Genomic DNA, 57,171 nt, shown 5'->3' on the forward strand with positions numbered 1-57,171 from the left:
CACCGGCGAGCCCGACGGTGACCGCCCCGACCGGGTAGACCTCGGTCCAGCCGGAGGCCCGGCCGAGCCGGTGCACCTGTTCGACGACGCCGGCGGAGTCCGCCACCGGGGAGGAGTTCGCCATCGCGTGGACCGCGGTGAAGCCGCCCTTGGCGGCGGCCCGGCTGCCGGTCTCCACGGTCTCGGCGTCCTCGCGGCCGGGTTCGCGCAGGTGGGTGTGGAGGTCCACCATGCCCGGGAGCATGATCAGGCCCTCCGCTTCGAGGGTGCGGAGGCCCTCGGGCTGCTCGGCGTGGAGCTGCTCGGCCTGGGCTCGGGCAGCGTCTCCGACGGCGGCGATCCGGCCCTCGGTGATGAGCACGTCGAGCGGTGCCTCGCCGTAGGGCCGAGCGCCCAGGACCAGGGTGGCGGTGCGGGTGTGAGTCATGCGGTGTTCCTCTCTGAGCTGCTCAGCAGCAGGTGCAGCACGGCCATGCGGACCGAGACTCCGTGGGAGACCTGGTCGAGGACCTGGTTCATCGGGGAGTCGGCCGCGGCGGCGGAGATCTCGACTCCGCGGTTCATCGGGCCGGGGTGCAGGATCATCGGGGTCTGTCCGGCGGCGCCGCGGTGTGCTTCGAGCCGGGCCAGCCGTTCATCGGTCAGTCCCCAGCGGCGGGTGTATTCCGCGGCGGTGGGGAAATAGGCGCCGCCCATCCGTTCGGCCTGCACGCGCAGCATCATGATCGCGTCGGGCCCGGCCTCCGGGCCGGAGCCCAGCGCCTCGTCGAGGCTGTAGTACACGCTGACCGGCCATTTCTCCACGCCCACCGGCAGCAGCGTGGCCGGGGCGACCAGGCCGACGTCGGCGCCCAGGGTGCGCAGCAGCCAGATGTTGGACCGCGCCACCCTCGAGTGCAGGATGTCACCGACGATGAGCACCCGCATCCCGGTCAGGTCGGTGCCGCGCGGGTCCTGGCCCTGGGCGGCGGACCAGCCGCGGCGCAGGGTCAGTGCGTCGAGCAGCGCCTGGGTGGGGTGTTCGTGGGTGCCGTCCCCGGCGTTGATCACCGCGCAGTCGGTCCAGTCCGAGGCGGCCAGCTGTGCGGCCGCTCCGGAGGCCCAGTGCCGCATCACGATCGCGTCGGCGCCGATGGCCTCCAGGGTCTGCACGGTGTCCTTCAGCGACTCGCCCTTCGAGACCGAGGAGCCCTTGGCGGAGAAGTTCATGACATCGGCGGAGAGCCGCTTGGCGGCGGCCTCGAAGGAGATCCGGGTGCGGGTGGAGTCCTCGAAGAAGAGGTTCACCACGGTGCGGCCGCGCAGCGTCGGGAGCTTCTTGACCTCGCGGGTGGAGACGGCGGCCATCTCCTCGGCGGTGTCGAGGATGCTCAGCGCCTGGGTGTGGCTGAGATCTGCGGTGGAGAGCAGGTGCCGCATCAGCGCTCACCCGCCTGGGAGTCTGCGCCGCGGGCGCGCCGGATGACCACGGCCTCCTCGCCGCGGGGCACGCCGTCGATCTCGTCGAGCAGCACCGAGACGCGCTCCTCGCGGGAGGTGGGCAGGTTCTTGCCCACATGGTCTGAGCGGATCGGCAGCTCGCGGTGGCCGCGGTCGACCAGGACTGCGAGCCGGACGACGGCGGGGCGGCCCAGCGCCTGCAGGGCGTCCAGGGCGGCGCGCACGGTGCGTCCGGAGTAGAGCACGTCGTCGACCAGGACCACGGTGGCGCCGTCGACTCCGGCGCCGGGAATCGTGGTGGGCTCGGGGGTGCGGGCGCCATGGGCGCGCAGATCATCGCGGTAGAGCGTGATGTCGAGGGAGCCGATGGACTGGGCGGGATCGAAGGCGGGATCGATCCGGGCCAGCCGCTCACCCAGGCGGCGGGCCAGGATGGTTCCGCGGCGTGGGACGCCGAGCAGCAGAAGACCTTCGACCCCGCGGTGGGACTCGACGATCTCGTGGGCTATGCGTGTGAGGGCCCGGTCCATGTCGGACGCGGACATCACATGAGAGGTCTCGGGTGAGCGTGTCACCGTATGACTCCTTCCTCGCCTCACTGGACGATGTTTAAAGGAAATCTGGATATTCAGGTTTCGGCTCCGCAGCCGTCCCGTCAGGGACCAGGTTCGCAGCCGTCGGCGCCGGGGAACGGCGCCGGGTTCACTCTACGTCATCGACCTCGACCAGCGTGGGCTTGAGCACCTGGATCCGTCCGAGCAGCCCGTTGACGAAGCTGGGCGAATCATCGGTGGAGAGCTCCTTGACCAGCGCCACGGCCTCGGAGACCGCCACGTTGTCGGGGATATCGGTGTTGCACAGCAGCTCCCAGGCGCCGATGCGCAGCGCCATCAGGTCCACCCGGGGCATCCGCTCCAGGGTCCAGCCGCGGGCGTAGGTGGCCAGGATCTCATCGATGTGCTCCTGCTCGGACTTCACACCGTCGATGAGCTCGAGGACGTATTCATTCACGATCAGATCCGCGCGCTCGCGCCGGACCCGCAGGACCTCGAAGGGGTCCATGTCTCGCTGTTCGGCCTCGAAGAGGATCTCCAGCGCCCGACGGCGGGCTTTGCTTCGCTTTGCCACTGGGGGGATCAGTCCGTGACTCGGCCGAGGTACGCGGAGGTGCGAGTGTCGACCTTCACGCGGGTGCCCTGGTCCACGAACAGCGGGACCTGGATCTCGTGTCCGGTCTCGAGGGTGGCGGACTTGGTGCCGGCGTTGGAGCGGTCGCCCTGCAGGCCCGGCTCGGTGTAGGTGATCTCCAGGACGACCGAGGGGGGCAGGTCGAGGTAGAGCGGAGTGCCGTCGTGCAGTGCGATGGTCACCTCGTGGGACTCGAGCAGGAAGTGCGCGGCGTCGCCGACCACGGTGGCGGGCACGGTGATCTGGTCGTAGTCGCGCAGGTCCATGAAGACGAAGTCCTCACCGTCCTGGTAGAGGTACTGGTAGTTGGATCGGTCGACTGTGGCGAACTCCACCTTGGCTCCGGCGTTGAACGTCTTGTCCACGGCCTTGCCGGTGCGGATGTTCTTCAGCTTGGTGCGCACGAACGCGCCGCCCTTGCCCGGCTTGACGTGCTGGAACTCGAGCGTGTTCCACAGCTGTCCCTCCATCTTGAGGACGGAGCCGTTCTTGATGTCGTTCGAGCTGGCCACAATCTGCCTTTCCTTGGGTCATACGGGCGCAGGTGTTCCACGCAGCGCCAATCGATTCTACAGGGTCCAGCCCAGGACTCAGAGTGAGATCATGCTTCCGGTCTCCGGCTGGGCGATCTCCTGGTAGGTCGCGAAGAGGATCGAGGCGTCCGGGATCTCGACGGTCGCCGGCTGTCCCTGGCCGCCCAGCAGCACGAACCGCAGCTGGTCGCCGCGGTTCTTCTTGTCCCGGCGGATGCCCTCGAGCAGCTGGCTCCACCGGTCATCACGGTAGGTGGTCGGCAGACCGAGCAGGTTCAGCACGGCGTGGTGGCGATCGGCGGTGGCGTCGTCGAGGCGGCCGAGGCTGCGTGCGAGCTCGGCGGCGAAGATCATGCCCACCGAGATGGCCGCGCCGTGGCGCCACTGGTAGCGCTCGGCGAGCTCGATGGCGTGGCCCAGGGTGTGGCCGTAGTTCAGCGACTCGCGGACCCCTGACTCCAGCGCGTCCTCACCGACCACCTTGGCCTTGACCGAGATGGCACGTTCGATGAGCTCCCGGATCTGCCAGGAGTGCGGGTTCTGCGCCTGCTCCGGGGCGGCCTCGATGATGTCGAGGATCCGCTCATCGGCGATGAATCCGCACTTGACCACCTCGGCCAGTCCGGCGACCAGCTCGTTGCGCGGCAATGTGAGCAGCGTGTCCAGGTCGGCGAGCACCCCGGCGGGCTGGTGGAAGGAGCCGACCAGGTTCTTGCCCTCTGAGGTGTTGATCCCGGTCTTGCCGCCCACTGCGGCGTCGACCATGCCCAGCAGCGTGGTGGGCATGTGGACCACGCGGATGCCGCGCAGCCAGGTGGCGGCCACGAAGCCGGCGGCGTCGGTCACCGCGCCTCCGCCGACGGCGACGATCGCGTCCGAGCGGGTGAAGTCGTTCTGACCCAGGACCTGCCAGCAGAAGGCGGCGACCTGGATGTGCTTGCCCTCCTCGGCGTCCGGGATCTCTGCGACCAGCGCCTGGTATCCGGCCTTCTCGAGGTCCTCACGGACCACATCGCCGGTGGCGCGCAGCGCCCGGGGGTGGATCACCAGCACCCGTTCGGCCTGCGGTCCGACGAGTCCGGGCAGCCGGGAGAGCAGCCCGTTGCCGATGATGACGTCGTAGCCCAGTTCTTGGCCGCCGGAGCCCGCGCCCTCTCCGACGGTGATGATCGTGGGTTCAGGGGCTGGGGCGGACGCCTCGGTCTCGGCCTGGTGGCTCATACGCTTGGGTCTCTCCTGGAGGTGGTGTTGAGGGCTCGCACGATGTGATCGACTCGCACGTCGATGTGCGCATCATCCGGGGTCATGACGATATCAGCGCAGTCTCGATAGATCTGCTCGCGTTCGGCGTAGATGCGCTTCCATGCCTCGACCGGGTGGGCGCCGAGGATCGGCCGGGTGGAGCCGTCGCCCAGGCGCAGCGCGGCCTGATGCTCGGTGAGGTCCAACAGGATCACGAGCTGGTCGCGCAGCAGCTCGCGGGTCCTCGGGCTGAGCACCGATCCGCCGCCGAGGCTGATCACCGAGGGGCGTGGCGAGTCGAGCAGCTCGGCGACGATGTTCTCCTCCTCGGCGCGGAAGACCTGCTCCCCGTGCAGCGAGAAGTAGGCCGGGATCGGGCCGTGCCGGGCGACGAAGAAGTGGTCGCTGTCCACGTGGGGCCGGTGCAGCCGGCGGGCCAGGGCGGCACCCACGGTGGACTTTCCCGAGCCCATCGGTCCGATCAGCACGATGTTGCGGCCGTCGCCTCGCTGCTCGGCGGCTGCGGGCTGACGCATCAGTCCTGCATCGCGGCGGGGGCCTGCAGCGGATCTCCATCCGCACCGGCGCCCGAGGGATCGCCGCCCAGCTCGGGAAGGTGATCGAGGTAGCCGCGCAGGTTGCGCTGCACCTCTGCGACTGAGTCTCCGCCGAACTTCTCCAGCACGGCCTCGGCGATGACCAGGGCCACCATGGCCTCTGCCACGACCCCGGCCGCCGGGACCGCGCAGACGTCGGAGCGCTGGTGGTGGGCGGTGGTGGCCTCACCGGTCGCAGTGTCCACGGTGCGCAGGGCGCGCGGCACGGTGGCGATGGGCTTCATCCCGGCCCGGACCCGCAGCGGGCCGCCGATGCTCATGCCGCCCTCGATGCCGCCGGCGCGGTTGGAGGTGCGAACGATCTGGCCGTCGTCGTCCAGGACGATCTCGTCGTGGGCGGCCGAGCCGCGGCGTCGGGTGGTCTCGAAGCCGTCGCCGACCTCCACTCCCTTGATCGCCTGGATGCCCATCAGGGCTCCCGCCAGGCGGGAGTCCAGCCGGCGGTCCCAGTGCACGTAGCTGCCCAGACCCGGGGGAAGTCCCCCGACGATCACCTCGACCACGCCGCCGAGGGTCTCCCCTGCGCGGTGGGCGTCGTCGACCTCGGCGACCATCCGTTCGGAGGTCTCCGCGTCGAAGCAGCGCAGCGGATCCGCGTCCAGCGCCGCGGCGTCGGCGAACCGAGGCAGCGGGGCATCGGCCGGGATCTGCACCGGGCCGATCGCGGTGGTGTGGGAGACCGTGGTGATCCCGAGCTCAGCCAGGAAGGACTGGGCGGCGGCGCCGAGGGCGACGCGGGTGGCGGTCTCTCGCGCCGAGGCGCGCTCCAGGACCGGCCGGGCCTCCCCGAAGCCGTATTTCTGCATGCCGGTGTAGTCGGCGTGACCCGGGCGGGGCCGGGTCAGCGGGGCGTTGCGGGCGAGGTGGGCCAGCTCATCGGGATCCACCGGATCGGCCGACATCACCTTCTCCCATTTGGGCCACTCGGTGTTGCCGACCTCGATGGCCAGCGGGCCACCGATGGTGACGCCGTGGCGCACACCTGCCAGCAGGGCGACCTGGTCCTGTTCGAACTTCATCCGGGCTCCGCGGCCATAGCCGAGGCGGCGGCGGGCCAGCTTCTCCTGCACCGCAGAGGTGCTCAGCGAGACGCCGGCGGGAAGCCCTTCCAGGATTCCGACGAGGGATTTGCCGTGTGATTCTCCGGAAGTGAGCCAGCGCAACATGGGGTCCATCATAAACCGATGGAGCGCCTCATCTTTGCCACCATCTGGGCGTGGGACGCTTCGGAGAGCTCTGCCGCCGGGGTCGAGGTGCTCGCGCTGAACAGCTCCACCTGCTTCACAGCCTGGTGCAGCAGCATCACCAGGCCGCTGACCACGGGGCCTCCGGAGGCCTCCCAGGAGCGGGCCAGGGCCGAGGGCCAGGGGTCGTAGGCGACGTCGAGCAGCGGGACCGGGCGGTCCAGGCAGGGCAGCCGGGCGGCGATCTCGTCGGCGGCGCGCGGCGGCAGGGTGGAGACCACAGCGTCGAGGTGTACCGGGGTGAGCTGAACCGGCGTCGCATCGGCCGGGTCGAGCTGGGCCGGGGTCCCGTCGGCCGGCTCCAGCTGGGCCGGGTCGGAGGGCGCAGGGCCGGAACCCTGCGTGCCGGTCCGCAGCTCGCGGGGCAGGTTCGAGAGTTCCGTCACGCTGAGTGTGAGGCCCAGCGCGGCGGCCACCGGTTCAAGCTCGCGCCCGCGCGGGATCGACCGGGCGTAGCTGCGCACCTGGGTGTAGCCGAGCTCCGCGGCGGCGGCCATCGCGGCGGTGGCGGTGGCGCCGGCCCCGATGATCCCGAAGCTTCCCCGGTCCGTCGACGACGCCGGGTGCAGCCCGGCCTCGCCGAGGGCCGCGACGATGCCGTCCACGTCGGTGTTCTCCGCCGCGAGCGTCCGCTGGGGACCAGCGGAGGTGTCGGCATTCCGGTGGATGACGGTGTTGAGCACTCCCAGCGCGGTGACCCGTGCTGAGGGGTGGTCCACGGCGCTGAGCATCGCGGCCTTCAGCGGCATGGTCACCGACCAGCCCATCCAGTCGCCCGCCGCCCCCTCGCCGCGCAGGAAGTCCTGCAGTGACTCCTCGGGGACGCCGATGCGCCGGTACTCGGCGTCGAGTCCCAGGTGCTCGTACGCCGCGGTGTGCAGCAGCGGGGAGAGCGAGTGGGCGATCGGGTGGCCCAGCACAGCGGCCTGGCGCGTCACGGTCCGGCGTTCTCCTGGGTCGGCTCACCCTCGCAGACCTCGGGGTTGTCCGCGCAGTAGGCGTTGAACTCCTCCACGTAACCCAGGTGCTCCTCGTAGGTCGAGGCGAACTCGGTGACGCCGGTCTCGAGGTTAACGGTGACCCAGTAGTAGTAGTCGTTCTCATCGGGATTCGCGGCGGCTTCCAGGGTCGCCATATTAGGCGCGGCCACGGGCCCAGGGGGCAGGCCCGGGTTCTGGTAGGTGTTGTATTCGTTCGACGCGTCGGCCCGTTCTTCCTCGGTGAAGTGCACGCTCTGCGTGCCGAGGCCGTAGATCACGGTGGCGTCGATCTGCAGCAGCCCATCAGTCTCGGAGTTGCCTGGGTCCAGCCGGTTCTCGATGATGCCGGCGATCTCTTCGTAGTCTCCGGGCAGGCCCTCTGCGGTGAGCAGCGAGGCGACGATCACCGTGCGCCACTGCTCGTCCTCATCGGTGATGCCGAGCTCCTCGAGTCGCTCGAAGGTGGTGTCCACCATCTCTTGCAGGATCTCTTCGGGCGTCGCCTCGAAAGTCGGCTGGTATTCGCCGGCCGCGAGGTAGCCCTCGAGCGTCTCGGCCTCCTCAGGCAGTCCGAAGGCGCTGGGATCCTCCGCGGCCAGGCGAAGGTCACTCTCGGGGATCCCGGCCTGCTCAGCGATGGAGCTCAGTGCGGCGTCGATGCGGGTGTTGTCCTGCAGCGAGATGTAACGGAGGGCCTCCCCCTGCTCGAAGATCACCGCCAGCGCGTCTGCGGCGGGCATCTGCTCGCGCAGCTGGAAATCTCCCGGCTGCAAGGAAGGCTCACCCTCGAGCTCGGCGAACGCGTCGTCGAACGCGTCGTCGCTGGCGATGATCCCGGCCTCTACCAGGCGGGAGCGCAGCAGCGCCGGCCCGTCTCCCTCTTCCACGGTGAACTCCACGCTCTCACCGGCCTGGGTCTCGAAGTCTTCGGGACCTCCGCTGCCGAACAGCGACTGCAGCACCACCACGAAGCCCACCAGCAGCACCGCGAAGAGCCCGAAGGCCACGCTGAGCGTGAGGTTGCGCCGTCGTCGTTTGCTGCGTCGCTTCTCCAGCACGGCCTGGGTCGCGCCACCTTCGACGGCGGAGACCGTCTGATAGCCGCGGCCATGGGTGGAGGATGAGATCAGCAGCGGTGTGCCGTCGTCGTCGTGATCGATGCGGGTGCCTTCGTAATAGTCGTCCTCGAGGTCATCCTCGAGGGGGAAGCCGGACTCGTCTTCGAGGGCGTACTCCGAATCGTCGTCGACCTCATCGGCGGAGAGGACCCGATCGGTCCCGGTCACCACCTGGTCGAAGGGGGTCGCGGCGGAGGGCGCCGTGGCCTCGGAGTCGGCAGCCTCACCGGGGTAGGGATCAGCCTGCCGCAGGTCCGCATGATTCGGATCAGCATCATGCGGATCAGAGTCGTGCGGATCAGAGTCGTGCGGATCAGCGGCGTAGGCGTCGACGTCGTGCCGTTCTGCGTGGTGGGGATCCCTCTGGTGTGCCTCAGCGAGGTGCTCTTCGCGTTCCAGCTTGCCCTCGGGGAAGTCCTCCTGGTTGAAGATCACCGAGCCCTGATCCGGGGCGACGGCGGGGAGCGGGGCGATGCGGTGACCGGGAGCGGGGTCTGAGGACTCGGTGGCGGGACGCGGGGACGGTGCGGGCGAGTCTGCCGAGGACGTCACCTCGGACGCATCAGCGGCGGTCTCCTCGTCGCCCGCGGCGGGGGCTGCCGAAGCGGCGGAGCGGGCGCGTACAGCGCGCAGCGTCTCATCCAGGGCTCGCCGCTGGGCGGCACTCTGGCGTTCACGCTGCTCATCGAGCTCACGCTCTCGCGCCTCGCGAATTTCGCGGCGGCTGCGCGGGGAGCCCGGCTCATGGGGCTGTTGATCGCTCACGCGAAGTCCTCACTGGATGTTGACGGCACAAGTCCAGTGACCCATGAGGAATGGCTAATGGGTCACCAGATCTTTGACGAGTGTAATCTATTCGTTACTTCAACATATCCCGCCAGCTTCTTCGCGCGTCCAATGCCTCTTTCGCTGATGCGATCGCCTTGGTGTCGCCGCTGGCCTGGGCGGCTTCGAGCGCCGCTTCCAGTTCAGCGATGGCGTCGTCCAGCTGGGTGAGCATTGAGTTCTGCCGCGCGATGGTCTCGGGGTCGGTTTTGCGCCAGTGCGACTGCTCCGCGTCGCGGAACGCGTCCTGGACACGCTTGAGTCGATTCTCGATGGACTTCATGTCCGCCCGGGGCACCCGGCCGGCGGCGTCCCAGCGGTTCAGGAGCGCCTGGTACTTCTCGCGGACGGCCTCGGGGTTCTCGATCGGCATGAGCGCCTCGAACTCCTCCAGGAGCGCGAGCTTCACGGTGAGGTTCTCCGCGTACTCCGCATCGGTCTCGGCGTTGGCCTTGTCCCGGGCGCCGAAGAAGACGTCCTGGGCCGCACGGAAGCGGGCCCACTGGGCGTCGTCGGTCTTGCGGGCGCCGCGACCCAGCGCCTTCCAGTCATCCATCAGCCGGTGATAGGCCTTGGTGGTGCCGCCGAAGTCGTCGGAGCCCTTGAGCTGCTCCGCCTCGGCGATCAGGGCCTCCTTGGCGGCCTTGATGTCGCCGTGCTCCTTGTCGCGGGAGGCGAAGAAGGCGCGTCGGTTTTTCTCGAAGAGGTTCCGTGCGGCGCGGAATCGCTTCCAGTACGGGTCTTCCTGAGACTTGGTCAGTCGCGGCGGCTTCTTCTGCTCGGCCTTCCATGCCTCGAAGAGCTCGTTCATCCGGGCCTGGGCGCTCTTCCAGTGCTGCGTGGTGGGGTCTGCCTCGGCCAGCAGCTCCACCTCGGCGACGATCTGCTCCCGAGTCGCCAGGTGCTCGGCGAGCACCACTTCGGCCTCCTGGGCCTCCACGGCGGCGCGCTGATCGATCTCGGCGGAGATCTCTTCCAGCAGGGCGCTCAGGGAGGCGACGTCGCCGACCCAGGTGCCGTCGGCGAGCTCCTTGCGGATGTGTCCCAGTGACTCGTGCAGCGCCTTGGCCGAATCGGCGCCGGCCGCGGCACGGGCCCGCAGCAGCAGCGCCCGGTTGTAGAGCTCGTCGAACTTGCGGGTGAAGTAGTGCAGCGCCTCGTCGGCGCTGGCACCGGAGAACTGTCCCACGTAGGTCTCGCCGGCTCGGGCTCCCGAGGCACCGGCGGGCTCTGCCGACGCAGGCTCCGACACCGGGGACGCCGTCGGCTCCGCCGGGGCGGGCTCGGCAGCCGGGGCGGCCGCGGCTGCTTCTGCCGTGACAGGCTCGGCGGCCGGGGCGGCCTCTGGGGCGTCGGCACTCTCCTGCGGCGCCGCAGCGGGGGTCTCCGGCTGCGCGGTCGCGGAGGTCAGGGCGTAGACATGGCCTTCTTCATCCACACGGGCGAATCGGTGGGCTTCCACGATGGAGGTCTCATGGTGATCGGGCTTGACTGCAGGACTCATGCCACCAGCCTACCGGAGCCGTTATGCTGAACGGGCCCGATTCCAGGCTCCCCCGACGACCCAAGGACTGCGCGCACACTCATGGCACGAACCACCTCTCTCTCCGGCTTCACCGAATGGCTCCCCGAGGAGCGGCTGGTGGAGCTGCACGTGTTGGACACGCTTCGCGAGGTGTTCGAACGCCACGGCTTCGCCTCCATCGAGTCGCGGGCGGTGGAGACCATCGACACGCTGCTGCAGAAGGGCGAGATCGACAAGGAGATCTACGCCGTCTCCCGGCTGCAGGAGGAAGAAGGGCGCGAGGCCCGGCTGGCCCTGCACTTCGACCTGACCGTGCCCTTCGCCCGCTACGTGGTGGAGAACGCCGGCCACCTGGACTTCCCGTTCCGGCGCTATCAGATCCAGAAGGTCTGGCGGGGTGAACGCCCTCAGGATGGTCGCTATCGGGAGTTCACCCAGGCCGACATCGACCTGGTGGGCGACGGCGCGCTCCCCTTCCGCAGCGACGTCGAGATCGGCGTGGTCATGGCCAAGGCGCTCGAGGCGCTGCCGATCGGAGACTTCATGCTCCGGGTCAACAATCGCAAGCTCTCCGAGGGCTTCTACCGCTCCATCGGACTCACCGACACCACTGCGGTGCTGCGCGCCATCGACAAGCTGGAGAAGATCGGCGCCGAGAAGGTCAGCGAAGAGCTGGTCTCCTCCGGTGCGGCCACGACCGAGCAGGCCCACCAGGCGCTGGAGCTGGCCCAGATCCGCGCCACCGACACCTCCTTCGTCGCGGCGGTGCGCGCCCTGCTGGGCTCGGTGGAGGCCGATGAGCTGCTCGAAGCCGGTCTGGCCGAGCTCGAAGAGGTCGTCGCGGAGCTGAACAAGCGGGTCCCCGGGCGGGTCACCGCGGACCTCTCCATCGCCCGCGGACTCGACTACTACACCGGCACGGTCTACGAGACCGTGCTGATCGGCCACGAGTCGCTGGGCTCGGTCTGCTCCGGCGGCCGCTACGAGTCTCTGGCCTCCAAGGGGAAGCGGACCTTCCCCGGCGTCGGGCTCTCCATCGGCGTGACCCGGCTGATCTCCCGGATCCTGGCCGAGGGCGGACTCTCCGCCAGCCGCAAGGTCCCCGCCGCAGTGTTCGTGGCGATGCGCTCCGATGAGGACTGGGGCGCCGCCCAGGACGTGGCCGATGCGCTGCGCGGCCGCGGCATCAATGTGGAGGTCGCACTGAAGGCCGAGAAGTTCGGCAAGCAGATCCGCCATGCCGACCGCCGCGGCATTCCGTATGTCTGGTTCACCGAGGACGACGGCGCCCACGAGGTCAAGGACATCCGCACCGGCGCCCAGGCTCCGGCCGATCCGGCGAGCTGGACCCCTCCGGCCGAGGACGCCCTCCCGCGGATAGTAGAATCGGCCACCGACTGACTCCCCGGGCCACAGGCCCGCACCGAGCAACTGATCCCTCAGGAAGGACACCGTGCTTCGCACACACACCTCCGGCTCCCTCACCGCCGAGAACATAGGCCAGACCGTCACCCTCACCGGATGGGTGGCGCGACGCCGAGATCATGGCGGAGTGGCCTTCCTCGATCTGCGCGACTCCTCCGGCGTGGCCCAGGTCGTGGTGCGCGACGAGGCTGACTTCGACCCGCTGCGCAACGAGTTCGTGCTGCAGGTGACCGGATCCGTGGAGCGCCGCCCGGCCGGCAATGAGAACCCCAACCTCCCCTCGGGAGAGGTCGAGGTCCTTGCCGATACGGTCACGGTGCTCAACACCTCGGCCCCGCTGCCCTTCCAGATCGATGAGCACGTGGAGATCGGCGAAGAGGCCCGACTGCGTCACCGGTACCTCGACATGCGCCGCGAGGGCCCGCAGCGCGCCCTTCGGCTGCGCTCCGAGGCGAACCGGGTGGCCCGGGATCTGCTCCACGAGGAGACCTTCACCGAGATCGAGACCCCCACACTGACCCGCTCCACGCCCGAAGGTGCTCGTGACTTCCTGGTCCCGGCCCGTCTGGCTCCCGGCGCCTGGTACGCGCTCCCCCAGTCACCGCAGCTCTTCAAGCAGCTGCTCCAGGTCGGCGGCTTCGAGAAGTACTACCAGCTCGCCCGCTGCTACCGCGACGAGGACTTCCGCGCCGATCGGCAGCCGGAGTTCACCCAGCTCGACATCGAGGCCAGCTTCGTGGAGCAGGACGACATCCTCTCGCTGTCCGAGGAGCTGGTGCGCCGGCTCTGGAAGCTCATCGACGTCGAGCTCCCCGCCGAGATCCCGCACATCACCTACCACGAGGCGATGGCCCGCTACGGCTCGGACAAGCCGGACCTGCGCTTCGACCTGGAGCTCACCGAGCTCACGGAGTACTTCAAGGACACCCCCTTCCGGGTCTTCAAGGCCCCCTATGTCGGTGCCGTGGTGATGCCCGGCGGCGCCTCCCAGCCACGCCGCACCCTCGACGCCTGGCAGGAATGGGCCAAGCAGCGCGGTGCGAAGGGCCTGGCCTACGTGCTCATCGGCGAGGACGGCGAGCTCGGCGGCCCGGTGGCCAAGAACCTCTCCGATCAGGAGAAGTCCGGTCTGGCCGCCGCCACCGGCGCCTCCCCCGGCGACTGCGTCTTCTTCGCCGCCGGTGAGGTCTCCCCCTCCCGCGGGCTGCTCGGAGCCGCGCGCAACGAGATCGCGGCCCGGGTCGGTCTGATCGACGAGAACGCCTGGTCCTTCGTCTGGGTGGTCGACGCCCCGATGTTCGAGCCAGCCGCCCAGGCCCAGGCCGCCGGTGATGTGGCAGTCGGCTCGGGGGCCTGGACAGCAGTGCATCACGCCTTCACCGCACCCAAACCGGAGTTTGCCGAGAGCTTCGACCAGGATCCGGCTTCCGCGCTGGCCAACGCCTATGACCTGGTCTGCAACGGCAACGAGATCGCCGGCGGCTCGCTGCGCGTCTACCGGCGCGACGTGCAGGAGCGGATCTTCAAGGTGATGGGAATCCCCGAGGACGAGGCGCAGGAGAAGTTCGGCTTCCTGCTCGACGCCTTCAAGTTCGGTGCTCCGCCACACGGCGGCATCGCCTTCGGCTGGGACCGCGTGGTCTCGCTGCTCGCCGGTGAAGACTCCATCCGGGAGGTCATCGCCTTCCCCAAGTCCGGCGGCGGCTACGATCCGCTGACCGCGGCCCCTGCCCCGATCACCGCCCAGCAGCGCAAGGAGGCCGGGGTCGACGCCAAGCCCGAGCCGAAGTCCGAGTCCAAGGCTGAGGCCAAGACCGAGAACAAGTCATAGGTCGAGGCTGGGCCGAAGTCCCAGGCGTGAGCCGCACCGGGTAATCTGGGATGGATTCTTCTCGAATCTATCTACGAACCCAGCTCTAGGAGGCGCAGTGGCCGATCCCATCACCGGGGACCTCTTCGCCTCCGACGACTTCGGCGACGACGCGCCCGCCTCGCCCGCCACGGGTGAGGCGGGCGCGCGTCGTCGTCATACTCCGCTGGCGGTGCGGATGCGTCCGCGCACGCTGGAGGAGATCCTCGGGCAGCAGCATCTGCTCGAGCAGGGGTCACCGCTGCGGGTCCTCGCCGAGGGGAACCGCGGCCCCGCCGGCGCGTCCTCGGTGATCCTCTACGGGCCCCCGGGCACCGGCAAGACCACACTGGCCCATGTGCTCGCCCGCGGCGCCTCGCGGAAGTTCGTGGAGCTCTCCGCCATTCGCGCCGGCGTCAAGGACGTCCGGCAGGTCATGGACCGTGCGCTGGAGGACCGGGACCTGCGCGGACAGACCACGGTGCTGTTCCTCGATGAGATCCACCGGTTCAACAAGGCCCAGCAGGACGCGCTGCTGCCAGGCGTGGAGAACGGCTGGGTGATCCTGGTCGCCGCGACCACGGAGAACCCGTCCTTCTCGATCATTGCCCCGCTGCTCTCCCGCTCGCTCATGCTCACCCTGCGGTCGCTGACCCAGGACGACCTGTCCGGGTTGATCACCCGGGCGCTGGAGGACACTCGCGGACTGGACTCGGCCTTCGAGCTCGAGGACGTCGCCCGGGACCACATCCTGCGGATGGCCGGCGGTGACGCGCGCCGGGTGCTGACCACCCTGGAGGCGGCCGCCGCCGTCGCCATGGGTCGCTCCCCCGCGGACGCCGCGGATGCCCCCGAGGGGGCCTCGGACGCCGCGCCGGAGGCGGCCTCCCGGGTGCTGATCACCGCTCGGGACGCGGAACAGGCGATGGACTTCGCCGTGCAGCGCTACGACCGGGACGGCGACCAGCACTATGACATCGTCTCTGCATTCATCAAGTCGCTGCGCGGCTCGGACCCGGATGCCGCGCTGCACTATCTGGCGCGGATGGTGGTCGCCGGAGAAGACCCGCGCTTCATCGCACGCCGGCTGGTCATCGCGGCCGGTGAAGAGGTCGGCATGGCGGACCCCACTGCGCTGCAGACCGCGATGGCGGCGGCAGACGCCGTGCAGCTCATCGGCATGCCCGAGGGGCGGATCCTGCTCGCCCAGGCCACGGTGCACATCGCGACCGCGCCGAAGTCCAACGCCTCCTATAAGGCCCTCGACGCCGCGATCGCCGACGTCCGGGCGGGGAAGTCCGGCTCCGTACCGCCGCATCTGCGTGACGCGCACTACTCCGGAGCGCACCGGATGGGCCACGGCAAGGGCTACATCTACGCCCACGACCAGCCGCATCACGTCGCCACCCAGCAGTATGTGCCCGATGAGCTGATCGGCGTGGACTACTACAAGCCCACCGGCAACGGCGCCGAACGGGCCGTCTCCGAGCGGCTGGAGAAGCTGCGCTCCATCATCCGGGGCACGGACAAGCGATGACGGGCCGGTCGTGACAGACACTGACTAGCTGGCCCGCAGCACCGACCGAACACTCGAGCAGCGCCCGGCAGCCCAGCAGAGCCGCACACCACGAAGAAGCGGCCGCCTCCCCAGAGGGAGACGGCCGCTTCTTCTGCGTTCAGACGTTCAGCGTCGAATGGTCAACGCGTCACGATGGTCAGTGCTTCTTGGACTCGATGGCCGCGACCGAACCGGCCGGCAGCTCGGCGGCAGTCCCGTGGTCATCGTGGGAGAGCGCCTCGAGATATTCCTCGCGGCTGACCGGGGCCACCCGGTCCTCGAAGAAGGTCCGGTTGAGCCTGACCCGCGACTTCTCCAGCAGTCCGACCTTGCCGCGAGAGTTGGGGCGGGCCGAGGTGACCTCGGGAGACTCATAGGAGACCAGCGTGTAGAGCTCGTAGTCGCTGACTCGAGTGTGCTTCTCACGGAACTCACCGTGCGGCAGCATCTCGATGACGCCGGCCTCGTTGCCGTGCAGCACGATCTCGCGATCCTTGCGCTGCAGGGCCAGACAGATCCGCTTGGTGATGATGAAGGTCAGGATCGGCCCGGCGAAGAACAGGACTCGGAGCCAGATGAGCACGTCGTTGAAGGACAGCGAGAAATGGGTCGCGATCAGGTCCGAGGACGCGGCGGCCCACATCACGAAGTACCAGATCATCATGGCCATGCCGAAGGCGGTGCGTCCGGGGACGTTGCGCGGACGGTCCAGGATGTGGTGTTCCTTCTTGTCACCGGTGATCCAGGCCTCGACCCAGGGCCAGACGAACAGACCCAGCAGCAGAGCCGTGATCGGAAGGAACGTGACCAGCACCGGCGTCGCCACGCTGTTGCCGCCCCATGGCGTCGGTATGACGAACTCCAGCGGTATGTCACCGATATAGCCCGGCATCAGGCGCAGCAGTCCGTCGAACCAGCCGATGTACCAGTCCGGCTGGGTGCCGGCCTGCACCGGGGAGGGGTCATAGGGCCCGTAGTTCCACAGTGCATTGATCTGGAAGGTGCCTCCCAGCAGGGCCAGGATGCCGAAGACCACGAAGAAGAAGCCACCGGCCTTGGCCGCGTACACCGGCCCGATCGGGTAGCCGACCACGTTGCGCTCAGTGCGGCCGGGGCCGGGGTACTGGGTGTGCTTGTGGGTGACCACCATGAAGAGGTGGACCGCGATCAGGATCAGGATCACCGCAGGGATGATGAAGATGTGCAGCGAGTACAGACGCGGGATGACCTCGTCGCCGGGGAACTCTCCGCCGAAGAGGAAGAAGGAGATGTAGGTGCCGACCACCGGGATCGCCTTGAGCATGCCGTCGATGATGCGCAGGCCGTTGCCGGAGAGCACCTCATCGGGCAGCGAGTAGCCGGTGAAGCCGGCGCCGAGGCCTGCCAGCAGCAGGGTGCAGCCCACGACCCAGTTGAGTTCGCGGGGCTTGCGGAACGCGCCGGTGAAGAACACGCGCAGCATGTGGATCGCCATCGCCATGACGAACATCAGTGCACCCCAGTGGTGCAGCTGACGCATGAACAGCCCGCCGCGGACGTCGAAGGAGAGCTCGAGCGCCGTGGCGTAGGCGGTGGACATCTCCACGCCCTGCAGCGGCACATAGGAGCCGTCGTAGCGGGTGGAGGCCATCGAGGGATCGAACCAGAAGGTCAGGAACGCCCCGGAGATGACCGTGATGACGAAGCTGTAGAGCGCGACCTCGCCGAACATAAAGGTCCAGTGGTCCGGGAAGACCTTGCGGCCGAACTCGCGGACCATGCCGGTGCCGCCCACGCGGGTGTCCACGTAGTTCGCGATCTTGCCGGTGCGGGTCGCCGGCTGGTACTGATCCACCTCGGAGTACTGCTCCTCGGTGTACTTGGATTCTAGAGACTGAGTGCTCATGAGTTTTAGCCACGCTCCCAGTAGGTGGGGCCGACGGGTTCAGTGAAGTCGCTGCGAGCGATGAGGAAGCCCTCATCGTCGACCGTGATGGGCAGCTGGGGCAGCGGCCGGCCTGCCGGACCGAAGATGACCTTGAACTCCTCGGCGGCGTCGAAGGTCGACTGGTGGCAGGGACACAGCAGGTGGTGCGTGTGACGCTCGTAGAGCGCCACCGGGCAGCCGACATGCGTGCAGACCTTGGAGCAGGCGATGATGCCTTCGTACTTCCAGTCCTCGCGGCCTGGAGTCACGGGCTCGAAGTCGTCGGGGTTCATCCGGATCAGCAGGACGACGGCCTTGGCCTTCTCCGCCAGGCGATCACCGTGCCCTGAGACCTCGCGCAGCGTCTCCGGGATAGCGTGCACCGCGGAGCCGACCGTGAGGTCGGAGGCCCGGATCGGCGTGCCGGTGGGGTCGCGCACCAGGCGCACCCCTTCGGCCCAGAGCGTGTGCCGCAACCGCTCGGGTCCGAAGTCCTCGGAGCGGTCGAGATCGCGGAAGACGACGACGGCGGGCAGCGGGGCCAGCAGTGCGGCGCCGATGAGCGTGTTGCGCAGCAGCGGGCGACGCTTGATCTGGGTCTCGTCGAGGATCTCGTTGACCGTCTGGGCAGCCTCGGCGCGGTCTTCTTCCTTGCGCAGGGGCTTGCGGTCCTCGATGACCTCGTGGTCGGGCATGAGGGCGCGGGCCCACTGGACGACGCCGAGTCCGATGCCCAGCATGGCGAAGGCCACGCCGACGCCGAGCAGGGTGTTCTGCAGCCGGAGCATCTCGAGGTCACCGGCGGTGACGCCGACGGCGAAGTAGCCGACGAAGAACATCACGGTGCCGATGATCGAGATCAGGAAGAGCGCGGAGACCTGACGCTCGGCGCGCTTGGCGGCCTTCTCGTCCGCGTCAGCCAACCGCGGGCGGTGCGGGGGCAGGCCAGGATTGTCGATGGCATAGCCGCTCGACTTCCCGTCACCTGCTTTGATGACGGCGCCCGTGTTCGGACCGCCGTTACCGTGCTCGCCCATATGGTTCTCGTCCTTTGCTTCAGTGTTTACGTGTGCGGGTGCTTAGGTGCTGCCGGGGCCGATCAGGAAGACCGTGAGGTCAGCCAGACCATCGACCCGATCAGCAGGGCCAGGCCCAGGGTCCAGATGAGCAGACCTTCCGAGACCGGTCCCAGCGAGCCCAGCGAGAACCCGCCCGGCACGCCTTGAGATTCGTTGTTCTTCAGGAAGGCGATGATGTCGCGCTTGTCCTCAGGCGGGATGTTCGAGTCGTTGAACTCGGGCATGTTCTGCGGACCGGTCAACATGGCCGTGTAGATGTGCCGTGCCTCCACGCCGTCCAGGGCAGGCGCGTACTTGCCCTCGGTCAGCGCGCCACCGGCAGCGGCAGCGTTGTGGCACATGGCGCAGTTGATCCGGAAGAGCTCGCCGCCACGGGCGATGTTGCCCTGCTCGACGTCGAGGTACTCCTCATCGGGCACTGCGGGCCCGGAGCCCAGCGAGGCCACGTAGGCCGAGAGCTGCATGGTCTGTTCGTCGTTGAACTGAGCCGGCTTCTTCTGCGCCTGCGGGCCGGACATCTGCATCGGCATGCGGCCGGTGCCGACCTGGAAGTCCACGGCGGCAGCGCCGGAGCCGATCAGCGAGGGTCCGGCGTCGGAGCCCTCGGCATTGATGCCGTGGCAGGTGGCGCAGTTGGCCACGAAGAGCCGCTCGCCCTCCTCCACGTCCGAGGCGGAGTAGACATCGGCGGTGTTCGTCGCCTGGGCCTCGTTGATCGAGGTCGCCGCGGAGTAGAGCCCTCCCGTGAGCAGGAGGCCCAGGAGGAGCAGCGCCACTGCCGCTAACGGGTGGCGACGCTTCTGTGAGAGTGCCTTCACGTGCCGGTTCCTAACTTTTCGATGCGATTCAAGCTGGGGTGCTGCGTCGACGCGCTGATCACGCGAACAGCGGCAGCAGGTAGACGATGCCGAACAGCGCGATCCACACGACGTCGACGAAGTGCCAGTAGTACGAGACGACGACGGCGGCGTGAGCTTCCTTATGGGTGAACTTCACGCTGAAGTAGGCCCGGGCGATCACGTACAGGAAGGCGATGAGCCCGCCGATCACGTGCAGCCCGTGGAAGCCGGTGGTGATGTAGAAGGCAGAGCCGAACGCATTCGAGGAGACGGTGATCCCGTGGGAGACCATCACTGCGAACTCGTAGGTCTGACCGCCGATGAAGATGGCGCCCATGATGAACGAGAGGATGTACCACTCGACCATGCCCCAGTGCTTGATCTGGAATGCGCCTCCGGTGCGGCGCGGCTGATGCCGCTCGGCAGCGAAGACACCGAACTGAGCCGTCACCGAGCTGGCGACCAGGATCACGGTGATCGTGGTGGCCAGCGGGATGTCCAGTTCACTGGCACCCTCGGCGAACATCTCAGACTGCGTGGAACGCAGTGTGAAGAACATGGCGAACAGGCCGGCGAAGAACATGAGCTCGCTGGTGAGCCAGACCATGGTGCCCACTGACACCATGTTCGGGCGGTTCGGCAGCGTTCGCGCCGGGGCGATTGGGGCTTGGGTTGCAGACGTCACGCATTCATTATGTCCTGAAACCCCAGCCGTTTGCGACACCGATGGCCACTGTGGCGTGGTTCCAGATCCTTGTCAGGGGGCGGATTCCGCGCCATTCCCAGGATCCGCCAAGGTGGAGCGGGTCAAAAAAGTCGACAATATTTCTACAGCGTGTCGAAATTGGACGGAGCCGGACCCGGGCGGGCCGATAGTCTGGGCCTGTGAAACCTCCACACTCACCTGATCCACTCCCCCGCGCAGCCGCTCTGCCCTCGAGCTGGTCCGAGCTGCTGGAGAGGCTGCTCGCCGGCGATCACCTCACCGAGGCCACCTCGGCCTGGGCCATGGAGCAGCTCATGAGCGGATCGATGGGTGATGGCCAGATCGCCGCGTTCCTGGTCGCTCTGCGAGCCAAGGGCGAGGTCGCCGAGGAGCTTATAGGACTCAGCAACACCATGATGGACAGGGCGGTCCCGCTGACCATCCCCGGGCCCACCCTGGACATCGTGGGCACCGGTGGGGACATGCTGGGCACGGTGAACATCTCCACGATGTCCTCGCTGACCGCCGTGGGCGCCGGAGCCCGGGTCGTCAAGCACGGCAACCGCGGCGCATCCACCACGGCCGGCGCCGCCGATGTGATCGAGGCGCTCGGGGTGGATCTGAGCATGAGCACCGAGAACGTCGCCCGCGCCGCCCAGGAGGTCGGCATCACCTTCCTCTTCGCGCAGAGCTTCCATCCCTCGATGCGCCACGTCGGGCCGGTGCGCCGGCAGCTGGGCATCCGCACCGTGTTCAACTTCCTGGGCCCGCTCTCGAACCCCGCACGGGTCACCGCCCAGGCGCTGGGCTGCGCCAGCCCCACCCTGGCGCCGAAGATGGCCGAGGTGCTCGCGATGCGCGGCACCCGGGGTCTGGTGTTCCGCGGACAGGACGGGCGGGACAAGATCACCACCTCCGCGGCCACCGACATCTGGGAGGTCCGCTCCGGGGAGCTCACCCACACCACGCTGGAGCCGGAGGACGTGGGTCTCCCCCGGGTCGCGGTCGAGGATCTCCGCGGAGGCTCGGGACCTGAGAACGCGCAGATCGTGCAGCGCATGCTCTCCGGGGAGCCCGGGCCGGTCCGCGACGCCGTCGTCCTCAATGCCGCAGCCGGGCTCACCAGCCTCGATGAGCACGCTGACGGGCCGCTGGTGGACCGCCTGCGGGCCAACATGCGCCGGGCCGAGGAATCCATCGACTCCGGCGCCGCGGCGGACGTGCTGCGTCGCTGGGTGGCGTTCAGCCAGAGTGTGAGCTGACGCCCCGACCGCTCGGACCGGTCCCCTCGGGCTGGACGTCCTGCCGCGCGCTGCCGGAATCGGACTCGTGGTCGTCTTCGGGCTCGTCATGGCCGAAGGGGTCCGGGTCGACTCCGGGCAGCCAGGTCAGCCCGGGCTGGTTCCAGCCCTCCTTCTTCACGACCTTCTTCCAGCGGCGCGCCCATCTGGGGTCCAGCCGGTTGACGTAGAGGTAGCCGTCCAGGTGGTCATACTCGTGCTGCAGGATCCGGGCGAACCAGCCGGTGGCCTCGAACTGCAGCGGCTCGCCCTCGAGGTCGAGCCCGGTGATCTCCACGTGCTCGCTGCGCTTGAGCGGATAGTTGTACCCCGGCGCGGACAGGCACCCCTCGGACTCCTCCTCGGGATCGGCGGACTCCTTGGAGACCTTGCCGATCAGGCGCAGTCGTGGATTGATGATCACGCCACGGGAGGGCTGGTCGCCGGAGTCGGCGAAGCTGTAGGTGAAGATGCGCAGCCCGACACCCACCTGCGGGGCGGCGAGTCCCACCCCGTGCGCGGCGTCCTGGGTCTCGACCATGTCGGCGACGAGCTCACGGATCGAGTCGTCGATGCGCTCGACCTCCTGCGCGCGTCGATGCAGGACTGGTTCACCGTAGATCGTGATGGGGCGGATCGTCATAGCCAGAATTCTACGCACCGCGCAGGGCACCTGGAGACGAGAAAGCCCGCCGTGAGTCGATGCTCACGGCGGGCTTTCTCGATTCAGCTGTCACCGGTCAGGTCATGGAGCACCTGCCGGATCCGGCTCCGCGGCGTGATCGCCGCGGGAGCAGGGGTCAGTGCGCGTAGCGCTTGCGGTTGAACTCCAGCACCCAGCCGGTGATGAAGAACAGGCCCGGGATCAGTGCGAGGAAGAACACCCACCAGTCGATGGCCAGACCGAAGAACGCGAAGGCTGCGGAGAAGCCGAGGCCCAGCGGCCACCAGCTCCACGGAGCGAACTCGCCGTAGTTGCCGGCCATGTGCTCGATCTCGCCCTCCGGGTTGTCCCCGTCGAGCACGTCGTGGTTCTTCGCGACCATGCGCAGGTAGAACCAGAGCATGAAGGCCATGCCTGCCGTGAGCAGCAGCAGCGGGAAGCCGGCCAGGTCTGACCAGCCGCTCCAGAAGCCGTAGATGAAGGCCACGATGAGGACGAAGATCCCCAGGCCCAGGAACAACCCGATATTTGCCTTCATCAGACGCCTTCCTTGTCCGACTGATCCGCGGGACCGAAGATCTTGCCCGCAGGGGTCTGCAGGGTGTGCCGGTCAGCGAGTTCAGGGTGGTGCAGATCCAGCGCGGGACGCTCGGAGCGGATGCGCGGCAGCGAGTAGAAGTTGTGCCGCGGCGGTGGGCAGGAGGTCGCCCACTCGAGCGAGCCGCCGAAGCCCCACGGGTCATCCACGAGGACCTTCTTGCCCTTGCGCGAGGTGATCCAGACGTTCCAGAAGAACGGGATCAGCGATGCACCCAGGAGCATCGAGAACACGGTGGAGAACTGGTTCATCATCGTGAACCCGTCTTCGACCATGTAGTCCGCGTAGCGTCGCGGCATGCCCATGACGCCGAGCCAGTGCTGGATCATGAAGGTGCCGTGGAAGCCGACGAAGAGCATCCAGAAGTTGATCTTGCCCAGACGCTCGTTGAGCATCCTGCCCGTCCACTTCGGCCACCAGAAGTAAAAGCCGGCGAACATCGCGAAGACCACGGTGCCGAAGACCACGTAGTGGAAGTGCGCCACCACGAAGTAGGTGTCGGAGAGGTGGAAGTCCAGCGGCGGAGCCGCCAGGATGATGCCGGTGAGCCCGCCGAACAGGAAGGTCACCAGGAAGCCGAGGCTCCACAGCATCGGAGTCTCGAAGGTGAGCGAGCCTCGCCACATCGTGCCGATCCAGTTGAAGAACTTCACCCCGGTGGGAACCGCGATCAGCATGGTCATCAGCGCGAAGAACGGCAGCAGCACGGCGCCGGTCACGTACATGTGGTGGGCCCACACGGTCACCGAGAGCGCCGCGATGGCGATGGTCGCGTAGACCAGACCCTTGTAGCCGAAGATCGGCTTGCGGCTGAAGACCGGGAGGATCTCAGAGATGATGCCGAAGAACGGCAGCGCGATGATGTACACCTCAGGGTGTCCGAAGAACCAGAACAGGTGCTGCCAGAGGACCGCACCGCCAGCCTCCGGGTCGAAGATGTGACCGCCGAACCTCCGGTCGAGGCCGAGTCCGAACAGCGCTGCCGCCAGCGGCGGGAACGCCATCAGGACCAGGATCGAGGTGATCAGCGTGTTCCACACGAAGATCGGCATCCGCCACATGGTCATGCCCGGGGCGCGCATGCAGATGATCGTGGTGATGAAGTTGACGCCGCCCATGATCGTGCCGAAGCCGGTCAGGGCCAGTCCGAACACCCAGAGGTCTCCACCGACGCCCGGTGAATACGTGGTGTCAGACAGCGGCGCGTACGCGAACCAGCCGAAGGAGGCCGCACCCTGGGGGGTGAGGAAGCCAGCCATCGCGACCAGCGCGCCGAACAGGAAGAACCAGAAGGCCAGCGCGTTCAGCCGGGGGAAGGCCACATCCGGGGCGCCGATCTGCAGCGGCATGATCACATTCGCGAAGCCGGCGAAGAGCGGAGTCGCGAACATCAGCAGCATGACCGTGCCGTGCATGGTGAAGAGCTGGTTGTACTGCTCCTTGGTCTGCAGCAGCTGCATGCCGGGCTCGAAGAGCTCCGCACGGATCAGCAGCGCCATGACGCCGCCGACGCAGAAGAACAGGAAGGAGGTGATCAGGTACATGTACCCGATCACCTTGTGATCGGTGGTCGTCAGCCAGTTGACGATGATCTTCCCCTTGGAACGGGGGACGACGCGCGAGACCTCACGCGTTTCGTCGGCTGTGTATTCGAGGGTCGCCACAGTCAGTCGTCCCCTTCAGTTCCGGCCACATTTTCGTGGAGGTTTGGATTGCGGTCATACTCGTCGCCGAGCTGACCCTCGGGCAGGGTCTCGAGATAGGCACGGAACTCTTCGTCCGTGACGACCTCCACGTTGAAGAGCATCTCCGAGTGGTACTCGCCGCAGAGCTCCGCACACTTGCCGTCGAAGCTGCCAAGCTCCTGCGGGGTCAGGTGGATCTCGTTGGTGCGGCCCGGAATCATGTCGCGCTTCTGCAGGAAGGCGGGGATCCAGAAGGAGTGGATGACGTCGCGGGCGTTGAGCTCGAAGGTGACGGGCTCGTCCACCGGAAGGTAGAGCGTCGGCAGCGTCTCGCGGACACCCTCCTCACCGGTGAGATTGGCCTGGACGCCGGCGAAGTAACGCTCCTCGCCCTCGTAGTTGTAGTTGAAGTCCCAGGCCCACTGCTTGCCGCGGACGTCGACCACCAGGTTGGGGTCTTCGTACGGCTCGTCGATGGAGCGCTGGACCTCGTTGGTGTAGAAGAACAGCACACCGACCATGACCAGCGGAACGATGGTGTACATGATCTCCAGCGGCACGTTGTACGCGATCTGGCGGGGGTACCCGGTCTCACCCTTGCGTCGACGGTAGGCCACCATGCACCAGAGCATCAGCGCCCAGGTGATGAGACCCACGATCAGCGCCGCGATCCAGGAGTTGACCCACAGGTCGGTGATCTCTGCGGTGTTGCTGGTCGTGCCTCGATTGCCCGGGAGCCAACCCCGCGATGCAGGGTTCTCCGCGGAGCAGGCGCTCAGCGCCAGTGCCGCCACGCTGGCCAGTGCAGTTACCTTCAGTGCACGGCCTTGGCTGCCGGTTCGTTTATGCGAACTCACAGACGGCCCTTCCTCTATCTCGATGTGCGAATGTTGCTTCCTCCGTGAGCCGCTGACCGCGCTGTGCGCAGAGATCGGGCCACCATGGACGCCTCGCGCTCAAGACTACTACGTCCTGTAGAGGACCGGGAGGACGGACACCCGCCGACGAAGCACCTGATCTGCCGCTTCGTCTCCCCTGAAAGGCCCCCGGACACGAGAAAACTCCGCTTCTACCCCGTGTAGAAATAGGGAGAAGCGGAGTCTCGCTCGCGCTGGGCAGCGGGTGGATCAGCTGCCGATATGTCTGCTTTGTGACGCTATGACTCGCCGCATCGCACCGGCGGGCCGGTGCGGAGGACCACGACGCCCCTGAGGGAGTCGGTCAGCGAGCCGCCGGCGCGGTGATCAGTGGAAGGAGTCGCCGCAGGCGCAGGAGCCGCCGGCGTTGGGGTTGTCGATCGTGAACCCCTGCTTGGAGATCGAATCTTCGAAGTCGATCTTCGCGCCCTCGAGGTAGGGGACGCTCATCTTGTCCACGACGACCTCGACACCGCTGAAATCGCGCAGCGCGTCGCCGTCGAGCACGCGCTCGTCGAAGTACAGCTGGTAGATCAGGCCGGAGCAGCCGCCGGGCTGGACGGCCACACGCAGACGAAGGTCTTCGCGGCCCTCCTGCTGGAGCAGGGAGGAGACCTTCTCGGCTGCGGTCTCGCTCAGCTCGACCTGGTGGGTCTTGAAACCATCGACGCTCGCTCCGGTGATCTCGGCTGATTCGGTCTCAGCAGCGGATCCGGCGGTGGCGTCCTGGGTGGTGGTGCTCATGGCATACACCTCTCTCGTTGTAGCGGCAGGCCTGTGCTCTACGGTAACAACGCCGAGGCCTGCGCAGTTCATTCCCGCTGGCGCAGCACGTCGCAGGGTTCGACCCTATTATTCCCGCTACACTGGCGGGGTGCTAGGACGTAAGAAAAACACCGCTGACCAGATCGCCGAAGCTGAAGCTGCAGCTGCCCGTGCGGAAGCCGAGAACACCAGGCGCCAGCCTGAGAAGAAGGGCGTGCCCACCCCCAAGCGCAGCCAGCAGCAGGCGGCGCGCAAGCGCCCGCTGGTGCAGAACGACCGCAAGGTCGCCCGTGCCGCGCAGCGCCAGCAGATGGCCGAGCAGCGGGTGAAGATGCGCCGGGCGATGGAGACCGGCGAGGAGAAGTACCTTCCCGCCCGGGACCGGGGTCCGCAGCGGCGCTTCGTCCGCGACTACGTCGACGCGCGCTTCGGCATCGGCGAGTGGATGCTGATCCTGGTGCTGGTCTTCCTCTTCGCCTCCTTCGTGATGAACGAAGAGATGCGCATCATCGTCAGCCAGATCCTGTGGCTCTTCGTCCTGGCCGTCCTGGTCGAGGCTGTCTGGGTCGGCCGTCTCGTGCGCAAGAAGGTCGACGCCAAGTTCGGCGCCGAGAATCGGGAACGTGGTCTGCCCTTCTACGCCGCGATGCGCGCGCTGCAGATCCGCCGGCTGCGGCTGCCCAAGCCGCTGGTCGCTCGCGGGCACTTCCCCGCCTGAGCTTCAGCCCTGGCCGAGCGGCTCAGCCACTTCGCAGCCGGCACATCAGCCGCTCGGCTGCAGCGACATAGGCCGCTTCACCGCCACCAGACAGCCCGCTTCGCGGCAGGGCCATCAGCCGATTCGCGGCAGCGGCATCAGCCGCTTCGCAGCGCGCGGCTCAGGCTGCGGTTGATCCGGCGCACCCAGAACGGACCTTCGTAGACGAAGGCCGTGTAGCCCTGCACGAGGTCAGCCCCGAGCGCGAGCCGCTCGGCGACGTCCTGACCGGTGGTCACTCCCCCGACCGAGATGATCGCTGTGGTGCGCGGCAGCGCGGCACGCAGCCGGATCAGCACCTGCTTGGACCGCTCGGCGAGCACCGGACCGCTGAGTCCGCCCGCGCCTGCGGCGGACACCTGCTCGGGGTCGCTGTGCAGATCCTCCCGGGAGATCGTGGTGTTGGTGGCGATGACCCCATCGAGCCCGAGATCACTGACCAGCTCGGCCACCGCGTCGACGTCGGCGTCTGCGAGGTCCGGCGCGATCTTCACCAGCAGCGGCACGTGGCGCTGCGCGGCGTCGTCGGCCGCTGATCCCACCGCCGCGAGCAGCGGACGCAGCGCGCTGATGTCCTGGAGCTGACGCAGCCCCGGGGTGTTCGGCGAGGACACGTTGACCACCAGGTAGTCCGCCACGGGGGCCAGCATCCGGGTGGAGATGAGATAGTCCTCGGTGGCGTCCTCGAGCGGGGTCACCTTGGTCTTGCCGATGTTCACCCCGATGACCGGGGCATGCCGTCCACTGCGCTTGAGCCGGGAGATCTGCTCGCGAATCTCCTCCAGCCGCGGCCGGACCGCCTCCGCGCCGTCGTTGTTGAAGCCCATCCGGTTGATCAGCGCGCGGTCCTTCACCAGCCGGAAGAGCCGCGGCGTCGGGTTGCCCGGCTGGGCAGCGGCGGTCACGGTGCCGATCTCGATGTGCCCGAAGCCCAGGGTCGCCAGCGGCAGCACCGAGGTGGCGCCCTTGTCGAAGCCCGCGGCCAGGCCGAAGGGTGAGGGCCAGACCATGCCCAGCGCGCGGATCTGCAGCGAGTCCTCCGGGCGGCACAGCCGCTCCAGCACCCTTCCGGCTCCGACGCGGTGGCTCAGCCGCAGCCCGGAGATCACCAGGTGGTGAGCCTTCTCGGGATCGATCCGGGTGAAGACGGTCTTGAAGATGAAGCGGTACATGGCTCCCATCCTAGGATGCGGGTCGACCGAAAGTTGCCTCATAGGATGGAGGCCATGGATGAACTGCTCGAAGACTCCCCGGTGGGCGTCTGGTCCCCCGACCACCTCCAGGGCTGCAAGCGGCTGACGCTGCCGCTCGGTGAGGATGAGGAGGGTCCCGTCAGCGCGACCCTGGTCAGCTACTCCCCCGATCCCGAGCAGCAGGCGGTCCAGGACGAGCGCCCGGGCGAGGCCGAGGCGGTCGCCGCCGCGCAGGACACCCCCGCCGAGCCGGAGCACCCGCCGGAGCTGGCTCCGGTGCTGCATATCCACGGCTGGGCCGACTATTTCTACAACATCCCGATGGCTCGCCGCTGGCAGAGCTGGGGGCGCCCCTTCTATGCCCTGGATCTGCGCAAGTACGGGCGCAGCCTGCGCAGCTGGCAGACCGCCGGGTATGTGGACGACTTGAGCACCTATGACGCCGACATCGAGGCCGCGCTGAGTGAGATCGCCGCGCTGCACCCCGAGGCCCCGGCGCCGATCATCGAGGCCCACTCCACCGGCGGGCTGGTCGCCGCGCTCTGGGCGCAGCGCAATCCCGGACGGATCAGCGCGCTGGTGCTCAACAGCCCGTGGCTGGAGCTCTCCGGCGACGTCGCCGCGCGCACGGCCACCGAGGGCATCCTCGCCCCGCTCGGACAGTTCTCCCCCACCCGGGCGCTGAAGCTTCCGGCGATCGACAACTACTGGCAGTCGCTCTCGGACCAGGCGCAGGGCGAATGGACGCTGCACCCGCGCTGGCGCCCGCGCACCTCTTTCCCGATCCGGGTGGGCTGGATGCGCGCCGTGCTCGCCGGGCACCGGAAGGTCCATGAGGGTCTGGGGCTGCAGCTGCCGGTCCTGGTGCTGCTCTCGGGCGCGACCGCATACCGGCGGCACTGGACCGAGGAGCTGCAGGAGTCAGACTCGGTGCTCGATGTGGAGCTGCTCGCCCGCCGGGCGGTCAAGCTCGGCGACCAGGTGACCGTGGTCCGGGTGCAGCGAGCGATCCACGACGTCTTCGCCTCGGAGGCCTCGGTGCGCAATCGGGCGCTGGACGAGGTCCATCGCTGGCTGCGCGCCTACGCCCCGGAGGCTGAGCGTCCGGCGGAGAACCTGTCCACCGCGGCGCCGTAGCGGCGGTCCCGGCGGGCGTAGATCTCCACGGCCTCCCACAGCGTGGTGCGGTCCACATCGGGCCAGAGCACGTCCATGAAGACCAGCTCGGCGTAGGCGGACTGCCAGAGCAGGAAGTTCGAGATCCGCTGCTCCCCGGAGCTGCGCAGGAAGAGGTCGACGTCGGGCAGATCGGGCTCGTCCAGATGGGCGGCGACGGTCTTCTCGGTGATCTTGCGCGGGTCCATCCGGCCGGCGGCGACCTCGGCGGCGATCAGCTTGACCGCGTCGGTGATCTCCGCGCGACCGCCGTAGTTCACGCACATGGTCAGCGTGAAGCGGGTGTTGTCCCGGGTCAGCTCCTCGGAGGTCTCGAGCTCCTTGATCACCGAGCGCCAGAGCCGACCGGGCTGTCCGTTCCAGCGGATCCGCACGCCCCAGGAGTTCAGCACGTCGCGCTGGCGGCGCAGCACCTGGCGCGAGTAGCCCATCAGGAAGCGCACCTCATCCGGTGAGCGCTTCCAGTTCTCGGTGGAGAAGGCGTAGACGCTGATGTGCTTGACGCCGATCTCGATGGCTCCGGCGATGACGTCCATCAGCGCGGCCTCACCGGCCCGGTGTCCTTCGGTGCGCGGGAGCCCGCGCTGGTTCGCCCAGCGCCCGTTGCCGTCCATCACGATCCCCACATGTGCCGGCACCAGTTCCGGGGGCAGCTTCGGCGCGGTGGCGCCCTCGGGGTGCGGGGCAGGATCCTGATGAGTGGGCAAGGACATGGCGCTTATTCTTCCATGTCGGGCCAGGGTCAGAGCCCCAGTGAGGTCAGCCGGCGCTCGAGGTGGTGCTGGGCGTAGCTGATCACCACGTTGGTGGCCTCGTGGCGGATGTCGCTGCGGAACGCGCGGGTCTGCTCCCAGTGGCCGTGCTGCAGCGCGTGCAGCAGCTCCACCGTGGCGGGATCCAGCGTCCGGGTGCCCGGCGGTCGGCAGTCGGTGCAGACCGGCCCGCTGGCCGCCGGGTGGAAGCCGGTGTGCGCTCCGGGCTTGCCGCAGGCCACGCAGGCGGTCCAGGTGACCGCCCAGCCCGCGGAGGACAGGGCGCGCAGCAGATAGGAGTTCAGCACGACGTCGGCCGGGTGGACTCCCCGCGCCAGGGCGGAGTACCCGCCGTGGAGCAGCCGGAACTGGGCGCCGCCGAAGGCCGGATCAGACTCGACGTCCATGAGCCGCTCGGCGGTCTCGGCCATGGTGCTCGCGGCCATGTACTTGTCGTAGTCGGCCACGATCGGCGGGCCGTAGGTGTTCTTCGAGGTGGCCTGGGTGACGATGTCCAGCGAGCGGCCGTGCACGAACTGGATGTCTGCCACCATGAACGGCTCCACGGTCGCGCCGAACTTCGAGGAGGTGCGGCGCACACCCTTCGCGACCGCGCGCACCAGCCCGTTCGCTGAGGTCAGCGCGGTGATGATGCGATCTGCCTCGCCCAGGTTCTGGGTGCGCAGGATGATCGCGGCGTCCCGGTACGAGCGGGACGCGAAGGTGGAGCCGGCCATGGTGGCAGAGTACTACAGCGTCATGGGCGCATGCCCGGAGGTATCACGGCGTCAGCCCTGGGACATCAGGGCGTCAGCCCTGGGCTGCCGGGGGACGCTCACGCCACCGGGGCGGCGTCGCGCAGCGCGCGGTTCACCGCGGAGATGACCGCCTGCAGCGAGGCCAGGGTGGTGTTGTGGTCCAGACCGACGCCCCAGAGCACGCGCTCCCCGATCGCCAGCTCCACGAAGGAGGCCGCCTGGGCGTCTCCGCCCTGGCTCATGGCGTGCTCGGTGTAGTCCAGCAGCCGCACGTCGACCCCGTCGGCGGCGAGGATCTTCAGCAGCGCTGCGATCGGACCGTTGGCGTGGGCGGACTCTGCCCGGGTCTGACCGCCGGCCTGGAGCTCCACCTCCATGTGGAACACTCCCTCGGCGTTGGAGGAGGTGTTGACCTCGTCCAGGCGGTAGTGGCCCCACTGGTGGTCGGCGCTGTCCACCGGCAGGTATTCGTCCTGGAAGATCTGCCAGATCTCCTCCCCGGAGACCTCGCCGCCGCCGTCGTCGGCTCGTCGCTGGATGACTCCGGAGAACTCGACCTGCGCGCGGCGCGGCAGGTCGATGCCGCGTTCGGCCTTGAGCAGGTAGGAGACCCCGCCCTTGCCGGACTGCGAGTTGACCCGGATGACCGCCTCGTAGCTGCGGCCGATGTCCTTGGGATCGATGGGCAGGTAGGGCACGGCCCAGGTGATCTCGTCGCGGGAGGTGCCGGCCGCCTTGGCACGGGCGTCCATGTGCTCGAAGCCCTTCTTGATCGCGTCCTGGTGCGAGCCTGAGAAGGCGGTGAAGACCAGGTCGCCGCCATAGGGTGAGCGCTCGGGGACGCCCATCTGGTTGCAGTGCTCCACAGTGCTGCGGATGGTGCTCATATCGCGGAAGTCCAGCTCCGGATCGATGCCCTGGCTGAAGAGGTTCATGCCCAGGGTGACCAGGTCGACGTTGCCGGTGCGCTCACCGTTGCCGAACAGGCAGCCCTCGATCCGGTCGGCACCGGCCATGTAGCCCAGCTCGGCGGCGGCGACGCCGGTGCCGCGGTCGTTGTGCGGGTGCAGCGAGAGCACGATCGACTCCCGGTTGCGCAGGTTCCGGTGCATCCACTCGATGGAGTCCGCGTAGACGTTCGGGGTGGCCATCTCCACGGTGGCGGGCAGGTTGATGATGACCGGCTTCTCCGGGGTGGCGCCGAAGACGTCGACCACCGCATCGGAGATGTGCGCGGCGAAGTCGAGCTCGGTGCCGGTGAAGGACTCCGGGGAGTACTGGTAGACGACCTCGGTGGGGGTGTCCGCGGCGGCGTGCATCGCCTCTTCGTACTTCTTGCACAGCCGGGCGCCCTGGGTGGCGATGTCCACGATCCCGTCGCGGTCGGTCTTGAAGACGACCTCGCGCTGGAGCACCGAGGTGGAGTTGTACAGGTGGACGATCGCGCGCGGAGCCCCGGCGATGGCCTCGAAGGTGCGTTCGATCAGGGCTTCGCGCGCCTGGGTGAGCACCTGGATGTAGACGTCGTCGGGGATCTTGTCCTGCTCGATGAGCTGGCGGACGAAGTCGTAGTCGGTCTGCGAGGCCGACGGGAAGCCGACCTCGATCTCCTTGAAGCCCATGTTGACCAGCAGCTCGAACATCCGGTGCTTGCGGTCCGGGGTCATCGGGTCGATCAGCGCCTGGTTGCCGTCGCGCAGGTCGACCGCGCACCAGCGCGGGGCATTGCGGATGGTCTTGTCCGGCCAGGTGCGGTCGGGCAGGGAGACGGTGATCTGCTCCTCGAAGGGAACGTACCGCTGGAAGGGCATCGGTGAGGTCTTCTGGAGTTTGCGCATGAGAGCTTCCTTGCTGAGAACGAGCTGAGGGTGAGCGGTCGAGGCGGAGGAGCTCCGCAGCGGGGATTCGACCTGGAAGTGCTGCGCTGTGCTGGATCTACGAGCTGGACCGGAGAGGTGAGCTGGGATCAGACGCGCGCGAGCTCTTCCCCGCTGCGGCGGAGAAGCTCTAGGCGTAGGACTCGCTGGCGTATCGTCTGCACGCCTCTCAACGTAGCACGCAGCACGCGCCTGTGCAGTGGGTCACCCTGATTCTCATCATGTGGACGACGCCGGCGCCACGGCCCTCCGCGGTCGAGCCTGCGGCGGACTAGAAGCCGAGCCGGCCGAGCTTCTTCGGGTCGCGCTGCCATTCCTTGGTCACCTTCACGTGGAGGTCGAGGTAGACCGGGGTGCCGAGCAGCTTGACGATGCCGGCGCGGGCGTCGGTGCCGATGGCCTTGAGCCGGGCGCCGCGCTTGCCGATGATGATCGCCTTCTGCGAGTCGCGCTCCACGTGGATCGAGACCCGGACGTCGAGCAGCGGCTTGTCGGCGGGGCGGTCCTCGCGGGGCACCATCTCCTCGACCACCACGGCGATCGAGTGCGGCAGCTCGTCGCGGACGTCCTCCAGGGCTGCTTCACGGACCAGCTCGGCGACCATGATGGCCTCGGGCTCGTCGGTGAGCTCGCCCTCGGGGTAGAGCGGCGGGGACTGCGGCATCATGGCGGCGAGCTGCTCCACCACCACCTCGGTCTGCTCGCCCTCGAGGGCGGAGACCGGGATGATCTCGGCGAAGCCGCCGGCCTGGTTGCCCTCCTGGGCGAGGTGCTCCCGGCCGAGCTGGTCCACCGCCATGAGCTGCTCGGCGAGGTCCTCGCGGGAGACCTTGTCCACCTTGGTCACCAGTGCGATGACCCGTTTGTGCGGCAGCTTGGTCAGCTGGGCGGCGATGAAGCGGTCGCCGGGGCCGACCTTCTCATCGGCGGGGATGCAGAAGCCGACGACGTCGACCTCGGAGAGCGTGTCGATGACCAGACCGTTGAGCCGCTTGCCCAGCAGGGTGCGTGGGCGGTGCAGTCCAGGGGTGTCGACCAGGACCAGCTGGAAGTCGCTGCGGTGCACGATTCCGCGGATCGTGTGCCGGGTGGTCTGCGGCTTCGAGGAGGTGATGGCCACCTTGTCCCCCACCAGCGCGTTGGTCAGCGTGGACTTCCCGGCGTTGGGGCGCCCGACGAGGCTGGCGAATCCGGCGCGGAAGTTCTCGTCGAATGCGGCGAAGCCGTCCTGCTGCGGCGGCATCTGTGTTGGGCTCATCGGGGTGACCTGATCCTCTCGTGCGCCGAGGCCGCGGCTGCGGCTCGGTCGTGGTGCGGTGCTGCGGTTCCTGCCGTGGTTCCTGCTGTGGTTCCTGCTGTGGATCGGGCCGGGTTCTGCGCTGCCGTGCCGACCGCGGCCAGGTGCAGCGCGTCGGGCTCGGCGTCGGTGCCCAGCCCGGATCGGGCGCCTCGTCGATCTTCGGCCTCCCAGGCGAGCACGTGGCTCACCCGGTTGCGGCGGCCTTCGAGCCGATCGGCGCGCAGCACCACTCCGGGTCCGTGGCGGCGCGGGATCTCGACCTCCGATCCTGCGATGGCCACCCGGCCCAGGGCTTTGGCGAGCAGTCCGCCGACGGTGTCGACCTCTTCCTCGTGGTCGAGGTCGTAGAGCTCGGCGAAGTCGTCCACCGACATCCGGGCGGAGAGCCGGCGCTGGGAGTCGTCGAGGTCTTCGATCTCGGCGGCCTCGGTGTCGTATTCGTCCACGATCTCCCCGACGATCTCTTCGATCAGGTCCTCCAGGGTGACCATTCCGGCGGTGCCCCCGTATTCGTCCACCACGACGGCCACGTGGGTGGATTCGCGCTGCAGCTCGGAGAGGAACTCCGAGACCGGCTTGGACTCGGGCACGTAGCGGACGTCGCGCTGGAGCTCGTCGACGATGATCGAGTCCGGGTCGCGGTCGGTGTAGGCGCTGAGCAGCTCGCCGCTGCGCAGCCGGTGGTGCAGGAAGGCGGCGTCCTTGAGGTAGATCATGCCGGTGATGTCGTCGGCGGAGCCGCGCACCACCGGGATCCGCGAGTAGCCGGAGCGGAAGAACAGCGTCATCACCTCGGCGAGGCTGGTCCCGGACTCCACGGTGACCATGTCGGTGCGCGGGACCATCACGGCGCGGACCCGGGTGGCGGAGAGGTCGAAGACCGACTGGATCAGCTCGGCCTCGGCATCTTCGATCAGGTCGGTCTCCGAGGCGCGGGCCACGAATTCGCGGAACTCCTCGTCGTCGAAGAAGCCCTGGTCGGTGTGCGCGGTGCCGGGGACGGTGCGGGCGCCGATGCTGCTCAGCGCCTCGGGGAACGGTCCCAGCACGACGCGCAGGGAGCGCACCAGCGCGGCGGTGGAGGCGGCGACGATCAGGTGGTGGCCGCGGCCGATGCGCCGCGGGGAGATCGCCGCGCCGATGACCCCGCCGATGAGCAGGATCGCGGAGCCGGCCACGGCCCCGGCGCCGAGTCCCTCCAGCGCGACCGTGGAGGCCACGATGACCAGGACGACGACGGCGGTGGTGAAGAACCAGCGCCAGGTCTGCAGCGCCAGGGTGTGCGCCACCGGCTGGGCCAGGATCTTCTCCACGGCGGTGGAGCCGCGCTGCTCGGCGATCTCTTCGGCCTCGCGGCGGCTCAGCCGCTGGAACGCGGAGTCGGCGGCGGAGAGCGCGAAGGCCAGGACGGCGCAGACCAGCGCCAGGAGGATGAGGAGGCCGAGGACCATGGGTCAGACCGTCGGCGTCGGGGCAGCGTGACCGAGGAACTCCTCGAGGAGCACTCGCTGCAGAGTGAACATCTCTTCGCGGTCGGCCGGCTCGGCATGGTCGTGTCCGAGCAGGTGGAGCACCCCGTGGGTGGCCAGCAGCGCGAGCTCCGCACCGAGCGGGTGACCGTGGGCCTTCGCCTGCGCCGCGGCGACGCCGGGGCAGATCACGATGTCACCGAGGACACCCTCGGTGACCGGGTCATCGGCGGTGCCGGCGATCAGCTCGTCCATCGGGAAGCTCATCACGTCGGTGGCGCCGGGCAGGTTCATCCAGTCCAGGTGCAGACCTTCGATGGTCTCTTCGTCCACCAGGGTGATCGAGAGCGTCACCGCGGGTCCCAGGTGCAGCTTGGCGTAGAGGAACCCGGCGAGGTCCAGCAGCTCGGCGAGGTGCTCTCCGGAGATGAGGTCCGAGCCGGAGCTGTCCTCAACCGTGACCTGGACCTCGGTCATCGTCGTCCTCCGCGCCGGACGGCCGGCGCCTTGGCCCGGTCCTGGTGTCGCTCATAGGCGTCCACGATGCGTCCCACCAGCGCGTGGCGGACCACGTCCTCGGAGCCGAAGCGGGAGATCTCGATGCCTTCGACGCCGTCGAGGATCTCGATCACGGTGCGCAGCCCGGAATCGGTGCCGCGCGGCAGGTCCACCTGGGTGATGTCACCGGTGACCACGATCTTGGAGTTGAATCCGAGCCGGGTCAGGAACATCTTCATCTGCTCGGCGGTGGTGTTCTGCGCCTCGTCGAGGATGATGAACGAGTCGTTCATCGTGCGCCCGCGCATATAGGCCAGCGGGGCGACCTCGATGATGCCGGACTCCATCAGCCGCGGGATCGAATCCGGGTCGATCATGTCGTGCAGCGCGTCGTAGAGCGGGCGCAGGTAGGGGTCGATCTTGTCATTGAGGCTGCCCGGGAGGAATCCGAGCTTCTCTCCGGCCTCCACGGCGGGGCGGGTCAGGATGATCCGGTTGACCTCGCGGGCCTGCAGCGCCTGGACCGCCTTGGCCATGGCCAGGTAGGTCTTGCCGGTGCCGGCGGGACCGATGCCGAAGACCACGGTGGACTCGTCGATGGTGTCCACGTAGGTCTGCTGGTTCTTGGTCTTGGGCCGGATGGTGCGTCCGCGGTGGGACAGGATGTTGGTGGTCACGATCCGGGCGGAGTCCTGCGCGGCGTCGGCGCGGACCATGGTGGTGACCTGTTCGATGATCTCCTCGGTGACCGTGGTCCCGGAGGCCGCCAGCGTCTTGAGCTGGTTCAGGATCTCGACGATCCCGGTGACCTCGCCGGCGGGTCCGCCCACGGTGACCAGCTGGTCGCGCAGTCCGATGGAGGAGGCCGGGTAGAGGCCCTGCAGGATCCGCAGCGCGAGGTCTCCGGCGCCGAGGCTGCGGAACATGGTGTCGGCATCGGCGAAGTAGACCTGACGCTCGATGTTTCCCAGTGCGGCGGCGGTGGCGCCGCGGGCCGCACCGGAGATGGGGGGTGTGCTCGGGTTCTGCGAAGTCTCAGTCATTGATCCTCAGTCTATGCGGTCTGCTCGGGCTGACCAGTCTCGGGGGCCCAGTCCCAGCGGCCCAGCAGCAGCTGCGCGGCCGCGAGGGCTGCGGGTCCGGCCGTGGAGGAGCGCAGCACGTTGCGGCCGAGCCGGGCGATCTTGGCGCCGGCTGAGGTGAGCTGTTCGATCTCCCGGTCGCTGATCCCGCCCTCGGGACCGACGACCAGATGCAGCTCCTGCAGCTGGGGCGCCTGGTTGCGGGCTTCGGGGTCCAGGCCGGTGGAGTCTTGGCCGGTCGGGTCTTGGCCTGAGGGGTCCAGGCCGGTGGGGTGCAGGCGGTCGGCATCCTGGAGTTCGGCGATCGCCTCGGCGAGCGAGGTCTCGTCGGTCTCGTGCAGGACGACGACGCCGACGCTCATGCCGTCCGCCTCGATCGTCTTGAGGTACTGGGCGGTGGAGCGCAGCGGACGCACCTCCGGGATGGTGGTGCGTCGGGTCTGTTTCGCGGCGGTGGTCACCATCGAGACCCACTCGGCGTGCTTCTTGGCCTCGCGTCCGGCCTTCCATCGGGCCACGGAGCGCTCGGCCTGCCAGGGTATGACGGCGTCCACGCCGAGCTCGGTGGCGGATTCCACCCCTTGCAGGTCGCGGCGGTCCTTGGCCAGCGCCTGGACCAGCACCAGGCGGGGCAGCGGCACCGGCTCGTCGGTCACCGCAAGGATCTCGACCTCGAGCTGACCGCTTCCGGCGGAGCGGACCCGTCCTTCGGCGCGCCGGCCCACGGTGTCTGAGAGCAGCACCGGCTCGCCCGGCTGCAGGCGCATCACCGTGGCGGCATGGTGGCCCTCGGGGCCGCTGAGCGTGACCACCTCGGCCACGTGGGCCTTCTCGAGCGCCCCGGGGCCGAGGTGGAACAGCGGTGCCGTCATCTCAGACCGCGCATCTGGTGGTCGGCATCTCTAGAGCGCGTCCCAGCGTTCGCGCAGCTTCGCGAAGACCCCGCGGTGCTCGGTGGTGGACTCCCCGAGCTCCTCGCCGCGCTCGATCGCGAGTTCGCGCAGCAGCTGGGCCTCGCGCTCGGAGACCTTGGTGGGGGTCTCGACCTTGAGGTGGACCTTCAGCGCGCCGCGACCGCCGCCGCGCAGGTGGGTCACGCCGCGCTCCTTGAGCGTGAGCACCTCACCGGACTGGGTGCCCGGCTTCACGCTGAGCTCCTCGGCGCCGTCGAAGGTGTCCAGGCCGACCGTGGTGCCCAGGGCTGCCGCGGTCATCGGGATGGAGACGGTGGCGTGCAGGTCGTTGCCGCGGCGGGTGAAGACCTCGTGCTGCTTGACCTCGACCTCTATGAACAGGTCTCCGGAGGGTCCGCCGGCCAGTCCGGCCTCGCCCTCTCCGGCCAGGTGGATCCGGTTCCCGCGATCCACGCCTGCCGGGACCTTGACCTTCAGGGACTTGCGCTCGCGCACCCGGCCCTGACCGTCGCACTCCTGGCAGGGGTCTTCGATGATGTTGCCGAAGCCGGCGCACCGGGCGCAGGTCTGGGTCTGGATGACGGTGCCGAGGATCGAGCGCATGGGGCGCTGGACCTGGCCCTGGCCGTGGCAGTCCGGGCAGGTGGTCGGCGAGGTGCCCTTGCGGGTGCAGGAGCCGTCGCAGACGGTGCAGGTCACCGCGGTCTCCAGTTCCACCTCCTTGGTGGTGCCGAACACGGCGTCGCGCAGGTCGATGCGGACCCGGATCAGCGAGTCCTGGCCGCGGCGGGTGCGCGAGGCGGGGCCTCCGCCTCCCCCGCCGAAGAACGTCTCGAAGATGTCACCGAAGCCGCCGAACCCGGCGCCTCCTGCTCCGCCGGGGAATCCGGAGCGGCCGTTCTCGTCGCCGGTGGCGTCGTAGTTCTGCCGCTTCTGCGGGTCGGAGAGCACCTCGTAGGCGCGGCCGAGCACCTTGAACTGCTCGGCGGCGTCGTCGGAGGGGTTCACGTCGGGGTGAAGCTTCCGGGCCTGCTTGCGGTAGGCCTTCTTGATCTCTTCGGTGGACGCCGAGCGGCTGACGCCGAGCGCCTCGTAGTAGTCAGTCGTCATCTTCAAAGACGTTCACCCTTCGGAAAGAATTCGGGACAGGTAGCGCGCCATTGCGCGCACCGCGGACATGGTGGAGCCGTAATCCATGCGGGTCGGACCGACCACGCCGAGCTTGGCACCTTCGGCACCCGTATGGGTGCCGTACTCTGCTGCGACGACAGCGGTCTCGATCAGCGAATCATGGCTGGTCTCGTGTCCGATGCGGATGGAGAGACCACGTCGGTCCTGCTCCATCTCTGTCAACAGTCGAAGCAGCACGACTTGTTCCTCAAGCGCTTCAAGAATGGGCCCGATGGAGGGACCGAGGTCGCGGCCCGACCTGGCGAGGTTAGCAGTCCCGGCCATGATGATGCGATCCACGCGGCCTGACTCGAGGATCGTCTCCACCGACTGGGCGATGATCGCCATCGACGGCCGAAGCACCGGCTCCACCCGGCTGATCAGGGTATCGGTGGGCAGCGGAAGGGCTGAGATCGAGCGCTGGTGCAGCTCCGTGGAGAGGACCTGGGCGATCCGGTGCAGCGAGTCGTCGCCGACCGCCTCGACCAGGGTGACCATCCGCTGCTCGACCTTCCCGGAGGACAGGATCACGATGGTCAGCACCTTGTGCGAGGACATCGAGACGACGTCGATGTGCCGGATCTTCGCCGTGGAGCGCTGCGGATGCTGGATCACCGCGACCTGACTGGTGAGCATCGCGAGCAGCCGCACGGTGTGCTCGAGCATCGCGTCGTGGTCATCGGCGGTCTCGAGCAGGGTGTCCATGGCGCGGCGCTCAGCGGCGGAGAGCGGGCGGACCTCGGTGATCTTGTCCACGAACCGTCGGTAGCCGAGGTCGGTGGGGATCCGCCCGGCGGAGGTGTGCGGGGCGGCGATCAGGCCCTCCTCCTCGAGGTGGGCCATGTCATTGCGGATCGTGGCTGGGGAGACCTCCAGGTCGTGACGTTCCACCAGCGCCCGGGACCCGACCGGCTCCCGGGTGTGGACGTAGTCCTCCACGATGGCACGCAGGACCTGCAGTCGACGGGTGTCTGACATGAAAGTTGGCGCCTCCTGACCATCTGGCACTCTTCGAGTACAAGTGCTAATTCTACAATGGGTGATCATGAGCGCTCCGCACTTCCCCGACTGGCGTCCCTCCTCCACCCCGAGCTGGGGTGCACAGGACCTCTCCCGGCTCCGCCAGAGCCAGATCCGCAAGGTCTCCGCCATGCCCGCCGACTACGGCGCCGTGATCGAGGAGGTGGAGTCCGGCTGGGTCGGCGCCATCATCTCGGTGGAGGCCTCCGGCGGCATCCATGTGGTGAGTCTCGAAGATCGCCGCGGCAGGGTCCGCTCCTTCCCGCTGGGACACGGGTTCCTCTACGAGGGCGAACCCGTGGAGCTGACACCGCCCACTCCCCGCGCGGCCGCGCCGAAGCCCACCCGCACCGCCTCGGGGTCGGTCGCAGTCTCCGATGCGCCGGCGCGGGTCGCCCGGGCGTCACGGATCTGGGTCGAGGGCACCCACGACGCGGAGCTGGTGGAGAAGGTCTGGGGCGAGGATCTGCGGATCGAAGGCATCGTCGTGGAACCGCTGCACGGGGCCGACGACCTGCTCGGCGCGATCCGCGCGTTCGGGCCCGGACCGCAGCGCCGGGTCGGGGTGCTGCTGGACCACCTGGTCCCGGGCTCGAAGGAGTCTCGGATCGCTCGTGAGGTCATGCAGCAGCAGGGCGCGAAGGGCAACATCGCGGTCCTGGGCCACCCCTATGTGGACGTCTGGCAGGCCGTGAAGCCGCATCTGCTCGGGCTGAAGCGGTGGCCGGACATTCCGCGCAGCCAGGACATCAAGGTGGGCACGCTGCAGGCGCTGGGCTGGCCGCACGCGAACCAGCGTGACATCGCGCACGGCTGGAAGCGGATCCTCGCCCAGGTCAACAGCTATGCGGACCTCGAGCCCTCGCTGCTCGGCCGGGTGGAGGAGCTCATCGACTTCGTCACCGTGGAGCCCTGAGCGCACCCACCGACCTCCGCGATCCAGCACGTCATCCAGGGCATGATCCAGAGAATCAGCCAGAGCCTGCTGAGGCGCATGCCACAGAACCCGTGGTCCGACACGCCCACGGAGACCGGCTGGTGTCCAGGGTCAGTCGCTAGACTTTTGAGCGGGAATGGCTAGGTGCTGCACACGCGGCACCCCAATCACGGAGGTGCAGTGGCGCATAATCAGAAACCCCAGGGTCACCGGTCGAGCGAGGACGCTCGAGCGGACGCAGCTGCACGCCTGAAGGGTTCCTCCGCCGCCGCCGCGCCGCTGACTCCCGCGGAGGATCGACGCTGGGCCACGCTGTCCCACTTCGGCGCGCTCATCGGCTGCGTCCCGGCCCTCGCGGTGTATCTGGTCTACCGCGACCGCGGCCCGTTCACCGCCCAGGAGTCCAAGGAGGCGCTGAACTTCACGCTTCCGCTGACCGTGGTGATGCTCGCCTGCTACATCCTCGCCCTGGTTCCGGGCGTGGGCTGGGCCTTCGGCATCGTCGCCGTGCTGCTGTGGATCTACATGACCCTCTCCGGACTCGTCGCCGGCATCCAGTGCAACAAGGGCCGCCCCTACCGCTACCCGCTGAACCTGCGCCTGATCCACTGAGCTTCCGGCTCACGCAGCTTCAGATCCACTGAGTTCCAGATCCACCGAGCTTCAGATTCACTGAGCTCCGGGTCCCCTGAGTCGGTCCGGGCCTAGGGGGCCAGTCGGCGGGTCACGGCATCGGCCAGCAGCCGCCCGCGCAGGGTGAGCACGGCTCGCCCCTGCGGATGCGCCGTGCTGGGCCGCGCGGCGTCGTCGTCGATCAGTCCGTCGTGCACCAGGGACTGCAGGCTCTTGGCGCTGATCTTCTCGCCGTGGCTGCGGCGCAGCTCCGGGAGCGCGTTGAAGCCCGCCACGTCCAGGCCCTCGGCCAGGCGCAGCCGCAGCATCAGGTGCTCCAGGGTCTTGTCCTCGTCGGCCAGCTGTTCCCGGCCGTGCCCTGGGGTGGCGCCGGTGGAGAGCCGCTGGGCGTAGGCCGCGGGGTGCTTCACGTTCCACCAGCGCAGTCCGGCCATGTGGGAGTGCGCGCCGGGACCCGCGCCCCACCAGTCGGAGTCCACCCAGTAGTTCAGGTTGTGCTCCGAGCGGGTCGCGGCGCTGGTCGAGAAGTTCGAGACCTCGTACCAGTGCAGCCCGGCAGCACCGAGCACCTCGTCGGTGAGCAGGTATTTGTCGGCCTGATCGTCGGGGTCGATGTCGGGCAGCACACCGCGCTTGATCTTCGCCGCCATCGCGGTGCCCTCTTCGATGATCAGGGAGTATGCCGAGATGTGGTCCGGGGCCAGGGCCACCGCGTGATCCAGGCTGGTGCGCCAGTCCTCGAGGCTCTCCCCCGGAGTCCCGGAGATCAGGTCCAGGCTGACCTGGAGCCCGGCGGCGCGGGCGGCGTGGACCGCGCGCTCCACATTGGCCGGGTCATGGGTCCGGTCGAGGGTCTTGAGCACATGCGGCACGGCGGACTGCATGCCGAGGCTGAGCCGGGTGAATCCGGCCTCGGCCAGGACCTGTGCGGTCTCGGCGGTGATCGTGTCCGGGTTCGCCTCGGTGGTGATCTCGGCGCCGGGCCGGAATCCGAAGAGCTCCCGCGCCCGGGTCAGGATCCGGGCGAGCTCCCCCGCCGGCAGCAGCGTCGGGGTGCCGCCGCCGAAGAACACCGTGGAGAGCGGCCGTTCCGGGGCGCCCATGGTATCGAGCACCGACCGGGCGAAGACCAGCTCGGAGATCAGCGTGTCCGGGTAGGAGACCTGGGAGGCGCCGGGACCGAGATCCTCGGCGGTATAGGTGTTGAAGTCGCAGTAGCCGCAGCGCACGCTGCAGAACGGGATGTGGACGTAGAGGCCGAAGGGCGCCTTGGCGCGCGCCGGAAGCGCCTGCTGCACGGCGGCGGGAAAGCCGCCGTCGGCGGGCACCGGGTCGCCGAGGGGAAGGGTGGAGGGCAAGGCCTACTTCTTCCCAGCCTTCTCCTTGCCGGCGTCCTCGTCTGAGGACAGCGCGGCGATGAACGCCTCCTGCGGGACTTCCACGGTGCCGACCATCTTCATCCGCTTCTTGCCCTCCTTCTGCTTCTCCAGCAGCTTGCGCTTACGGCTGATGTCGCCGCCGTAGCACTTCGAGAGCACGTCCTTGCGGATCGCGCGGATGTTCTCGCGGGCGATGATCCGGGAGCCGATCGCGGCCTGGATCGGCACCTCGAACTGTTGACGCGGGATGAGCTCCTTGAGCCGGGAGGCCATCTTGACGCCGTAGGCATAGGCGGAGTCGCGGTGGGTGATCGCGGAGAACGCGTCGACCTGGTCACCCTGGAGCAGGATGTCGACCTTGACGAGATCCGCGGCCTGCTGGCCGGTGCCCTGCCAGTTCAGCGAGGCGTAGCCCTTGGTCCGGGACTTCAGCTGGTCGAAGAAGTCGAAGACGATCTCGGCCAGCGGCATCTTGTAGCGGATCTCGACGCGCTCGGCGGAGAGGTAGTCCATGCCTTCCATGGTGCCGCGCCGGGACTGGCAGAGCTCCATGACCGGGCCGATGAACTCCGCCGGAACGATGACGGTGGCGTCCACGATCGGCTCGCGGATCTCGGTGACCTTGCCCTCCGGGAACTCCGAGGGGTTGGTCACGCGGTGGACCTCGCCGTCCTCGGCAGTGACCTCGTAGACCACGTTGGGGGCGGTGGAGATCAGGTCGAGGTTGTACTCGGTCTCCAGCCGTTCGCGGGTGATCTCCAGGTGGAGCAGACCCAGGAAGCCCACGCGGAAGCCGAAGCCCAGCGCGGTGGAGGTCTCGGGCTCGAAGTTCAGTGCGGCGTCGTTGAGCTGGAGCTTCTCCAGGGCCTCGCGCAGCACCGGGAAGTCAGAGCCGTCGAGCGGGAAGAGTCCGGAGAAGACCATCGGGGAAGGATCGTCATAGCCGCCGATGATCTCCTCGGCGGGCCGGTTCTGCGAGGTGACGGTGTCGCCGACCTTGGAGAGCCGGACGTCCTTCACCCCGGTGATCAGGTAGCCGACCTCGCCGACGCCGAGCCCCTTGGTGCGCTCGGGCTCCGGTGAGGAGACGCCGATCTCAAGCAGCTCGTGGGTGGCCCCGGTGGACATCATCTTGATCTTCTCGCGGTGTCCGAGCTTGCCGTCGACCACGCGGACGAAGGTGACCACGCCGCGATAGGTGTCATAGACGGAGTCGAAGATCATCGCGCGGGCCGGGGCGTCGGCGTCGCCCTCGGGGGCGGGGATCTCCGCGACGATCTTGTCCAGCAGCTCCGCCACGCCGTCGCCGGTCTTGCCGGAGACGCGCAGCACGTCCTCGGGCTCGCAGCCGATCAGGTAGGCGATCTCCTCGGCATACTTCTCCGGCTGGGCCGAGGGCAGGTCGATCTTGTTCAGCACCGGGATGATCTTGAGGTCGTGCTCCATGGCCAGGTACAGGTTGGCCAGGGTCTGCGCCTCGATGCCCTGGGCGGCGTCGACCAGGAGCAGGGCGCCTTCGCAGGCGGCCAGGGAGCGGGAGACCTCGTAGGAGAAGTCGACGTGGCCGGGGGTGTCGATCATGTGGAAGGCGTAGGTCTGCCCGTCGAGCTCCCAGGGCATGCGCACGGCCTGGGACTTGATGGTGATGCCGCGGTCGCGCTCGATGGCCATCCGGTCCAGATACTGGGCCTTCATGTCGCGGGCCTGGACCACCCCGGTCAGCTGCAGCATCCGGTCGGCCAGCGTGGACTTGCCGTGGTCGATGTGCGCGATGATGCAGAAGTTCCGGATGACACTGGGGTCAGTGGCGGCGGGCACCTGCGAGCTGCTGGCCTTCGGTGACACGATGGTGGGGATCCTTTGCTTCGTCGAGACGCCGGGCATTGTGCTGCACCTGGCTCTTCATTCTTTCATGGCTGCGGGTTCATGACTGTTGTGGCATGGTCGCGGTGCCGTGGCTGCGGGTCCATGACTGCGCCGCAGTCTCTGGTCCTACGCGAACGGGGCCCCGCGCAGCGCGCAGGGCCCCGTTGCTCGCTCAGGTCTGAGCGGACGTTCTAGAGAGTCAAGCTCACAGAGCGTTGACGGTGGCGGCCAGACCGGACTTGCGGTTGGCGGCGTTGTTCTTGTGCAGAACACCCTTGGAGACGGCCTTGTCCAGCTTGCGAGCTGCCTCGCGGTTGGCTGCGATCGCCGCATCCTTATCACCGGCGGCGACTGCGTTGCGCACCTTCTTGATGGCGGTCCGCAGCTGGGACTTGACGCCCTGGTTGCGCTGGCGCGCCTTCTCGTTGGTGAGAATGCGCTTCTTCTGAGACTTGATGTTTGCCACGAGTTGTCTTTCTGTCTGAGGTCACTGGTCGTGAGGATACGTCCCTGTCGGCCGGCAGCAGACAAACTTCAGTGGCGTGGGGTTGCCATAGCGATTGCGCAGCCCATTGAGGTAGAGGGCCCAGGACTGCGCGAGACTTGCTGCCGCAGGGTTTTGGGGCTCTTTCGAACCCCAGACACTGCCTATAGACGATAGCAGAGAAGCCGCTCTCCAGCCACCGAGCAGCCCCGTGTCCGGGCCCGAAGGCGAGGCGGCAGTCCGCTCAGCGGCCCACTGAGGAGGCGATGGCCGTGATGGCTCGTTCCACGGCGTATTCCGGGGTCCGTGAGGCGCCCTTGGCCTCGGCGTCGGCCCGGGCGATCGCCTCGATGGCCTCGGCCGCGCGCAGCGGATGCCAGCGCCGGGCGGTCTCGGCCACCTGCTGCAGCTGCCAGGGCGGCGCTCCCAGGGTGGCGGCCAGCGCGGCGGGGCTCCCCCGGTGATCCACCAGGGCGGCGATGTGCCGTCCCTTGCGGGCCAGTGCGGCGGTCACCGCGATCGGTGAGACCCCGGTGGCCATGGCGTGGCGGTAGAGCCGGGTGGCGGCCTCACGTCGGCCCTCGAAGGCGGCGTCGGCGACCTTGAACGCCGTGGCCTCGACCCGGCCGCCGTGATACCGGTCCACGTGCTCCTCGGTGATGTCCCCGGCGACGTCGGCCATCAGCTGCTGGCAGGCCCCGCCCAGGTCCGAGAGCGTGGATCCCGCGGCCGCCACCAGCGCGCGGGCGCCGTCGGCGTGGATCTCGCGCCCCGCGGCGCGGAACTCTCGGCGCACGAAGTCGAGCTTCTCGTTGTCGTTGCGCGCCCCGGCACAGTCGACGACGACGGCGCGCTTGGCCAGCACGTCCAGCAGCTTCTTGCCGCGGTTGCCGCTGCTGTGCCGCAGCACCAGGGTCACGTCCTCGGGCTTCTCCTCCAGATACGCCAGGGCGTCGGTGAGGAAGGTGTCGTTCATCGCGGCCAGGTCCTCGGCCAGCACCAGGCGCGCCTCGCCGAAGAGCGAGGGCGAGGTGACGGTGAACAGCTCCCCCGGTGCCGCGGCGGAGACGTCGAGCCGGGTGAACTCCAGGTCCGGGTGCTCGGCGCGCAGCGCCTGCTTGATCCGGTCCAGCGCGCGGCTGGCGAGGTAGTCCTCGTTGCCCTTGAGCAGGATCAGCGGCGCCGGCTCCACGCTGCGGAAGTCCAGGCCGTCGGCCTTCTTCGCGCCGCGGCCGGCGCTGCCGCCGCGCTGTGTGCCGGTCCGCGAGGATCCGGTCCGCTGAGAAGCCATGGGGCTCATCCTAACGGTCCGGACCCCACGCGGGACCGGCGGTGGAGCGGCCGGCGGTGAAGTGTCGGCTCAGCAGCCGGACCACGACCGCGCATCTGCGACCTCGCATACAGGTCAGCACGGTCGCGTCAGTGCAGTCGCGTCAGGGCAGTCGCGTCAGGGCAGCTGCAGCTCGGCGCTGAAATGCCGCCGGGCCTTGCGCGGGTTCCATCCGGTGAACCGCACCGTCTTGGGTCCCTGCGGCTCTGCGGCGAAGGCCACGGTGCCGGGCAGGGTCACCGGAGCCTCGAAGCGGATCGACCAGCGGTGGCCGGCACCTTCGGGCTCACGGCCCTCGAGCATCCGCCCCGCGGAGTACATCCCGTGCACGATCGCTGCCGGCATCCCCAGCGCCTTGGCGGCCAGCTGCGAGACGTGGATCGGGTTGTAGTCGCCCGAGACCGCGGCATAGGCCCGGCCCGCATCCGAGCCGAGCCGCCAGGACGCGGTCTTGACCGGAGGCACGAAGGACTTGGGATCCTCCGACCGGGTCACGGCGGTGGATCCGGTCTCTTCAGCCCCTGATGCCGTGGAGACCTCCGTGGAGACCTCCGTGCCGAGCTGGGCACCCTTGCTGAGGTAGGTCGAGACCGAGCGCCAGAGCACCGAGGTCTCGGCCGAGCCACCGGCTCCGACCGCAGCGGCGGCCTTCGGATCTGCCCCCTGCTCGAGGACGGTGACCGTGATGTCCACCTGAGTGCCTCGGCGATGCGGACGCAGGTTCCCGGCGCTGACCAGGATCTGGACCGGCTGACCCACCCGCACCGGGCGCAGATGCTCGACCTCGTTGGCCACGTGCACCAGCCCGATCAGCGGCAGCGGGAACTCGTCGTCGCTCATCAGGGCCATCTGCACCGGGAACCCGATGATGTGGACCAGCACCGAGGGCAGCGCGGCCCGGTGGACGCCGTCGAAGGATTCACCGCCGAAGAGCCGACGGTAGCTCTCGGCCTCCTCCAGGCTGACCCCTGGGTGCTGGGCCAGCACGGTCCTGTCGGGCAGGGTGCGTGGACCGGAGCCGGGACGCAGCTTCGAGCGCGCGGCGCCGAGTGCGGCGCAGCCGTAGAGGCTGCTCAGCGAGGGCATCTCGATCTCGGTGATCGTGGATCCGGTGTGACGAGATCCGGTGTCCTTAGATCCAGTGCTTCTAGATTCGGGGCTCATGGATCAGGCCCCCACGAGGTTCTGTCCGCAGACCCGCAGGGTCAGCCCCGAGGTGCCGCCGGCCTGGGGCGAGGCCAGGAAGGCGATGGTCTCGGCCACGTCCACCGGCAGTCCGCCCTGGTTCAGCGAGTTCAGCCGACGCGCGACCTCGCGGGTGGCGAAGGGGATCTTCGCGGTCATCTCAGTCTCGATGAACCCCGGTGCCACGGCGTTGATCGTGCCGTGCCGGGCGGCCAGCTGGGCGGCGGTCGCCGAGACCATGCCCATCACGCCGGCCTTGGAGGCGGCGTAGTTGGTCTGCCCGCGGTTGCCGGCGATCCCGGAGGTCGAGGCCAGCGAGATGATCCGTGGGCCCATCGGGCCGCGGGAGTCGGCGTTGAACAGGTCCGAGGCCAGGAAGGCCCGGTTCATCCGCAGCTGTGACTCGATGTTCACCGCGATCACCGAGTTCCAGCGCGACTCGTCCATGTTGGCCAGCAGCTTGTCCCGGGTGATCCCGGCGTTGTGCACCACGATGTCGAGCCGTCCGTGGTGCTGCGCGGCGTGGGCGAGGATCCGCTCCCCGGCGTCGTCGGCGGTGATGTCCAGCTGCAGCGCGGTGCCGGAGACCTCGTTGGCGACCGCGGCGAGCTGCTCGCCCGCGGCGGGGATGTCGACCAGGATCAGCCGGGCGCCGTCGCGGTGCAGCACTCGCGCGATCGAGGCGCCGATCCCGCGGGCGGCGCCGGTGACCACGGCGACCTGGCCCTGGAGCGGACGGTCCCAGTTCTCAGGGAGCGCCCCGGTGACGCTGTCCACCGAGATGAACTGGCCCGAGACGAAGGCCGACCGTCCGGAGAGCAGGAAGCGCAGCGCTCCGGCCACGCCGGGCGCGGAGGGGTCCAGGTCGTCGGCGAGCACGATGCCGTTGGCGGTGCCGCCGGCGCGCATCTCGTGGGCCGCCGAGCGGGTCAGGCCCTGGACGCCGCTGCGGGCGGCGCGCACGGCGGGATCTGAGGTGCCCTGCGGGTCCCGGGAGACGGTGATGAGCCGGCCCGAGGGCTTGAGCTGCTTGAGCAGCATCCCGATCTCCAGGACGGTGCTGCTCAGAGCGGCGGGGCTGGAGGCGGAGTCGAAGCAGGCGACGACGCCGGCCACCTTCTCCTTGGGGCCGACGTGCCGGCGCACATCGAGGTTCCAGCTGAGCAGCCGATCCGCGAGCGCCGAGGCGGCCTCGGAGCTGCCCAGCACGACGACCGGACCGTCGATCAGCGGACGGCCGGGCCGGTGGCGGCGCAGCTTCGCCGGCTGCGGGAGGCCGAGGCTCTTGGTCAGCGACCGGCCGAGGCCGGTGTTGGCGAATTCGGTGTAGAGGTCTTTAGCCATGAAGCGGTCACCGTCCTTCGATGATCGCGGTGATGCCCTGGCCGCCGGCGGCGCAGACCGAGATGAAGCCGAGCTTGCCGGGCTTGCCGTGCAGCGCCTTCGCCAGCGAGGCGACGATCCGTCCGCCGGTGGCGGCGAAGGGGTGTCCGGCGGCGAGCGAGGAGCCGTTGACGTTGAGCCGGCTGCGGTCGATGGTGCCCAGCGCGGAGTCCAGCCCGAGCTTGTTCTTGCAGAACTCCTCGGACTCCCAGGCCTTGATCTGGGCCAGCACGGTGGAGGCGAAGGCCTCGTGGATCTCGATGTACTCGAAGTCCGAGAAGCTGAGGTTGTTGCGCTTGAGCATCCGCGCGGCGGCGTAGGCCGGGGCCATCAGCAGGCCCTCGGCGCCGTCGACGAAGTCCACTGCGCCTTCCTCGTAGTCGATGAAGTTCGCCAGCTTGGGCAGGTCATGCTGGTCCGCCCACTCCTCCGAGCCCAGCAGCACCGCGGAGGCGCCGTCGGTCAGTGCGGTGGAGTTCGCGGCGGTCATGGTGGCCTCGGCGCCGAGATCCTTGCCGAAGGCCGGGGAGAGCTTGCCCAGCTTCTCCAGGGTGGAGTCGGCGCGCATGTTGGTGTCGCGGCTGACGTTCTTGAACGGGGTGATCAGGTCGTCGAAGAAGCCGCGGTCGTAGGCGGCGGCGAGGTTCTTGTGGCTGGCCAGGGCGAGCTCGTCCTGCTCGGCCCGGGTGATGCCCCAGGCGTGGGCGGTGATCGCCATGTGCTCGCCCATGGACATGCCGGTGCGCGGCTCGTTGACGCCGGGGGCCTGCGGAGCCAGGTGGCCCGGGCGGATCTTGGCCAGCGCCTTGAGCCGCTGGCTCACCGTCTTGGCCCGGTTGGCCTCCATCAGGATCCCGCGGAGCTCATCGGTGACCACGATCGGGGCGTCGGAGATGGAGTCCACTCCCCCGGCGATGGCGGAGTCGATCTGGCCCAGCTTGATCTTGTTCGCCATCGAGCCGATGGCCTCCATGCCGGTGGCGCACGCCATCTGCACGTCGAAGGCCGGCGTCTTGGGGTCCAGCGGGGTGCCCAGCACGGACTCCCGGGTGAGGTTGAAGTTCTTCGAGTGCTTCATGACGGCGCCGGCGGCGACGGTGCCGATCTGCTCGCCCTGCAGGCCGAACCGGGCCACCAGGCCGTTCAGCGTGGAGGTGAGCATGTCCTGGTTGCCGGCGGTGGCGTAGGCGGTGTGTGCCCGGGCGAAGGGGATGCGGTTTCCGCCGATGATGACGGCGTCGCGGATGGTCTGTGCACTCATGGAACTGACTCCTGGGTCGAGGGGTGCAGGCACCCGACGGGTCGCCCGCTGGTCAGCGGGTCCGGCAGGTCTTGCATTTGTTACTGGTCAGTATCATAGACTATTTTGTGTGCAGGATCACTGATCACCCCGTACCGAGGAACCGGTGCAGATCACCCCGTGCGCCTGTCGCTCAACCACACTCTGAGGAGACCTCATGTCACACCACCCGGTCACCGACCCGATGGACACCCTTGACGCCGTCGACACTGCTGAAGCAGTCCGTGTGGACAAGAAGGTGATGGAGGATGTGCTGCTCGGTCACTGGGCCGACACCCGCCGTGAGGCGCGCGAGCTGCTCAAGGACCCGGCTTTCCACAAGATCGAAGGGCTGTCCAAGGAGGACCACCGCAAGCGGGTCTTCGAGCAGCTGGGCCTGCTGGTCGAGGGGGGAGCCGTGCATCGCGCCTTCCCGACGGAGTTCGGCGGCCAGGACGCCCATGGCGCGAACATCGCCGCGTTCGAGGAGCTGGTCACCGCCGACCCCTCGCTGCAGATCAAGGCCGGCGTCCAGTGGGGCCTCTTCGCCGCCGCGGTGCTGCACCTGGGATCCGCAGAGCACCACCGCCGGTTCCTCCCCGCCACCATGGACCTGCGAGCGCCGGGCGCGTTCGCGATGACCGAGTTCGGGCACGGCTCCGACGTCGCCTCGATCGGCACCACCGCGACCTACGACCCGGCCACCGAGGAGTTCATCCTCAACACCCCCTTCCCCGCGGCCACGAAGCGCTACCTCGGCAACGCGGCGAACGACGCCAAGGACGCCGTCGTCTTCGCCCAGCTGATCACCAACGGGGTCAACCACGGCGTGCACTGCCTCTACACCAACATCCGCGGCGACGACGGCAAGGCGCTGCCCGGCATCACCATCACCGACGAGGGCCAGAAGGGCGGCCTCAACGGGGTGGACAACGGCTGCTTCACCTTCGACAACATCCGGGTTCCGCGCGCCAACCTGCTCAACCGCTATGGCGACGTCGCCGCCGACGGCACCTACAGCTCCCCGATCGACTCCCCCGGTCGGCGCTTCTTCACGATGCTCGGCACCCTGGTGCAGGGCCGGGTCTCGCTCACCGGCGCCTCGGTGGCCGCCTCGAAGCTCGCCCTGATCGGCGCGATCACCTACGGCAACCAGCGCCGCCAGTTCAACGCCTCCTCCACCATCGAGGAAGAGGTGCTGCTGGACTACCAGCTGCACCAGCGGCGGCTGCTCCCCCGCCTGGCGACCACCTTCGCTGCGAGCTTCGCCCACGAGAACCTGCTGGTCAAGCTGGATGACGTGTTCTCCGGCAAGGACGACTCGGATGAGAACCGGCAGGAGCTGGAGACCCTCGCCGCGGCGATCAAGTCCGTCACCACCTGGCACGCCCTGGACACCCTGCAGGAGGCCCGCGAGGCCTGCGGCGGCGCCGGGTTCATCTCCGAGAACCGGCTGGTCTCGCTGCGCGCCGACCTCGACGTCTACGTCACCTTCGAAGGTGACAACAACGTGCTGCTCCAGCTCGTGGCCAAGCGGCTGCTCAGCGACTACGCCGCCGAGTTCAAGGGCGCGGACTTCGGAGTGCTCTCCCGCTACGTGGCCAACCAGGCCCAGTCCACCGTGATGAACCGCTTCGGTCTGCGCCGGGCCTACCAGTCGGTGCAGGACACCGGCGATGAGCGTCGCAGCGCCAACTGGTTCAAGCAGCCCGACGTGCAGCGCCACCTGCTCACCGAACGCTCCCGCCAGATGGTCATCGACGTGGCCGGTGAGCTGCGCTCGGCCTCGAAGCTGCCCGCGGCGAAGCAGGCGGAGATCTTCAACGAGCACCAGTACGAGATCATCAACGCCGCCAAGGCGCACGCCGACCTGCTGCTGTGGGAGTCCTTCACCGAGGCCCTGGAGAAGGTCAGCGATCCCGGGACCAAGCAGATCATGACCTGGCTGCGCGACGTCTACGCGCTGACCAAGATCGAGGACACCCTGGACTGGTACCTGCTCAACGGCCGGATCTCCGCCCAGCGGGCCCGCACCCTGAGCCCGTATGTGAACCGGCTGCTGGCGCGGCTGCGCCCCCACGCCCAGGACATCGTGGACTCCTTCGGCTACTCCCCCGAGCACGTGCGCATGGAGATCACCTCCGGCTCCGAGCAGCGGCGCCAGGACGAGTCCATGGAGTACTACCGCACGCTGCGGGCCTCCCCGGAGGCACCGGTGGACGAGAAGCTGCTGCACTCCCGGCGGAAGTGACCGTCGCCCGCCGGGGCGCTCTGACGGGGCCCCCGGTGCACCAGTGATGCACCGGTGATGCCTCGGTGATGTACGGGTGATGGGCGGCAGAGCAGGTGTCTGCTTGAATGGCAGGATGACTGCTCAGCTGCCCTTCCCCCGTGCCGACGTCGAGAACCTGACCCGGGAGGAGGCCGCCCAGCGCGGTGGACTCCTGGAGGTCACGCGCTACCGGGTCGAGGTGGATCTGCGCGGCGCCCCGGAGCGCAGCGCCGCGACCTACCCGGTGCAGACCCGCATCGAGTTCACCGCCTCCGAGGTCGGCGCGAGCACCTTCCTGGACCACCTCGGCGCCTCGGTGGAATCCCTGGTGCTCAACGGGGCGGAGCTGGACCTCGCCGCCCACGTCGGGCCCGCGAGGATCCTGCTGCCCGAGCTGCAGGCGGAGAACACCGTGGAGATCCGCTCCACCTCGCGCTACTCCCGCTCCGGGGAGGGCCTGCACCGCTTCGTGGACCCCTCCGACGAGCAGGTCTACCTCTACACCCAGTACGAGCCCGCCGATTCGCGCCGGGTGTTCCCGGTCTTCGAGCAGCCTGACCTGAAGGCGCGGTTCAGCTTCTCGATCATCGGCCCGCAGCACTGGCAGCTGCGCTCCAACAGCCCCGCGGTCTCCCGGATGCCGCTGGAGCACGAGCAGACCACCGCGGGCGACGACGCCGCCGGCCCGCTGGTCCGGGTGGAGTTCGCCGAGACCCCGCGGATGTCCTCCTACATCACCGCGCTGCTGGCCGGGCCCTACCATCACGTCGAGGGCCACTACCGCGGCTCGGTCCCCGACGGGGCGACCGTGGAGATCCCGCTGAGCGTGCTGTGCCGGTCCTCCCTGGCGGAGCACTTCGACGCCGACGAGCTGCTGGACCTCACCCATCGCGGACTGGACTTCTTCCACGCCGAGTTCGCCTACCCCTACCCCTGGGGCAAGTACGACCAGGTCTTCGTCCCGGAGTACAACCTCGGCGCGATGGAGAACCCGGGACTGGTGACCTTCACCGAGAAGTACGTCTTCGACACCGCCGCCACGGACGCCCAGTACGAGACCCGGGCGAACACCCTGATGCACGAGATGGCGCATATGTGGTTCGGCGACCTGGTGACCATGCACTGGTGGGATGACCTGTGGCTGAAGGAGTCCTTCGCCGACTACATGGGATCCCTGGCCGTGGACGAGGCCACCGACTGGACCACCTCCTGGATCTCCTTCGCCAACGGACGCAAGGCCTGGGCCTACGTGCAGGACCAGCTGCCCACCACCCACCCGATCGTCGCGGACATCGAGGACCTGGAGGCCGCGGACCAGAACTTCGACGGGATCACCTACGCCAAGGGCGCCTCGGTGCTCAAGCAGCTCGCCGCCTACGCCGGGCGCCAGGCGTTCCGCGAGGCCGCACGGCGCTACTTCGCCCGCCACGCCTTCGGCAACGCCTCGCTGGGCGACTTCCTCGCCGTGCTCGAAGAGGTCACCGGGGCGAACATGGACGACTGGGCCCGGGCCTGGCTGCAGACCGCCGGGGTCCCGGTGCTCTCCGCCGAGCTCGACGCCGCGGGCATGGGCACCGGCCCGGGACGGGTGCTGGTCCGCGAGCAGGGCATCGATCCGGCCACCGGCGAGCCCGTGTCCCGGCCGCACAAGATCCGGGTCGGGGTGCACGTGCTCGACCCCGCGAGCGAGACGCTGGTGCTGCACGCCGCCCAGAAGGTCTTCCTGGACCCGGCTGCCCCCGAGTGCCTCACCGTGGTCCCGAAGCTCAGCGTCCCCGCAGATGTTCCGCGGCTGCTGCTGCCCAATGAGGATGACCTGACCTACGCCAAGCTCAGCCTCGACGCGGAGTCAGTGGCCGCGGTGCTGACCTACCCGGTGGCCGATCCGCTGGCGCGCGCGACCGTGTGGGCCGCGCTGTGGTCGATGGTGCGCGACGGCGAGCTGCCCGCCCGCCGCTTCCTGGCCGCCGTGCAGCAGCTGGGCCTGGGCATCGAGGAGATCGTCGTCGTCCAGGGGCTGCTGCGCCAGTCGCTCACCGCGCTGGAGCGCTACACCCCGGCCGATGAGCGCGCCGCCCTGCAGCGGGATCTCGCCGCGCGGCTCGCCGCGGAGCTGACCCGCACCTCCGGCGGAGATCACCAGCGCGCGACCGCCCGCACCCTGGCCACGCTCTCCCGCCGGGAGAGCTCCCAGCTGGAGCTGCTCGAATCGCTGCTCGACGGCGGCGCGGAGGACCACGGGATCTCCGGGCTGCAGATCGACGAGGAGCTGCGCTGGGCCTTCCTGCAGGCCCTGGCGGCGCACTCTCGGGTCAGCCTGGACCAGCTGGACGCGGAGCTGGCCGCCAAGACCACCGCCCGGGCCAGGATCGCGCACCGGCTGGCCGCCGCGGCGCGGCCGGACCGCCGGGTCAAGGTGGCCGCCTTCGGCCAGGCGCTGGCCGGGACCGACGACGACGGCCAAGAGCTCTCCAACGACCACCTCACCGCGACCGTAGAGGGCTTCACCGTGGCAGGTGACCCGGAGACCGCGGCGGTGATCGAACGGCAGACCGAGGCGTACTTCGATGCGCTCACCGCGGTGTGGGAGCGGATGAGCCAGGGCCAGGCCACTCGGGTGGTCTCCGGGCTCTACCCCGGCACCCAGGACCTCGACCCCGGGGAGGAGCCCGCCGAGCATCCGGTGGCGCTGCGCACCGGGCGCTGGCTGCAGGAGAACGCCGACGCCCCGGCGGCGCTGCGCCGGCTGCTCATCGAGGAGCAGGATCAGCTGCTGCGCGGACTCCGCGCCCAGGCGGCCGCCCAGGGCTGAGCGGGGCGCGGCGGTCCAGGACTGTGCCTCGCCGGGTGAGCGCGCTGACCCGGCGAGGCTCGTCCTGGCTGAGTACACCTAGTCCAGCAGCAGCTCGTCGATCTCCGCGTCGGTGGCGGCTTCGCGCTTGGCGCGGCGTCGGTCATTGAGCATGCACAGCAGGATGGCGATCCCGAACAGGACCGTGAGCGGCAGCGCGAGGAAGAACATGCTCACCGCGTCGCCGCCGGGGGCTGCCAGCGCGGAGATCACGGCGATCAGCATGATCACACCGCGCCAGGACTTGAGCACCTGCTTGCCGCTGACCAGGCCCATCATGTTGATCCCGACCAGCACCACCGGGATGACCATGGCGATCCCGAAGGCCAGGAACAGGGTGAGCACGAAGGAGAAGTACACGTCCGGGTTGATGACGTTGGAGGTGCCTTCGGGGTTCAGCGCCAGGAAGAAGCCCACCGCCTGGGGCAGGACGCTGTAGGCCGCGGCGATGCCGCCGAGGAACAGCGGGACCGAGGCGGCGATGAAGCCGACCGCATAGCGCTTCTCGGTCTTCTTCAGCCCGGGCATGATGAACGCCCAGATCTGGTAGAGCCAGATGGGTGAGGAGATCACGATGCCGACGAACAGCGAGAGCCGGATCATCAGGTCCAGCGGGCCGCCCACGGTGTTGAACGCGATCTCGGCGAGCCTGCCCTCGGACTCGAAGCCCAGGATCGGCTCGGCGAGCACCTGGACCAGCCAGTCATAGAGGAAGAAGCCGGCGGCCGCGCCGAGCAGGATGCCCAGGGCCGCCTTGATCAGCCGATTGCGCAGTTCCCGGAGGTGATCCTTCAGCGCCATCGTGCGCTCGGGATCGCGCCGCCGCTTCTTCGATGTGGCCATGCGGCTTAGCGGTGGTCTCCCGGCTGCTCCCGCTCGGTGCGGCGGGTCCGCTCGGTGGCGGGGTCATTGGGGTTGAGCACGCGACCCTCGACGGGGGCACGCTCATCCCGGCGGGGGTCCTCGCTGGGCTCGGCGGAGACGTCCGGGGAGTCCGGGTCCGAGGAGTTCCGCTTGGACTCCTCGCTCATGGTGCGCACCTCAGACCGGAAGATGCGCATCGACTGGCCGAGTGACTTGGCCAGCTTGGGAAGTTTCGGGGCTCCGAAGAGCAGGATGATGAGCAGCGCGATGATCGCGATCTGCCAGCCGCTGATGTTCATGGCGTAGGTCCTTTCCTCGAAGCCAATCGTACGCCAATCACCCTGACCGGGCGGACAGCTCTTCGCGTGCCCGCGCGGTGACCTGTTCGCGGATCTCTGCGGGTGCCAGGACGGTGAGATCCCCGCCGAGCTGGAGGGTGAGCCGGATCAGCGCCTCACGGCTCTGGAACCAGGTGCTGATGAATCGGGCGCCGTCGGGCTGGATCCGCTGGCGCTGGGGCGCATAGCGATCGGCCAGCGCGGAGGCGGCCGGAGAGAAGCGCAGGACGACGTCGAAGGCTCCGCTGTCCCGGGGCGGGCGCGGCGGCTCCGCGGGCGCCAGCGCGAGCTGACGGGCGGTCTCGCTGATCGGCTCCTCGGGCAGCGGACGCTGCTCCCGGATCCGGGAGCTGAGGAAGTTCCGCGGCCCCTGGGCCAACCGGCACCAGGCCTGCAGGTAGGTGCGGGGCCCGTCGAGGTA

Annotated in this window: 51 protein-coding genes (2 of these 51 only partly in view); 10 read left to right on the forward strand and 41 right to left on the reverse strand. The window is 68.6% G+C overall.

The genetic code is table 11. The annotated features are described in order from the left end of the window. The 11 genes from BCL67_RS07065 to BCL67_RS07115 all read right to left on the reverse strand — a co-directional run. A protein-coding gene (locus tag BCL67_RS07065; RefSeq protein ID WP_106122750.1) for a dihydroorotase crosses the window boundary here: on the reverse strand, window positions 1-427 show its beginning. 953 nt of this gene lie to the left of the window's left edge; 427 of the gene's 1,380 nt are visible here — the first part of the coding sequence; its start codon is at window positions 425-427; its stop codon lies beyond the left edge, outside the window. Then, entirely contained in the window at window positions 424-1,419 is a 996-nt protein-coding gene (locus tag BCL67_RS07070; protein ID WP_106122751.1) for an aspartate carbamoyltransferase catalytic subunit, read from the reverse strand. Before BCL67_RS07070 ends, BCL67_RS07065 begins: the two co-directional genes overlap by 4 nt. Beyond that, window positions 1,419-2,015 (reverse strand): bifunctional pyr operon transcriptional regulator/uracil phosphoribosyltransferase PyrR, encoded by a 597-nt coding sequence (gene pyrR / locus BCL67_RS07075; protein ID WP_106122752.1) that lies wholly within the window; start codon window positions 2,013-2,015, stop codon window positions 1,419-1,421. Before pyrR ends, BCL67_RS07070 begins: the two co-directional genes overlap by 1 nt. A gap of 127 nt (window positions 2,016-2,142) precedes the next feature. Then, window positions 2,143-2,568: a transcription antitermination factor NusB gene (gene nusB, locus BCL67_RS07080; RefSeq protein ID WP_106122753.1), complete on the reverse strand. Its 426-nt coding sequence runs from the start codon at window positions 2,566-2,568 to the stop codon at window positions 2,143-2,145. A gap of 8 nt (window positions 2,569-2,576) precedes the next feature. Beyond that, a complete protein-coding gene (gene efp, locus BCL67_RS07085) occupies window positions 2,577-3,140 on the reverse strand; it encodes an elongation factor P (RefSeq protein ID WP_106122754.1) in 564 nt (187 codons plus the stop codon). Between the two features lie 78 nt (window positions 3,141-3,218). Next, window positions 3,219-4,382 (reverse strand): 3-dehydroquinate synthase, encoded by a 1,164-nt coding sequence (gene aroB / locus BCL67_RS07090; protein ID WP_106122755.1) that lies wholly within the window; start codon window positions 4,380-4,382, stop codon window positions 3,219-3,221. Next, entirely contained in the window at window positions 4,379-4,939 is a 561-nt protein-coding gene (locus tag BCL67_RS07095) for a shikimate kinase (RefSeq protein WP_106122756.1), read from the reverse strand. Before BCL67_RS07095 ends, aroB begins: the two co-directional genes overlap by 4 nt. Further along, a complete protein-coding gene (gene aroC / locus BCL67_RS07100; protein WP_106122843.1) occupies window positions 4,939-6,186 on the reverse strand; it encodes a chorismate synthase in 1,248 nt (415 codons plus the stop codon). The genes BCL67_RS07095 and aroC overlap by 1 nt, the downstream gene beginning before the upstream one ends. Window positions 6,187-6,194: 8 nt before the next feature. Beyond that, the gene (locus BCL67_RS07105; protein ID WP_106122757.1) at window positions 6,195-7,202 is read right to left on the reverse strand and encodes a shikimate dehydrogenase family protein; all 1,008 of its coding nucleotides are present in this window, start codon (window positions 7,200-7,202) and stop codon (window positions 6,195-6,197) included. Next, the gene (locus tag BCL67_RS07110) at window positions 7,199-9,127 is read right to left on the reverse strand and encodes an endolytic transglycosylase MltG (RefSeq protein WP_106122758.1); all 1,929 of its coding nucleotides are present in this window, start codon (window positions 9,125-9,127) and stop codon (window positions 7,199-7,201) included. The genes BCL67_RS07105 and BCL67_RS07110 overlap by 4 nt, the downstream gene beginning before the upstream one ends. 94 nt (window positions 9,128-9,221) lie before the next feature. Next, complete coding sequence (locus BCL67_RS07115; RefSeq protein ID WP_106122759.1) at window positions 9,222-10,691, reverse strand: DUF349 domain-containing protein; 1,470 nt, start codon at window positions 10,689-10,691, stop codon at window positions 9,222-9,224. 81 nt (window positions 10,692-10,772) lie between these two features. Between BCL67_RS07115 and hisS the strand changes: the two genes are divergently transcribed. The 3 genes from hisS to BCL67_RS07130 all read left to right on the forward strand — a co-directional run bounded on the left by hisS (window position 10,773) and on the right by BCL67_RS07130 (window position 15,523). After that, complete coding sequence (gene hisS / locus BCL67_RS07120; protein ID WP_106122760.1) at window positions 10,773-12,113, forward strand: histidine--tRNA ligase; 1,341 nt, start codon at window positions 10,773-10,775, stop codon at window positions 12,111-12,113. A 52-nt stretch (window positions 12,114-12,165) separates the two neighbouring features. Then, window positions 12,166-13,968, forward strand: coding sequence for an aspartate--tRNA ligase (aspS, locus tag BCL67_RS07125; RefSeq protein ID WP_106122761.1), 1,803 nt, complete (start codon window positions 12,166-12,168; stop codon window positions 13,966-13,968). 97 nt (window positions 13,969-14,065) lie between these two features. After that, window positions 14,066-15,523, forward strand: a complete 1,458-nt coding sequence (locus BCL67_RS07130) for a replication-associated recombination protein A (protein WP_258174846.1) — start codon at window positions 14,066-14,068, stop codon at window positions 15,521-15,523. Between the two features lie 178 nt (window positions 15,524-15,701). On the opposite strand, the gene qcrB is transcribed toward BCL67_RS07130, so the two are convergent. The 4 genes from qcrB to ctaE all read right to left on the reverse strand — a co-directional run bounded on the left by qcrB (window position 15,702) and on the right by ctaE (window position 20,053). Then, a complete protein-coding gene (qcrB, locus tag BCL67_RS07135; RefSeq protein ID WP_106122762.1) occupies window positions 15,702-17,429 on the reverse strand; it encodes a cytochrome bc1 complex cytochrome b subunit in 1,728 nt (575 codons plus the stop codon). A gap of 5 nt (window positions 17,430-17,434) precedes the next feature. Further along, entirely contained in the window at window positions 17,435-18,487 is a 1,053-nt protein-coding gene (qcrA, locus tag BCL67_RS07140) for a cytochrome bc1 complex Rieske iron-sulfur subunit (RefSeq protein WP_106122763.1), read from the reverse strand. 62 nt (window positions 18,488-18,549) lie between these two features. Beyond that, complete coding sequence (gene qcrC / locus BCL67_RS07145) at window positions 18,550-19,347, reverse strand: cytochrome bc1 complex diheme cytochrome c subunit (protein ID WP_106122764.1); 798 nt, start codon at window positions 19,345-19,347, stop codon at window positions 18,550-18,552. 58 nt (window positions 19,348-19,405) lie between these two features. Then, entirely contained in the window at window positions 19,406-20,053 is a 648-nt protein-coding gene (gene ctaE / locus BCL67_RS07150; RefSeq protein WP_374955633.1) for an aa3-type cytochrome oxidase subunit III, read from the reverse strand. Between the two features lie 200 nt (window positions 20,054-20,253). On the opposite strand from ctaE, the gene trpD reads away from it, so the two are divergent. Continuing rightward, window positions 20,254-21,336 carry an anthranilate phosphoribosyltransferase gene (gene trpD / locus BCL67_RS07155; RefSeq protein WP_106122766.1) on the forward strand — a complete coding sequence of 361 codons (1,083 nt, stop codon included), beginning with the start codon at window positions 20,254-20,256 and terminating at the stop codon, window positions 21,334-21,336. Here trpD and def read toward each other — a convergent pair. The 5 genes from def to BCL67_RS07180 form a co-directional block, all read right to left on the reverse strand. Continuing rightward, on the reverse strand, window positions 21,317-21,997 hold the full coding sequence (gene def, locus BCL67_RS07160; RefSeq protein ID WP_106122767.1) for a peptide deformylase: 681 nt from the start codon (window positions 21,995-21,997) through the stop codon (window positions 21,317-21,319). The two genes, trpD and def, sit on opposite strands and share 20 nt — an antisense overlap. A gap of 157 nt (window positions 21,998-22,154) precedes the next feature. Then, on the reverse strand, window positions 22,155-22,556 hold the full coding sequence (locus BCL67_RS07165; RefSeq protein ID WP_106122768.1) for a cytochrome c oxidase subunit 4: 402 nt from the start codon (window positions 22,554-22,556) through the stop codon (window positions 22,155-22,157). Then, window positions 22,556-24,280, reverse strand: coding sequence for an aa3-type cytochrome oxidase subunit I (ctaD, locus tag BCL67_RS07170; protein ID WP_106122769.1), 1,725 nt, complete (start codon window positions 24,278-24,280; stop codon window positions 22,556-22,558). The genes BCL67_RS07165 and ctaD overlap by 1 nt, the downstream gene beginning before the upstream one ends. 2 nt (window positions 24,281-24,282) lie before the next feature. Then, on the reverse strand, window positions 24,283-25,158 hold the full coding sequence (ctaC, locus tag BCL67_RS07175) for an aa3-type cytochrome oxidase subunit II (RefSeq protein ID WP_106122770.1): 876 nt from the start codon (window positions 25,156-25,158) through the stop codon (window positions 24,283-24,285). Between the two features lie 387 nt (window positions 25,159-25,545). After that, complete coding sequence (locus BCL67_RS07180) at window positions 25,546-25,962, reverse strand: HesB/IscA family protein (RefSeq protein WP_106122771.1); 417 nt, start codon at window positions 25,960-25,962, stop codon at window positions 25,546-25,548. A gap of 130 nt (window positions 25,963-26,092) precedes the next feature. Here BCL67_RS07180 and BCL67_RS07185 point away from each other — a divergent pair, with 130 nt between their 5' ends. After that, on the forward strand, window positions 26,093-26,701 hold the full coding sequence (locus BCL67_RS07185; protein ID WP_106122772.1) for a DUF3043 domain-containing protein: 609 nt from the start codon (window positions 26,093-26,095) through the stop codon (window positions 26,699-26,701). Window positions 26,702-26,838: 137 nt separating this feature from the next. On the opposite strand, the gene BCL67_RS07190 is transcribed toward BCL67_RS07185, so the two are convergent. Continuing rightward, the gene (locus tag BCL67_RS07190) at window positions 26,839-27,912 is read right to left on the reverse strand and encodes a quinone-dependent dihydroorotate dehydrogenase (RefSeq protein WP_258174848.1); all 1,074 of its coding nucleotides are present in this window, start codon (window positions 27,910-27,912) and stop codon (window positions 26,839-26,841) included. Between the two features lie 54 nt (window positions 27,913-27,966). On the opposite strand from BCL67_RS07190, the gene BCL67_RS07195 reads away from it, so the two are divergent. Continuing rightward, entirely contained in the window at window positions 27,967-29,070 is a 1,104-nt protein-coding gene (locus BCL67_RS07195) for an alpha/beta hydrolase (protein ID WP_181255923.1), read from the forward strand. On the opposite strand, the gene BCL67_RS07200 is transcribed toward BCL67_RS07195, so the two are convergent. The 10 genes from BCL67_RS07200 to hrcA form a co-directional block, all read right to left on the reverse strand. Continuing rightward, window positions 29,016-29,822 (reverse strand): isoprenyl transferase, encoded by an 807-nt coding sequence (locus BCL67_RS07200; RefSeq protein WP_106122775.1) that lies wholly within the window; start codon window positions 29,820-29,822, stop codon window positions 29,016-29,018. The genes BCL67_RS07195 and BCL67_RS07200 overlap by 55 nt on opposite strands. A gap of 29 nt (window positions 29,823-29,851) precedes the next feature. Next, the gene (gene recO, locus BCL67_RS07205; protein ID WP_106122776.1) at window positions 29,852-30,598 is read right to left on the reverse strand and encodes a DNA repair protein RecO; all 747 of its coding nucleotides are present in this window, start codon (window positions 30,596-30,598) and stop codon (window positions 29,852-29,854) included. A 98-nt stretch (window positions 30,599-30,696) separates the two neighbouring features. Further along, complete coding sequence (gene leuA, locus BCL67_RS07210) at window positions 30,697-32,457, reverse strand: 2-isopropylmalate synthase (protein ID WP_106122777.1); 1,761 nt, start codon at window positions 32,455-32,457, stop codon at window positions 30,697-30,699. Between the two features lie 310 nt (window positions 32,458-32,767). After that, window positions 32,768-33,754 carry a GTPase Era gene (gene era, locus BCL67_RS07215; protein WP_374955634.1) on the reverse strand — a complete coding sequence of 329 codons (987 nt, stop codon included), beginning with the start codon at window positions 33,752-33,754 and terminating at the stop codon, window positions 32,768-32,770. Further along, complete coding sequence (locus BCL67_RS07220; protein ID WP_219886438.1) at window positions 33,751-35,247, reverse strand: hemolysin family protein; 1,497 nt, start codon at window positions 35,245-35,247, stop codon at window positions 33,751-33,753. The genes era and BCL67_RS07220 overlap by 4 nt, the downstream gene beginning before the upstream one ends. A 3-nt stretch (window positions 35,248-35,250) precedes the next feature. Further along, window positions 35,251-35,742: an rRNA maturation RNase YbeY gene (gene ybeY / locus BCL67_RS07225; RefSeq protein ID WP_106122779.1), complete on the reverse strand. Its 492-nt coding sequence runs from the start codon at window positions 35,740-35,742 to the stop codon at window positions 35,251-35,253. After that, the gene (locus BCL67_RS07230) at window positions 35,739-36,806 is read right to left on the reverse strand and encodes a PhoH family protein (protein WP_219886440.1); all 1,068 of its coding nucleotides are present in this window, start codon (window positions 36,804-36,806) and stop codon (window positions 35,739-35,741) included. Before BCL67_RS07230 ends, ybeY begins: the two co-directional genes overlap by 4 nt. A gap of 11 nt (window positions 36,807-36,817) precedes the next feature. Beyond that, window positions 36,818-37,717, reverse strand: coding sequence for a 16S rRNA (uracil(1498)-N(3))-methyltransferase (locus BCL67_RS07235; protein WP_106122780.1), 900 nt, complete (start codon window positions 37,715-37,717; stop codon window positions 36,818-36,820). A gap of 30 nt (window positions 37,718-37,747) precedes the next feature. After that, window positions 37,748-38,869 carry a molecular chaperone DnaJ gene (gene dnaJ, locus BCL67_RS07240; protein WP_106122781.1) on the reverse strand — a complete coding sequence of 374 codons (1,122 nt, stop codon included), beginning with the start codon at window positions 38,867-38,869 and terminating at the stop codon, window positions 37,748-37,750. Window positions 38,870-38,881: 12 nt separating this feature from the next. Continuing rightward, entirely contained in the window at window positions 38,882-39,907 is a 1,026-nt protein-coding gene (gene hrcA, locus BCL67_RS07245) for a heat-inducible transcriptional repressor HrcA (RefSeq protein WP_106122782.1), read from the reverse strand. A gap of 67 nt (window positions 39,908-39,974) precedes the next feature. Between hrcA and BCL67_RS07250 the strand changes: the two genes are divergently transcribed. Both BCL67_RS07250 and BCL67_RS07255 read left to right on the forward strand, forming a co-directional pair. Further along, window positions 39,975-40,865 carry a DUF3097 domain-containing protein gene (locus tag BCL67_RS07250; RefSeq protein ID WP_106122846.1) on the forward strand — a complete coding sequence of 297 codons (891 nt, stop codon included), beginning with the start codon at window positions 39,975-39,977 and terminating at the stop codon, window positions 40,863-40,865. A 201-nt stretch (window positions 40,866-41,066) separates the two neighbouring features. Further along, window positions 41,067-41,498, forward strand: coding sequence for a DUF4870 domain-containing protein (locus BCL67_RS07255; protein WP_106122783.1), 432 nt, complete (start codon window positions 41,067-41,069; stop codon window positions 41,496-41,498). A 92-nt stretch (window positions 41,499-41,590) separates the two neighbouring features. Here BCL67_RS07255 and hemW read toward each other — a convergent pair whose 3' ends face one another. From hemW to BCL67_RS07290, 7 genes are all read right to left on the reverse strand, one after another. After that, on the reverse strand, window positions 41,591-42,877 hold the full coding sequence (hemW, locus tag BCL67_RS07260; protein WP_106122784.1) for a radical SAM family heme chaperone HemW: 1,287 nt from the start codon (window positions 42,875-42,877) through the stop codon (window positions 41,591-41,593). Window positions 42,878-42,880: 3 nt separating this feature from the next. Further along, window positions 42,881-44,743, reverse strand: a complete 1,863-nt coding sequence (gene lepA, locus BCL67_RS07265) for a translation elongation factor 4 (RefSeq protein WP_106122785.1) — start codon at window positions 44,741-44,743, stop codon at window positions 42,881-42,883. 226 nt (window positions 44,744-44,969) lie between these two features. Further along, complete coding sequence (gene rpsT / locus BCL67_RS07270; RefSeq protein ID WP_036475968.1) at window positions 44,970-45,230, reverse strand: 30S ribosomal protein S20; 261 nt, start codon at window positions 45,228-45,230, stop codon at window positions 44,970-44,972. A gap of 262 nt (window positions 45,231-45,492) precedes the next feature. Then, entirely contained in the window at window positions 45,493-46,539 is a 1,047-nt protein-coding gene (gene holA / locus BCL67_RS07275; RefSeq protein WP_308737980.1) for a DNA polymerase III subunit delta, read from the reverse strand. A gap of 156 nt (window positions 46,540-46,695) precedes the next feature. After that, window positions 46,696-47,742, reverse strand: a complete 1,047-nt coding sequence (locus tag BCL67_RS07280; RefSeq protein WP_106122787.1) for a MaoC/PaaZ C-terminal domain-containing protein — start codon at window positions 47,740-47,742, stop codon at window positions 46,696-46,698. A gap of 3 nt (window positions 47,743-47,745) precedes the next feature. After that, a complete protein-coding gene (locus BCL67_RS07285) occupies window positions 47,746-49,107 on the reverse strand; it encodes a 3-oxoacyl-ACP reductase (RefSeq protein WP_106122788.1) in 1,362 nt (453 codons plus the stop codon). 7 nt (window positions 49,108-49,114) lie between these two features. Beyond that, window positions 49,115-50,407 (reverse strand): acetyl-CoA C-acetyltransferase, encoded by a 1,293-nt coding sequence (locus BCL67_RS07290; protein WP_106122789.1) that lies wholly within the window; start codon window positions 50,405-50,407, stop codon window positions 49,115-49,117. 196 nt (window positions 50,408-50,603) lie between these two features. Between BCL67_RS07290 and BCL67_RS07295 the strand changes: the two genes are divergently transcribed. Both BCL67_RS07295 and pepN read left to right on the forward strand, forming a co-directional pair. Next, window positions 50,604-52,676, forward strand: coding sequence for an acyl-CoA dehydrogenase family protein (locus BCL67_RS07295; protein ID WP_106122790.1), 2,073 nt, complete (start codon window positions 50,604-50,606; stop codon window positions 52,674-52,676). A 115-nt stretch (window positions 52,677-52,791) separates the two neighbouring features. After that, window positions 52,792-55,509, forward strand: a complete 2,718-nt coding sequence (gene pepN, locus BCL67_RS07300; protein ID WP_106122791.1) for an aminopeptidase N — start codon at window positions 52,792-52,794, stop codon at window positions 55,507-55,509. A gap of 78 nt (window positions 55,510-55,587) precedes the next feature. Here the strand turns inward: pepN and tatC are convergent, their stop codons facing one another. The 3 genes in view from tatC to BCL67_RS07315 are tightly spaced (at most 37 nt apart) and all read right to left on the reverse strand, a layout consistent with a single transcriptional unit that may run on beyond the window. Then, window positions 55,588-56,391 (reverse strand): twin-arginine translocase subunit TatC, encoded by an 804-nt coding sequence (gene tatC, locus BCL67_RS07305; protein WP_258174850.1) that lies wholly within the window; start codon window positions 56,389-56,391, stop codon window positions 55,588-55,590. Window positions 56,392-56,396: 5 nt separating this feature from the next. Next, window positions 56,397-56,711, reverse strand: a complete 315-nt coding sequence (gene tatA / locus BCL67_RS07310) for a Sec-independent protein translocase subunit TatA (RefSeq protein ID WP_106122792.1) — start codon at window positions 56,709-56,711, stop codon at window positions 56,397-56,399. 37 nt (window positions 56,712-56,748) lie between these two features. After that, on the reverse strand, window positions 56,749-57,171 hold the 3' end of the coding sequence (locus tag BCL67_RS07315) for a helix-turn-helix transcriptional regulator (protein ID WP_106122793.1). Its footprint extends 1,641 nt past the window's final position; only the last 423 of its 2,064 coding nucleotides appear in the window; the start codon falls outside the window, past its right edge — the gene reads right to left on this strand; it ends in the stop codon at window positions 56,749-56,751.

This window comes from Nesterenkonia sandarakina (genome assembly GCF_003003175.1).
Taxonomy (GTDB): domain Bacteria; phylum Actinomycetota; class Actinomycetes; order Actinomycetales; family Micrococcaceae; genus Nesterenkonia; species Nesterenkonia sandarakina_A.

What these genes read in the sequence shown, in the direction of transcription:
- BCL67_RS07070 (WP_106122751.1), bottom strand. Translation starts at nt 1,419, where the DNA reads ATGCGGCACCTGCTCTCCACCGCAGATCTCAGCCACACCCAGGCGCTG.
- aroB (WP_106122755.1), bottom strand. Translation starts at nt 4,382, where the DNA reads ATGAGCCACCAGGCCGAGACCGAGGCGTCCGCCCCAGCCCCTGAACCC.
- BCL67_RS07095 (WP_106122756.1), bottom strand. Translation starts at nt 4,939, where the DNA reads ATGCGTCAGCCCGCAGCCGCCGAGCAGCGAGGCGACGGCCGCAACATC.
- aroC (WP_106122843.1), bottom strand. Translation starts at nt 6,186, where the DNA reads ATGTTGCGCTGGCTCACTTCCGGAGAATCACACGGCAAATCCCTCGTC.
- BCL67_RS07115 (WP_106122759.1), bottom strand. Translation starts at nt 10,691, where the DNA reads ATGAGTCCTGCAGTCAAGCCCGATCACCATGAGACCTCCATCGTGGAA.
- hisS (WP_106122760.1), top strand. Translation starts at nt 10,773, where the DNA reads ATGGCACGAACCACCTCTCTCTCCGGCTTCACCGAATGGCTCCCCGAG.
- qcrB (WP_106122762.1), bottom strand. Translation starts at nt 17,429, where the DNA reads ATGAGCACTCAGTCTCTAGAATCCAAGTACACCGAGGAGCAGTACTCC.
- qcrA (WP_106122763.1), bottom strand. Translation starts at nt 18,487, where the DNA reads ATGGGCGAGCACGGTAACGGCGGTCCGAACACGGGCGCCGTCATCAAA.
- def (WP_106122767.1), bottom strand. Translation starts at nt 21,997, where the DNA reads ATGACGATCCGCCCCATCACGATCTACGGTGAACCAGTCCTGCATCGA.
- BCL67_RS07165 (WP_106122768.1), bottom strand. Translation starts at nt 22,556, where the DNA reads ATGAAGGCAAATATCGGGTTGTTCCTGGGCCTGGGGATCTTCGTCCTC.
- BCL67_RS07180 (WP_106122771.1), bottom strand. Translation starts at nt 25,962, where the DNA reads ATGAGCACCACCACCCAGGACGCCACCGCCGGATCCGCTGCTGAGACC.
- BCL67_RS07190 (WP_258174848.1), bottom strand. Translation starts at nt 27,912, where the DNA reads ATGTACCGCTTCATCTTCAAGACCGTCTTCACCCGGATCGATCCCGAG.
- BCL67_RS07195 (WP_181255923.1), top strand. Translation starts at nt 27,967, where the DNA reads ATGGATGAACTGCTCGAAGACTCCCCGGTGGGCGTCTGGTCCCCCGAC.
- BCL67_RS07200 (WP_106122775.1), bottom strand. Translation starts at nt 29,822, where the DNA reads ATGTCCTTGCCCACTCATCAGGATCCTGCCCCGCACCCCGAGGGCGCC.
- recO (WP_106122776.1), bottom strand. Translation starts at nt 30,598, where the DNA reads ATGGCCGGCTCCACCTTCGCGTCCCGCTCGTACCGGGACGCCGCGATC.
- leuA (WP_106122777.1), bottom strand. Translation starts at nt 32,457, where the DNA reads ATGCGCAAACTCCAGAAGACCTCACCGATGCCCTTCCAGCGGTACGTT.
- era (WP_374955634.1), bottom strand. Translation starts at nt 33,754, where the DNA reads ATGAGCCCAACACAGATGCCGCCGCAGCAGGACGGCTTCGCCGCATTC.
- BCL67_RS07220 (WP_219886438.1), bottom strand. Translation starts at nt 35,247, where the DNA reads ATGGTCCTCGGCCTCCTCATCCTCCTGGCGCTGGTCTGCGCCGTCCTG.
- ybeY (WP_106122779.1), bottom strand. Translation starts at nt 35,742, where the DNA reads ATGACCGAGGTCCAGGTCACGGTTGAGGACAGCTCCGGCTCGGACCTC.
- BCL67_RS07230 (WP_219886440.1), bottom strand. Translation starts at nt 36,806, where the DNA reads ATGACTGAGACTTCGCAGAACCCGAGCACACCCCCCATCTCCGGTGCG.
- BCL67_RS07235 (WP_106122780.1), bottom strand. Translation starts at nt 37,717, where the DNA reads ATGACGGCACCGCTGTTCCACCTCGGCCCCGGGGCGCTCGAGAAGGCC.
- dnaJ (WP_106122781.1), bottom strand. Translation starts at nt 38,869, where the DNA reads ATGACGACTGACTACTACGAGGCGCTCGGCGTCAGCCGCTCGGCGTCC.
- hrcA (WP_106122782.1), bottom strand. Translation starts at nt 39,907, where the DNA reads ATGTCAGACACCCGTCGACTGCAGGTCCTGCGTGCCATCGTGGAGGAC.
- BCL67_RS07250 (WP_106122846.1), top strand. Translation starts at nt 39,975, where the DNA reads ATGAGCGCTCCGCACTTCCCCGACTGGCGTCCCTCCTCCACCCCGAGC.
- holA (WP_308737980.1), bottom strand. Translation starts at nt 46,539, where the DNA reads ATGGCTTCTCAGCGGACCGGATCCTCGCGGACCGGCACACAGCGCGGC.
- BCL67_RS07280 (WP_106122787.1), bottom strand. Translation starts at nt 47,742, where the DNA reads ATGAGCCCCGAATCTAGAAGCACTGGATCTAAGGACACCGGATCTCGT.
- BCL67_RS07285 (WP_106122788.1), bottom strand. Translation starts at nt 49,107, where the DNA reads ATGGCTAAAGACCTCTACACCGAATTCGCCAACACCGGCCTCGGCCGG.
- BCL67_RS07290 (WP_106122789.1), bottom strand. Translation starts at nt 50,407, where the DNA reads ATGAGTGCACAGACCATCCGCGACGCCGTCATCATCGGCGGAAACCGC.
- BCL67_RS07295 (WP_106122790.1), top strand. Translation starts at nt 50,604, where the DNA reads ATGTCACACCACCCGGTCACCGACCCGATGGACACCCTTGACGCCGTC.
- pepN (WP_106122791.1), top strand. Translation starts at nt 52,792, where the DNA reads ATGACTGCTCAGCTGCCCTTCCCCCGTGCCGACGTCGAGAACCTGACC.
- tatC (WP_258174850.1), bottom strand. Translation starts at nt 56,391, where the DNA reads ATGGCCACATCGAAGAAGCGGCGGCGCGATCCCGAGCGCACGATGGCG.
- tatA (WP_106122792.1), bottom strand. Translation starts at nt 56,711, where the DNA reads ATGAACATCAGCGGCTGGCAGATCGCGATCATCGCGCTGCTCATCATC.